This is a genomic window from Pseudomonas sp. DY-1 (assembly GCF_003626975.1).
In the GTDB taxonomy this organism is placed as follows: Bacteria; Pseudomonadota; Gammaproteobacteria; order Pseudomonadales; family Pseudomonadaceae; genus Metapseudomonas.
Genome location: NZ_CP032616.1, coordinates 3,610,067 through 3,667,737 on the forward strand (window position 1 = coordinate 3,610,067; position 57,671 = coordinate 3,667,737).

Here is a 57,671-nt window from a genome sequence, read left to right on the forward strand (position 1 = left end):
AGGAAGTTGGCCAGAAGTTCATGGCCCTGTTCGGTAAGGATGGACTCCGGATGGAACTGCACACCCTCGATATTCAGCGTTTTGTGACGCAGCCCCATGATCTCGTCGACGGTGCCATCGGCATGCTGGGTCCAGGCGGTGACTTCCAGCTCGCCGGGCAGGGTTTCCAGCTTCACCACCAGGGAGTGGTAGCGGGTGACGGTCAGTGGGTGGTTCAGGCCTTGGAAGACGCCCTGGTCCTTGTGGAACACCGGGCTGGTCTTGCCATGCATGGCCTGGCGCGCGCGCACCACATCGCCGCCGAAAGCCTGACCGATGCTCTGGTGACCCAGGCAGACGCCGAGAATCGGCAGCTTGCCGGCGAAGTGGCGGATCACCTCCAGCGACACGCCCGCTTCGTTGGGCGTGCAGGGGCCGGGAGAGACCACGATGCGTTCCGGGTTCAGCGCTTCAATCTCGGCGATGGAGAGCTCGTCGTTACGGATCACATGCACGTCCGCGCCCAACTCACCGAGGTACTGCACCACGTTGTAGGTAAAGGAATCGTAGTTGTCGATCATCAGCAGCATGGTGCAATCCTCAGGCGTCGGTCTTGGCGGTCTGTTCGGCGAGAGCCACGGCACGGAACATGGCGCGGCGCTTGTTCAGCGTCTCTTCCCATTCCAGTGCCGGGACTGAGTCGGCGACGATGCCGGCGCCGGCCTGCACGTGCAGCTCGCCGTCCTTGATGACCGCCGTGCGGATCGCGATGGCAGTGTCCATATTGCCGTTCCAGGCCAGGTATCCCACGGCACCACCGTAGACGCCACGTTTGACCGGTTCGAGGTCGTCGATGATCTCCATGGCGCGGATCTTCGGTGCGCCGGAAAGCGTGCCGGCCGGCAGGATGGCGCGCAGGGCTTCCATTGCGGAGATGCCTTCCTTGAGCTGGCCGGTGACGTTGGAAACGATGTGCATCACGTTGGAGTAACGCTCGATCACCATCTTCTCGGTGACCTTGACGCTGCCCGTGCTGGCAACGCGGCCGACGTCATTGCGGCCGAGGTCGATCAGCATCAGGTGCTCGGCCAACTCCTTGGCATCGGAGAGCAGGTCTTCTTCCAGGGCGCGGTCGGTTTCCTCGGTCGCGCCGCGCGGGCGAGTGCCGGCAATCGGGCGCACGGTGACCAGGCCATCCTCGACGCGCACCAGCACTTCCGGCGAACTGCCCACTACGTGGAAGTCACCGAAGTTGAAGAAGTACATGTAAGGCGTTGGGTTGAAGCAGCGCAAGGCGCGGTACAGATCGATGGGAGCGGCCTGGAAGGGAATCGACATGCGCTGGGATATCACCACCTGCATGCAGTCACCGGCCAGGATGTACTCCTTGATCTCACGCACCGCCTGCTCGTAGTCCTCACGGGTGAAGCTGGAGCGGAAGTCCGGCTCACCCCCGACAGGCAGGCTGGGGTCCACGCCCAGGCGCGGCACTACCGGCTGGCGCAGTTTCTGACGCAGTTCGACCAGGCGCGCCTGGCCCTTCTCGTAGGCCTCGGGCTGAGTCGGATCGACCAGGACGATGGCGTGCAGCTTGCCAGCGAGGTTGTCGAACACGATCACAGCGTCCGAAACCATCAGCAGGATGTCCGGAGTGCCCAGCGGATCGGGATTCGGGCAATTGGCCAAACGCTTTTCTACGTAGCGCACGCAGTCGTAACCGAAGTAGCCGACCAGGCCGCCGTTGAAACGCGGAAGGCCAGCGATGGGCGCCACCTGATAGCGCTCTTTGAACGCTTCGACGAAGGCCAGCGGGTCTTCGCAATCGTGGGACTCAACTTCGACATCATCGACGCTGACGCTGACTTTCGGGCCGTGGGCGCGCAGTACAGTGCGGCTCTGCAGGCCGATGATGGAGTAACGGCCCCATTTCTCGCCGCCCTGCACGGACTCCAGCAGGTAGGAGTACGGGGTATCAGCGAGCTTCAGGTAGAGGGAAAGGGGGGTATCGAAATCCGCCAGGGTTTCGAACGCAAGCGGAATGCGGTTATAGCCTTCGGCGGCCAAACGCAGGAATTCTTCGCGGGTCATGATCAGCCTCATGGGGCGGGGAACCCCTTTGAGGGGTTCCTGGAGAAAAAGACGTCGGTGTGAAAGCGCGCCGGAGTATCCGGCCAGAATGAATTAGGCGCGCCAGCGCCAACGGGCGACGGCCTTGATGATCTTCATTCCGGCTCGTTCGAGCCAATGCTTGCAGGGAACCACCACGTGTCTGTCTCGTTGAGGCGGATTGTCGGAGGAGTTCGGCGACATTAGCGCAGCGCCGTGGGCGGCGCAACCGCCGGGAAGCAGCTCACGCAGGTCATCCACCACCAGCGCCGGTTCCTCTTCGGCGATGGGCCGGCCGTGGTTGTAACCGTAGCTCAGGGCCACGCATTTGACCCCGGCGGCCTTGGCAGCGAGCACGTCATTGCGCGAATCACCGACGAACAAGGCCTCGCCGCGGCTGACGCCAGTCATGTGCATCACATGGAGCAACGCGGCCGGGTCAGGCTTCTGTTGCGGCAGGGTGTCGCCAGCGATGATCAGCGGGAAATAGCGGCCCAGCTTCATCTCGTCCAGCAAGGGTGCAACGAAACGCTCGGGCTTGTTGGTGATCAGCGCCAGCTCCACGCCCTTCTTCTTCAGCCACTTCAGGGTTTCTGCCACACCGGGATAGACAGTGGTCAGCGCATGGCTGTCGGCGTAGGCCTCCATGAACAGCTCCAGGCCGCGTTCGGCGTCGCTGTCATGCACGGAGGAATGGTCGAGGCCGCCGGCCAAGGCACGGCGTACCAGCACCCGGGCGCCGTTGCCAACCCATTCGCGGACCTGCTCGACGCCAGCCACTGGGCGCCCCAAGGCGACCAGCATGCGATCAATGGCGGCCGCGAGGTCCGGCACCGAATCCACCAGGGTACCGTCCAGGTCGAACATCACCAGGCGTGGCAGACGCCCATCGAACAGCCGGTGCAACGTGCCCATATCAGACCTGGGCCAGCTCGGCGCGCATGGCGGCAATGACTTCGGCGTAATCCGGCGTATTGAAGATGGCCGAACCGGCGACGAAGGTATCGGCGCCCGCAGCGGCTATCTCGCGGATGTTCTTGACGTTGACGCCGCCGTCGATCTCCAGGCGGATGTCGCGACCTGAGGCATCGATCAGGGCGCGGGCCTCGCGAAGCTTGTCGAGGGTGCCGGGAATGAACTTCTGCCCACCGAAGCCAGGGTTGACGCTCATCAGCAGGATCATGTCGACCTTGTCCATCACGTACTTCAGCACGTCCAGCGGAGTGGCCGGGTTGAACACCAGGCCGGCCTTCGCACCGCCGTCGCGGATCAGCTGCAGGGAACGGTCGACGTGCTCGGAGGCTTCCGGGTGGAAGGTGACATAGGTGGCGCCGGCTTCAATGAAGTCGCCAATGATGCGGTCCACCGGCTTGACCATCAGGTGCGCATCGATGGGCGCAGTGATGCCGTACTTGCGCAACGCCGAACAGACCATGGGGCCGATGGTCAGGTTGGGCACGTAGTGGTTGTCCATCACGTCGAAGTGAACGATGTCGGCGCCGGCGGCGAGAACGTTCTCCACTTCCTCACCCAAGCGGGCGAAATCGGCGGAAAGAATCGACGGTGCGATGGCGAAAGGCTGCATGGCTGACCTCAGGGCAGAATCACGGTGGCGCGAATTGTAGCCGGGATGGATGGCGCGCGGGGATTCGACCGATGACTGAGGCGAGGCGGAAAAGAACCTGCCCGCGACGGGGACGCGGACAGGTGAAGGTTAAAGACGTTTACTCCGGCATGGATGTGCGCATGCGCTCGCTGCGGCCGCGCAGCCACTCCAGCACCAGCAGCAGCGCAATGGAGAAGCCGATCAGCAGGGTTGCAGCGGCGGCGATGGTGGGGCTGAGGTTCTCGCGTATGCCACTGAACATCTGCCGCGGCAGGGTCGCCTGCTCGGGGCCGGCGAGGAACAGGGTCACCACCACTTCGTCGAAGGAGGTGGCGAAGGCGAACAGCGCCCCCGAGATCACTCCCGGTGCGATCAGCGGCAGGGTCACCTTGAAGAACGCGGTCAGCGGCGGTGCGCCCAGGCTGGCGGCGGCACGCACCAGGTTGTAGTTGAAGCCCTGCAAGGTCGCCGACACCGTGATGATCACGAACGGCACGCCGAGCACCGCGTGCACCAGTATCAGCGACAGGTAGCTGTTACCCAGGCCCAACGGGGCGAAGAACAGGTAACTGGCCACACCGATGATCACCACTGGAACCACCATTGGCGAAATCAGCAGGCTCATCACCAGTGCCTTGCCGCGAAATTCGCCACGGGTCAGGCCAATGGACGCCAGCGTACCGAAGACCATCGCCAGTACGGTCGCTGCCGGGGCAACGATCATGCTGTTGGTCAAAGAGCGCATCCACTCCGCCGAGTTGAAGAAGTCGGCGTACCAGCGCAGGGAAAAGCCCTGCAGCGGGTACACAAGGAAGGTGCCGGAATTGAACGACAGCGGGATGATCACCAGCACCGGCAGGATCAGGAACAGCAGCACCAGGCCGCAAAGGCCACGCAGCGTGTAGAACCACAGGCGCTCGACCGGAGACATGTAGGGACTCAGCATTTTCTTGTTCTCCTCAACCCAGACGCAGACGGCCAGCGCCGACAAGCCAGCTGTAGACCACATAGAGGATCAGGGTGGCGAACAGCAGCATGCCGCCCAGGGCCGTGGCCATGCCCCAGTTGATGGTGGTGTTGGTGAAGAAGGCGACGAAGTAGCTGACCATCTGGTCGTTCGGGCTACCCAGCAGTGCCGGTGTGATGTAGTAGCCAATGGACAGGATGAACACCAGCAGGCACCCGGCGCCAACGCCGGCCACGGTCTGCGGGAAATACACCTTCCAGAAGCTGGCGAAGGGGTGGCAGCCAAGGGAGATCGCCGCCCGCATGTAGCTCGGGGAAATGCCCTTCATCACGCTGTAGATCGGCAGGATCATGAACGGCAGCATGATGTGCACCATGGCGATGTAGACGCCGGTGCGGTTGAACACCAGTTGCAACGGCTGGTCGATCAGACCCAGTTTGAGCAGCGCTCCGTTGATCAGACCGCCGGACTGCAACAGCACGATCCACGCTGCCACACGCACCAGAATGGAGGTCCAGAACGGCAGCAGCACCAGGATCATCAACAGGTTGCTCTTGCGCGTCGGCAAATTGGCCAGCAGGTAGGCCAACGGATAGGCCAGCAGCAGGCAGATCACGGTGATGACCGCGCCCATCCAGAAAGTGCGGACAAAGATATCCAGATAGATGGCCTGGTCCGGGGTAGCCGGGGCCAACTCTCCCAGATCATCGATGCGATGGTCGAGGGCGGCCAGCAGGTAATAGGGGGTCAGGTGGCTGGCGTTGCGGCGAATCGCCTGCCAGTACGCAGGGTCGCCCCAGCGCTCGTCCAGGCTTTCCAGCGCGTCCTTGTAGGAAGCTGGCTCAGCCTTGAACGGCAGGGCGCGGGCGGTCTTGGCCATCAGGCTGCGGTAGCCGGCCAGTTCCATGTTCAGGCGCTTGGAGAGGTCGCCGATTGTCTGGTTCTTGCGCGCCGCGGCGAGGTCTTCGGCCAAGGCCTTGTACACAGGCTCGGCGGGCAGCGCCTTGCCGTCCCAGCTGGAAATGGCTTCGACCGTACGCGGCATGGAGCCGACCACTTCCGGGTTGTTCACGCTCTTGTAAAGCAACGCGCCGATGGGCACCAGGAAGGTCAGCAGGAGGAAAATCAGCAGCGGCAGGATCAGCGCCTGGGACTTCAGGCGGTTCATCCGCTCGGCTCGGGCGAGGCGCTGCTTGAGGCTGGGGCCGGCGACCTCGTTCAGGGGCACTGCAGTGGCCATGGCGAACTCCGTTGGAACAGGTATTTAGGTTCAGGCCCCACCGGGGCCGGGTGAGGGAAACCCCCTCACCCCCCGCCCCTCTCCCATCGGGAGAGGGGGGATACAGGCGGACTTACTTGGCCGCCCAGGAGTTGAAGCGCTGCTCCAACTGCTCGCCGTAGTCAGCCCAGAAGGTGACGTCCATGGCGACCTGATCCTTGATGTTCTCCGGAGTGGTCGGCATGTCCTTCAGCAGGCCCTTGTCCAGCAGCGGCACCGCCTGGGTATTGGCCGGGCCATAGGCGATGTTCTCGGAGTAGATCTTCTGCTGTTCGGGCTTGACCGAGAAGGCGATGAACTCCTTGGCCTTGTCGGCATCCTTGGCACCCTTCGGAATGGCCCAGGAGTCGAAATCGTAGATACCGCCGGCCCACACGACCTTCAGGTTGCTTTCCTTCTGCACGGCAGCGATACGGCCGTTGTAGGCCGAGCTCATGACCACGTCACCCGAGGCGAGGAACTGCGGCGGCTGGGCGCCGGCTTCCCACCACTGGATGCTCGGCTTGATTTCGTCGAGCTTCTTGAACGCGCGATCCTGGCCTTCCTTGGTGGCCAGCACGCTGTAGACGTCCTTGGGAGCGACGCCATCGGCCATCAGGGCAAATTCCAAGGTGTACTTGGCACCCTTGCGCAGGCCGCGCTTGCCGGGGAATTTCTTCACGTCCCAGAAATCAGCCCAGCTGGTGGGGGCGGACTTCAGCTTGTCGGCGTTGTAGGCCAGCACGGTGGACCAGACGAAGAAGCCGACGCCGCAAGGCTGGACGGCGCCGGGAACGAAATCTTCAGCCTTGCCGAACTGGGCAGCGTCCAGTTCTTCGAACAGGCCTTCGTCACAGCCGCGGGACAGCTCTGGCGACTCCACTTCCACCAGGTTCCAGGAAACGCTGTTGGTGTCGACCATGGCCTTCACCTTGGCCATTTCACCGTTGTACTCGCCTGCGATGATCTTGTTGCCGGTGCTCTGCTGGTAGGGCTCGTAGAACGCCTTGACCTGCGCATTCTTGTTGGCTCCACCAAAGGACACCACGGTCAGGTCGGCGGCCATTGCCTGAGCGGCGCAGGCCAACCCGAGGGCGATGGCGGTAAGTTTCAGGGATTTCGACATTGTTGTTTTCTCCACAGTGCAGGGTTGCTTATGCCTTGGCGCCGCCGCGTCATTCCGCCAGAAGCGGGTCCAGTGCGCGGACGTGCTCCACTTGCCAGCCGAGCGGCACCACATCGCCTACCGCCAGTGCGGGGTCGAGCTCAGCAATAGGTTGCTTGACGAAGAAATCGGGCTTGCCACAGACCTCCATGCGGATACGCACGTGGTCGCCCAGGTAGATGAACTCGGCGACGCGACCGGAAAAACGGTTCACGCAACTCTCGCTGTGACCGTTGATGCGCACGCGCTCGGGACGAATTGACAGGGTCACCGGCTCGCCCGGCTGGCCGACGTTGATTGCCAGGGCCTCGACCTTCTCACCACGGCCCAGGCGCACGACGCAACGTTCGCCGTCGCGGCTTTCCAGCTGGCCGTTCAGGCGATTGTTCTCACCGATGAAGTTGGCCACGAAGGTGTTCTTCGGCAGTTCGTAAAGCTCGCGCGGCGGAGCGATCTGCTGGATCTCGCCCTGGTGGAATACCGCCACACGGTCGGACATGGTTAGCGCCTCGCCCTGGTCGTGGGTCACGTAGACCACGGTGACGCCCAGGCGCTGATGGATGTGCTTGATCTCCATCTGCATGTGCTCGCGCAACTGCTTATCCAGTGCACCGAGGGGCTCGTCCATCAACACGAGCTGGGGCTCGAACACCAGAGCACGGGCCAGGGCGACACGCTGCTGCTGGCCACCGGAAAGCTGGCCGGGGTAGCGATTGCGGAATGCATCCAGCTGGACCATGGAGAGAGCGCGCTTGACCCGCTCACTGGCGTCAGTCTTGCTCATGCCGCGCACAGAGAGCGGGAAGGCCAGGTTCTCGGCCACCGTCATGTGCGGGAACAGCGCGTAGTTCTGGAACACCATGCCAATGTCGCGCTTATGCGGAGGCACGTTGTTGATGGAACGACCGGCCAGAAGAATCTCGCCGCTGGTGGGGGTTTCGAACCCGGCGAGCATCATCAGGCTGGTGGTCTTGCCGGAGCCGGATGGCCCGAGCAGGGTGAGGAATTCGCCTTTGCGAATATCCAGGTTGAGGTCTTTGACGATCAGGGTCTCGCCGTCGTAGCTCTTCTGCACGCCGCGAAAGCTGACCAGGATGTCGTTGCCTTGTGTCTCGGCCATAACCGCACCTTTGTTTTTGTGTCTGCCGTAGTGGAAAGCGTAGAGAAGGCGGCAGGCCACGCAAATCGGGCGGTATGAGAGATTGCTATAAGGCTTGGAGAGGATTCCTTGTAGGGATCGCCCTACAATTCACAGCGCGATTGTCGGACATTCACAGCAGTTTGTGCTCGACCGCGTACTTCACCAGGTCCGCGACCGAGTGCATCCCCAGCTTCTGCATCAGGCGCGCCTTGTGGGTACTCACCGTCTTGCTGCTGACCGCCAGTTGCTGGGCGATTTCATTCACACCTTCGCCACGGACCAGACGCTCGAAAACCGAGAACTCGCGCTCCGAAAGCAGCGTATGGGCCGGGCGGGCATCGGTCAGCCCTACCTCGAAGACCATGCGGTCGGCCAGGTCCGGGTCGATGTAGCGACCACCCGAGGCCACCTTGCGGATGGCGGTGAGCAACAGGGCCGGGTCGCTGTCCTTGGTGGCGTAACCGGCGGCGCCGATCTTCAGCGCCCGCGCAGCCATCTGCGCTTCATCGTGCATCGATAGCACCAGCACCGCCGGCGGATTGCCGAGGGCGCGAATGCGCGGAATGGCTTCCAGTCCGTTGACACCGGGCATGGAGATATCCAGCAGCACTACCTCGCAGGGTGTCTGGCGCAGAACTTCCATTAGCTGCTCGCCGTTGCCGGCCTCCCCAACCACGCAGAGGTCCTTGGCAAGGCCAATCAGCTGCTTGATGCCCTCACGGACGATGGTGTGGTCTTCTGCCACCAGTACTCGGATCACGCCGCTTTCTCCTTATCCAACGCTACGCGCACGCAAAGGGTGGTGCCCTCGCCTGGCTGGCTCTCTATCTGCAGGCTGCCGCCCAGCATCAGCACGCGCTCGCGCATGCCCACCAGGCCGAATGAACTACCGCGTCTGGCGCCGGTATCGAACCCCCGACCATCGTCGCTGATACGCAGGCAGAGCGCGCCATCTTCTTCGCTCAGGCGAACCGCGACAGTATGTGCCTCAGCGTGGCGCATGACGTTGGTCAGCGCCTCCTGCAGTACCCGGAACAAGCCTACCGCCTTGGCATCGGACAGCTGCGGCAACTGCTCAGGCACTTCCACCAGGCACGGTATCTGTGTTCGCGCTTCGAAGCGCCGGGCCTGCCACTCGATGGCCGAAGCGATGCCGGCATCGAGGATCGGCGGGCGCAACGCCGTCGCCACATCGCGTACCAGCTGGAAGAGCTGCGCAATCAGGCGTTTCATGCTGTCCAGGCGGTCACGCAGGCCTGAGTCGAGCCCAGCGAAGGCCAGCTCGCACATGGAAGTCTCCAGCTTGAGCACGGTAAGCACCTGGCCCAGTTCGTCATGCACTTCGCGGGCAATGCGAGCCTTCTCTTCTTCGCGCACGCTTTCCAGGTGCGCCGACAATTCCCGGAGTTGCGCACGGGAAGCCGCCAGCTCCAGCTCGATCTGCTTGTTCTCGGTGATATCCCAGACGACGCCGTCCCAGACCGCACGGCCATCTTCGAAGACCCGCGCACTCGCTTTGATATCCGCCCAGCGCAGAGCGCCATCACGAGTGAGAATTCGGCCCTGCCAGTGCCAGTCACGATCTGCATCCAGCGCCTGTAGCTGGCTTTCCCAGTAGCCGTCGCGGTCGTCTGGATGGACCAGACCGCGAATGCCACGGCCGGTACTCAGCAACTCGCTGGCGCTGTAGCCCACCAACCCTTCGCTGCCCTCACCGATGAACGCGAAAGCAGTTGGTGCGCCCGCTTTCGGCCGTTCCAGACGGAATACGAGCCCGGGAACGTTGGAGGCGATGCCCTTGAGGCGCGCTTCACTTTCTTCCACGGCCTCCCGGGCACGACGGCGCTCGGTGGCATCGGAGAGGAACACCACCAGGTATTCGGAGGAGCCGAAGCGCAGGAAACTGAGCGACACATCCGCCGGAAGCCAGGAACCGTCTGGACGCAGGCAACGGGTCTCGAAACTCAGCGGGCCTTCGTCACTATTGCGTGCGCGGCGCCAGAGATTGAGCCAGCGGTCCATGTTCAGCTCGGGCTGGAAATCCGCCAGAGGGCGATCCGCAAGACTGCCCGGCCGATAGCCGAGCATCTGTTCGGCGGCGCGGTTGGCGTAGCGCACATGGCTGTCCCAGTTCACCCAGAGTATGCCCAAGGTGCTCTGGTCGATGGAGAACTGGGTAAGGCGCAGGGCTTCTTCGGCCGCTTCGCGCAACTGCAGTGCGTGACGCGAATCCAGCAGTTGCCGCTCCAGACGACGCTGCTGCCGCCGAAGCCAGGCGATGATGGCCGCCGCAGTGAGCAACAGCACGCCGAGCAAAAGGCTGAGGTTCTGCCAGAAGCCGCTGGATTCGCCGAGGCGGGGATACTGGGGCTGCAACCAGCGCTCATGCAGTTGGTCGAGGTCCTTTGGCGGCAAACTGCGCAGGGCGATATCGATGATGGCAGCCAGTTCCGGCCAATCACGTCTTGATGCAACGCGCAGCAACTGCGGAAAACCGATGTCCCCGACCACGGCCAGTCCGGTGAATTCCTGCTCGCGAGACAATCGGCTGAGCTGGGCCTCGTCGAGCACGGCATAGCGTACCTGCTCGGCAAGCAAGGCCTGCAGGGCCTGCCGCTCGCTGTCCATGGGCCTGAGGTTGAGGTTGGAGTAGGTCGAGCGCAGGTAATCGGCCACGGCGCTCGGATGACGCAGGGCTACAGGCGAAGTGGCGTCAAGCTGCTCCAGGTCCACTGAGGCATTGCCTTCGCGCTCGCCGACCAGCAACTGCGAGACGCGCATGTAGGGATCGGAGAACAGCCACAGACGCAGTCCGGCGGGCGTCTGCCCAAGTCCGGGGGCGAGGTCGATCTGTTCGGAGCGCAGGGCCTGCTCCAGTTCGCCGGGGCTGTCATAGGTGCGCCAGATCAGCTCGACGCCCATGGCCTTCGCGAGCCAGTTCATCAACTCGACGTTGGCACCCGAAAGCTGTTGCAGGCGACGATCCAGCTGGACGTAAGGTGCCTGCAGCACAGCACCAACGCGGAGCTGTCCATGGTTCTCGAGCCATTGCCGCTGCCCCTCGTCCAGGGGCAGCCCAGCTGGTGCAGCCAGTACAGGCATCGCCAGGCAGAAGGCGAACAGGAGGGAAAGGAGTGCACGGATCATCGAGGACCAACCGCAACAAGGGGAAACAGCCGACATACCTTACTCCAGCCAAGACGAACCATGCGAAGGCACGGCCTGACAAAAGACCATTGAGCCATTAGGCTCCTGTTTCCCAGCTCGACCAGGAATGTCCAGATGCTCCGCGCCATTCGCCTGCCCCTTGCGGCCCTTTGCCTCACCCTGCTGCCCGCCTCTCCTGCCGTGCTGGCGGAAGAGGGCTCCGCGGCAGCGCCCAAGGAACCTGCACCGGCAGTGGAACGGGCACCGCTGGAGGAACGTAGCCAAGAGGACTCCATCAGCCTGGAGCGCCAGATTCCGAGTAGAGAACAGCAACAACTCAAGGCTGGCGAGGAGCGCTTTCTCGCACTGTGGCAGCCTGCCAATGTCAGCGACCCCAGTGGGCTGGTGATCCTTCTACCCGGCGACGGCGAGACGGCCAACTGGCCGGAAGCGATCGGCCCACTGCGGCGCAGCCTGCCGAACTCCGGCTGGAGCACCCTCGCCCTGACGCTGCCAGACCCCAGCGACGACCCGCTGCCACCGCGCCCGCTGAAGACCGAGGAAACGACGAAGGCGGAACCTGCTGTGAGCCCCGAGAAAGCCCAGGAAGAGGGCCCGGCCAATACCGAGCAGGCTGGAAGCGCTGAACCCAGCACGGACCCGGCGCCTCCGCCGCAATCCCGCGACGCTATCCAGAAGACCCAGACAGACCGGGTGTTCGCCCGAATCGAGGCAGCCCTAGCCTTCGCGCGCCAACAGAAACCCAAGGCGATTGTGTTGCTGGGACACGGCACCGGTGCCTATTGGGCGACGCAGTACCTTGCCGCCAATGAGCCGAAGGATGTGCGCAATCTCCTCTTGGTGGCAGCGGAGCTGCCCGAAGGCTATGAGCCGGCGTTGGAGGATTCACTACCCGATTTGAAACTGGCCACCGGCGACTTCTACTACAAAGACCAGCCGGCCGACCGTGACGCCGCGCTGCGCCGTAGCCACGCGAGCAAGCGGCAGAAGCACCCGGCCTATATCCAGATCGCCATGAAGGGCCTTCCGGGCGATCGCGCCACCGAGCAGGAACAGCTTATCCGCCGTATTCGTGGCTGGTTGACCCTGCATCTGGAAGCAGGCGCCGGAAAGGCCTTGACCGACGGTTGAAAGCTCAGCGGAAACCGTGGCGCTCGCGGATCAGGTTGTAGGCACTATGCAACTCGCGGGTGCGATCAGTCGCGGCACGTACTACGGCAGGGCTGGCGCCTGAACCGGCCAGCTTGTCCGGGTGGTTCTGACTGAGCAGGCGACGGTATGCACGCTTGATCACCGCGGGTTCACAGTCGGCAGTCACGCCAAGCAGGGACAGGGCGTCTCTGTAGCTATTGCCACGCTTGGGAGGCAGGCCCTGGGGGGTGTCATAGCCCGCGCCGAGCGCCTCCACCTGGTGAGCCGCGAGCCCGAGCCAGCTTCCCCATTGCAGAATGAGCGCGCGCTCCCGCTGGCCGATCCGGCCATCTGCCGCCGCCATCTGCCAGCAGCTACGTAGCAAGCGCTCCACCGTTACCCGCTCGCCCTTCAGCTTGTGCAACGCCGGGTGCAGGTTGTCGCCACCCGACTTGCCCCGGCTGAAGGCTGCGATGGCCCGGCGGGTACCCGCTTCATCCAGACCGATGCGCTTCATCTCTGATCGCGCTTGCTGAATGTGTGCCTCCTGTACCCGACCGTCGCTCTTGGCCAGGCGCCCCAACAGGATGAACAGCAGGTCCTGTTGGTCGATAGCGGGGTCGCCACGCATGCGGGCACGCAACGCACCCCAGGAGTCCAGGTGCAGGCGCCGGTCGAGCACATGCCCCAGCAAACCGCCGAGCATGGCTCCCGGGATGTTCGCCAGGGCGAATCCCGCAGCAGCGCCGATCAGGGTAGCTGGCCAGACCAACTCAAGCCTCTGTCATCAGCAGGCGTTCGACTTCCGCCAGGCGCTCGTGGGTGCCGACGTCGACCCAACGCCCGGAGAAACGCTCGCCAGTCACCTGTCCAGCGGACATTGCCTGACGCAGCAACGGCGCCAGCTTGAAGGCGCCCGGCTGACACCCTTCAAACAGGCGCGGATGAATTACCGCAATTCCGCTGTAAGTGAGGCTGGGCTCGCCCGATACCGCATCACGCACACGACCATTCTCCAGCAGGAAGTCGCCGTGGGGATGGTGCGCCGGGTTGTCCACCAGCACCAGATGCGCCAGGCCGTCCAGTGGTTGGTGCAGATGGCTGAAATCGAAATCGGTCCAGACATCGCCATTCACGATCAGAAAAGGCTCATCTCCCAACAGTGGTAAGGCGCGAAAAATACCGCCGCCGGTTTCCAGGGGTTCGCCTTCTGCCGAGTAACGAATGGACAAGCCGAAGCGTGCGCCATCGCCCAGATGATCCTCGATCTGCTGGCCAAGCCAGGCATGGTTGATCACCAATTCCTGAAAGCCGGCCCTCGCCAGGGCGTTGAGGTGAAACTCGATCAGCGGGGTCCCGGCGGCGCGAACCAGGGGCTTTGGGGTATGCAGGGTAAGGGGACGCATGCGCTCGCCCTTACCCGCCGCGAGGATCATCGCCTTCATGGCTGAACGGCCTCGTCTCGGGGCAGGCTTGCCAGCAAATCACCCAACTCGGCCAATTCGGGACGGCGTTCGATCACTTCCTTTATATAGGCAAAAAATCGCGGCACATCGCCCAGGTACTTGGGCTTGCCATCGCGATGGCAGATACGCGCGAAAATGCCGATGACCTTGAGGTGACGCTGCACCCCCATCAGGTCGCTGGCGCGGCGGAACTCGGCGAAATCGGACTGGACCGGGATTCCCGCATCGCGGGCGAGGTTCCAATATCGCTCCAGCCAGCCGGCGACTCGTTCTTCAGGCCAACTGAGGAAGGCATCCTTGAACAGGCAGGTCACGTCGTAGGTCACCGGACCGTACACGGCGTCCTGGAAATCCAGCACGCCAGGGTTGGGGGTGCTGAGCATCAGGTTGCGCGGCATGTAGTCCCGGTGCACCAGCACTTGCGGCTGAGCCAGGGCGCTGCCGATCAGCAGGTCGGAAATGCGCTGCCAGGCTGCCAGGCGCTCAACTGCCAACTCGATACCCAGGTGACGTTGCAGGTACCACTCGGGGAAAAGCTGCAGCTCGCGGCGCAGCAAGGCGTCGTCGTAACTGGGCATGGGCACATCGAGGCTGCGTTTCTGGAATGTCAGCAGAGCCTGCAGGGCATCTTCGAACAACTGGTCGGCGTTATCGGCATCGATAACCTCGAGGTACGTCTGGCGTCCGAGGTCGTCGAGGATCAGGAAGCCTTGCTCCACATCGGCGGCAAGGATGCGGGGCACATGCACGCCTGCCTCGGCGAGCATTCCAGCCACCTTGACGAAAGGGCGGCAGTCCTCGCGGGGCGGAGGGGCATCCATCAGGATCAGGGTGCGGCCTTCGGCTTGCCAGCGGAAGTAGCGGCGGAAGCTGGCATCACTGCTGGCCGGAACCAGCACGGCAGCCGGCACGGGGCCCCAGCCTTCGGCAGCAAACAGGGTGGGCAACTGCTGATCAAGCCACTGGCTCAGCTGCTGAAGTCGCAGGTCTTCATGGTGCATCGGGTGGTCTCCGGCGGCGCTAGCCGTTGTGCGGGTCATGCTTTATTATCCAGCATCTTTTTCAGCCCATCGAGAGGCGTGCGGCCCTAGCGGGTCGAAGGCGCGCAGGAAGCCCGGACTAACAAGATGGCAGTAAGATCCCCCGCGTTTCGTAGAAAGTTCCCTCTGCTGGTGACCGGCAGCCTGCTGGCCCTCCAGCCAGTAGCCACCTCATTCGTCGTCGCCGCAGAGCAATTCGACTGCCAGGCTTCCGCAACTGGCGGGTGGGCATGCGCCCCCAAAGCCAGCACCGAGAGCCTGCCGCCACGCCCCGTGCATAGCGGCAGCGCCGTGAGCTCGACCATTGGTGCCGCTCCGCAGGCCACCCAGGAAGGTGAGGCCGAAGGCAGTAAAGCCACCCTGGTGACCGAGGCAGAAGGCAAAGGCCTGGCAACCCGCAGCGCTGACTACAGTCACCTCGACTGGGTACCGCGCGACAAGCTCACACCCGCACAACTGGCCGAAGCCGGTCCTTACTGCGCCGGGTCCTACATCGAGCCGCCGCGCCCAGGTATGGACGACAGCACGCCGATGGAAGATGCGCCGACCTACATCTCTGCCAAAGCCTCGCGCTACGAGCAGGAGAAGCAGGTTGCCACCCTCGCCGGTGATGTGGTCCTGCGCCAGGGCAGCATGCAGGTGGAGGCCGACGAGGCCAACCTGCACCAGGCGGAGAACCGTGGCGAGCTGGTCGGCAACGTCAAGCTGCGTGACAAGGGCGCCTTGGTTGTCGGCGACCGCGCCGAACTGCAACTGGACAACGGCGAAGCCAAGGTCGACAACGCCGAATACGTCCTGCACCAGTCGCACACGCGCGGCAGTGCGCTGTACGCCAAGCGTCAGGAAGACGCGATCATCCGTCTGAAGGACGGCACCTACACCCGTTGCGAACCGGGTGACAATGCCTGGCACCTGAAGGGCAACAACATCAAGCTGAACCCGGCCACCGGCTTCGGCACTGCGACCAACGTCACCCTGCGGGTCAAGGACATTCCGGTGTTCTATACCCCGTACATCTATTTCCCGATCGACGATCGTCGCCAGTCCGGCTTCCTGCCGCCGACCATCGGCAGCAGCAGCGACACCGGCTTCCTGCTGGTCACGCCGTACTACTTCAACCTGGCGCCGAACTACGACGCCACCCTGTATCCGCGCTACATGGCCAAGCGCGGCCTGCTAATGGAAGGCGAGTTCCGCTATCTGACCCACAGCAGTGAAGGCCAACTGGGCGCTGCCTATCTCGATGACAAGGAAGACGAGCGCAAGCTCATGTCCGAGTACGAGAAGAAGCGCTGGCTGTACAACTGGAAGCACACCGGTGGCCTGGATTCCCGGCTGTTGGCCGAAGTCGACTACACCGACATCAGCGATCCCTACTACTTCGACGACCTGGATACCGACCTGGGTGTGGACACCCCCACCTACGTCAACCAGCGCGGCACCCTGACCTATCGCGGCGATAGCTACACCGCGCGGTTGAATGCCCACGCCTACGAACTGGCGACCATTTCGGACATCACACCGTATGACCGCTTGCCGCAGATCACTCTGAACGGTGCCTTGCCCTTCCAGCCCGGTGGCCTGAACTTCGCCTACAACACCGAGTTCGTGCGTTTCGACCGCAACTTGCGTGAAGGCCGTTTCACCGACATCGACGGCAACAACGACACGTTTTGGAATGACAACAACCTTAAGGGGCTGGCCCGCGCCAATGGCGACCGAACCTACCTAGAGCCAAGCGTCAGCCTACCGATGAATTGGACCTGGGGCTTCCTCAAGCCGCAAGTCAAGTACACCTATACCCAGTACGACCTGGACCTAGACCAGCAAGGAAAAACCTCTCTTTTTGCCGAGCAGTCTTTCCATGGCAGCCAGGATCGCCAGGTACCGATCTACAGCCTCGACAGCGGCCTTTTCTTCGACCGCAAGACCCAGTTCTTCGGCAAAAATTACACCCAGACCCTGGAACCACGTCTGTTCTACCTCTACGTACCGGAAGAGGACCAGACCGACATTCCGCTGTTCGACACCGGCGAATCGACCTTCAGCTACTCGTCGCTGTGGCGTGACAACCGCTTCAGTGGTCGCGACCGCATTGGCGACGCCAACCAGCTATCCCTAGGAGCAACCAATCGCTGGATCGAGTCGAACGGCTTCGAGCGGCAACGATTCAGCATCGGCCAGGCCTTCTACTTCAAGGATCGAGAAGTAACCCTGCCGGACAATTTCAGCGGACGCCCAGGCACATCTCCAATGAAGGATCGTGCGGACTATACGTCGTCGGTCTCCCCCTACGCGCTGGAGTACATGTACCGCTTCAACCGCGACTGGCGCTTCAATTCGGACTTCAACTGGGACCCGGACTCACACCGCACCCGCTCCGGCAGTGCGATGTTCCACTACCAGCCTGAAGACAATCCGAACAAGGTGGTCAACGCTGGCTATCGCTACCGCAATGACACCATCCGCTTCGACCAGTCCACCGGTACCTGGAACGTAGGCGGTGGCGACTTCGGTACTCCGGGCACCCCGGGCTTCATCGAGGACTACTACAAGATCAGCCAACATGACTTTTCCGTCATCTGGCCGGTGGTCCCACAGTGGAGCGCCATCGCTCGCTGGCAGTACGACTACAACCGCAACCGTACGCTGGAAGCCTTTGGCGGCTTCGAGTACGACAGTTGCTGCTGGAAGCTGCGCCTGATCAACCGCTACTGGGTCGACTACGACGAATTCGACCAGACACCGGACCCGACCAACGAAAGTGGCGACCGCGGGATCTTCCTGCAGATCGTCCTCAAAGGCCTCGGTGGCGTCGTGGGCAACCAGACCGAAGGCTTCCTGGAAAAAGGCATTCAAGGTTACCGTGAACGTGAAGACCAAGCTCTCTGATTGTCTGCGCCCGCTGCTATTGGGCGCCCTGATCCTCGGCGGCCTCGCGCACGCCGAGGTTCGCTCCATCGACCGAGTGGTCGCCATTGTCGATAACGATGTGATCATGCAGAGCCAGCTGGACCAGCGCCTGCGTGAAGTGCAGCAAACCATCGCCAAGCGCGGCGCCTCTCTGCCGCCTGAGCATGTGCTCAGCCAGCAGGTGCTGGAACGCCTGATCATCGAGAATATCCAGTTGCAGATCGGCGACCGCTCCGGCATCCGTATCGCCGACGAAGAACTGAACCAGGCCATCGAAGCCATCGCCCAGCGCAATGGTATGACAGTCGACCAGTTCCGTGGCGCGCTCGCTCGTGACGGTCTGTCCTATGACGACGCACGCGACCAGGTTCGTCGCGAAATGGTCATCAGTCGTGTACGCCAGCGCCGCGTGGCTGAACGTATCCAGGTCACCGATCAGGAAGTACAGAACTTCCTGACTTCCGATATGGGCAAGATCCAGCTGTCGGAAGAGTTTCGCCTGGCCAACATCCTGATCCCTGTACCGGAAGGCTCCTCGCCCAGCACCATCCAGGCTGCCGAGCGCCAGGCCCAGGAGCTGTACCAGCAGCTCCAGCAAGGCGCCGACTTCGCCCAGCTGGCCATTTCTCGCTCCGCCGGCGAAACCGCTCTGGAAGGCGGCGAAATTGGCTGGCGCAAGGCGGCCCAATTGCCCCCGCCCTTCGACGGCATGATCAGCGCCCTGCGGCCCGGCCAGGTTACCGAGCCCGTCCGCACTCCGGGCGGCTTCATTATCCTGAAGCTGCTGGATAAGCGCGGTGGCGACACCCTGGTTCGCGACGAAGTGCATGTTCGCCACATCCTGCTCAAGCCCAGTGAAATTCGCAGCGAAGCAGACACCAAGCGCCTTGCCGAGCGTCTTTACGAGCGCATCCAATCTGGCGAAGACTTCGGCGAACTGGCCAAGAGCTTCTCCGAAGACCCGGGTTCGGCCCTCAACGGCGGCGACCTGAATTGGATCGACCCCAATGCCCTGGTGCCGGAGTTCCGCGAAGTCATGGGCAAGACCCCAGCCGGCGAGCTCTCCAAGCCGTTCAAGAGCGCCTATGGCTGGCATGTACTGGAAGTGATGGGTCGCCGCGCTACCGACAGCAGCGAGAAGTTCCGCGAACAGCAGGCCATGAACATCCTGCGCAACCGCAAGTACGACGAAGAACTGCAGGCCTGGCTGCGCCAGATCCGCGACGAAGCCTACGTCGAAACCAAGCTGTAAATCCCAAGCGAGTCTCAGCCGTGCGCTGGCGGTACAATCCCCGCCAGCGTATCGGCCCCCTGCACAGGACTCGCCATGACTCCCCTTCGTTTCGCGCTCACCCCCGGTGAACCCGCCGGCATCGGTCCCGACCTCTGCCTGCTCCTCTCCCGCACTGCCCAACCTCATGCCCTGATTGCCGTCGCCAGCCGCGAACTGCTTGCACAGCGTGCTGCCGAATTGGGCCTGCCCACTCAGCTGATTGACGTCGATCCGGCCCGGCTACCAGAAACACCAGCCCCTGCTGGCAGCCTGTATGTGTGGGACACGCCTCTGCGCACCCCGGCCATTCCCGGCCAACTGTCGCCGTCCAATGCTGACTATGTGCTGGAAACCTTGACCCGCGCAGGTCAGGGCTGCCTCGACGGGCTGTTCGCCGGGATGATCACCGCGCCAGTGCACAAGGGCGTGATCAATGAAGCCGGCATTGCCTTCTCTGGGCATACCGAGTTCCTCGCCGACCTCACCGCGACCCGCCAGGTGGTGATGATGCTGGCAACTCGCGGCCTGCGCGTAGCCCTGGCGACCACTCACCTGCCCCTCAAGGACGTCGCCGCGGCAATTACCCCGGAGCGACTGCAACGCGTCAGCCGCATCCTGCATGCCGACCTGGTGAACAAGTTCGGCATCACCCAGCCACGCATTCTGGTCTGCGGCCTGAACCCGCACGCGGGTGAAGGCGGCCACCTCGGCCGGGAAGAGCTGGAGATCATCGAGCCAACCCTGGAAGGCCTGCGCGCCGAAGGACTGAACCTGATCGGCCCGCTACCGGCCGACACATTGTTCACGCCGAAGCACCTCGAACATTGCGACGCCGTGCTCGCCATGTACCACGACCAAGGCCTGCCGGTGCTGAAGTACAAGGGCTTCGGCGCAGCGGTGAACGTTACCCTGGGTCTGCCGATCATTCGTACCTCGGTGGACCATGGCACCGCGCTGGACTTGGCCGGCACTGGCCGCATCGATTGCGGCAGCCTGGAAGTCGCCCTGGAGACGGCCTACCAGATGGCGGCCGCACAGCAACGCAGTCATTGATCCAGCCTCCCGCGCCGCTTTAACGTCCTGTCTTAGGCGGCGCGGGCTGGGGCCTGATAAACTGCGCGATTCAGTTTCCACGCCAGGCCCTTCGGCCTGGCCTCAAGGCCCGGAGCCTTCGATGTCCGAACACTACCAACACCGCGCGCGCAAGCGCTTCGGCCAGAACTTCCTGCACGACGCTGGCGTCATCTATCGCATCCTGCGCAGCATCCACGCCCGCGAAGGCGAGCGCCTGCTGGAAATCGGCCCAGGCCAGGGCGCGCTCACCGAAGGTTTGCTTGGCAGTGGTGCCCAGCTCGATGTGATCGAACTGGACCTCGACCTGATCCCCATCCTGCAGCACAAGTTCGGTCAGTTGCCCAACTTCCGCCTCAATCAGGGCGATGCACTGAAGTTCGACTTCCGCCGGCTCGACGCCGAACCACACAGCCTGCGGGTAGTGGGCAACCTTCCGTACAACATTTCCACGCCGCTGATCTTCCACCTGCTGGACCACGCAGACCTCATCCGCGACATGCACTTCATGCTGCAAAAGGAAGTGGTGGAGCGCCTGGCTGCCGAGCCGGGCGGCGGCGACTGGGGCCGGCTTTCGATCATGGTCCAGTACCACTGCCGCGTGGAGCACCTGTTCAATGTCGGCCCAGGCGCGTTCAATCCGCCGCCCAAGGTGGATTCAGCCATCGTGAGGCTGGTTCCGCACGAGGTCCTGCCGCATCCGGCCAAGGACGTCGCCCTGCTTGAGCGCGTGGTGCGTGAAGCCTTCAACCAACGCCGCAAGACCTTGCGCAATACGCTCAAAGGCCTTCTGGACGCCGCCGCAATCGAAGCGGCTGGTGTCGACGGCGGTCTGCGTCCGGAACAATTGGACCTCGCTGCCTTTGTCCGCCTGGCTGATCAACTGGCTGCAGCAGACCCCAAACCCTAGACTCATATCCAGCTACTCGAGAGCCTTCGCGTGTCCGATCCCCGATACAAGGTCGACGTCAGCGTCGTCACCCGCTTCCTCCCGGAACAATCGCAGCCGGACGAGAATCGCTTTGCCTTCGCGTACACCGTGACCATCCACAACAACGGCGAGCTGCCCGCCAAGCTGCTTACCCGTCACTGGGTGATCACCGACGGCGACGGCCATGTGCAGGAAGTCCGAGGTGCCGGCGTAGTCGGCCAGCAGCCCCTGATCGACCCGGGCGCCAGCCATACCTACACCAGCGGTACCGTCATGGCCACACGAGTCGGCAGCATGCAGGGCAGCTACCAGATGGTCGCCGACGACGGCAAACGCTTCGATGCCATCATCGCGCCCTTCCGCCTCGCCGTTCCCGGCTCGCTGCACTGAGAGAACCGGCATGACGACCTATGCAGTTGGCGATCTCCAGGGTTGCCTGGATCAGCTGAAGTGCCTCCTGGAGCGGGTGCGATTCGACCCGGCGAAGGACGAACTCTGGCTAGTGGGCGATCTGGTCAATCGCGGCCCGAAGTCGCTGGAAACCCTGCGCTTCCTATATTCGATCCGCGACTCCGTGGTCTGTGTGCTGGGCAACCATGACCTGCACCTTCTGGCCGTGGCCAACAACATAGAGCGACTGCGCAAGGCCGATACCTTGCGCGAGATCCTCGAAGCACCGGACTGCGCCGAACTGCTGGACTGGCTACGCCAGCAGAAACTGCTGCACTACGACGAGCAACGGGATATCGCCCTCGTTCACGCCGGCATCCCACCCCAGTGGTCGCTCAAGAAGGCGCTGAAACGTGCCGCCGAAGTAGAGGAGGCGCTGCGGGACGATGCCCGCCTGCCCCTCTTTCTCGACGGCATGTATGGCAACGAGCCAGCCAAGTGGGACAGCGACCTCCACGGCGTCACGCGCCTGCGGGTCATTACCAACTACTTCACGCGCATGCGCTTCTGCAGTGCCGATGGCACCCTGGACCTCAAATCCAAGGAAGGCCTGGACACGGCGCCTCCGGGATTTGCCCCCTGGTTCAGCTTCCCTGAGCGCAAGACCCGTGGGCAGAAGATCATCTTCGGCCACTGGGCAGCCCTGGAAGGCAAATGCAATGAACCCGGCCTGTACGCTCTCGATACTGGTTGCGTCTGGGGCGGCAGCATGACTCTTTTGAATATCGACAGTGGCGAGCAAATCAGCTGCAGCTGCGAGGAGAACCGCCATGAGTGAATTCAAACGCATCCCGCCTGAACAGGCGCAGACCCTGCGCGAACAAGGCGCCGTGGTCGTGGATATCCGCGACCCGCAGAGCTTCGCCCTGGGTCACATCAGCGGCTCGCACCACCTGGACAATTACTCCCTGCCTGACTTCATCGCCCAGGCCGACTTCGAAAAGCCGCTGATCGTTACCTGCTATCACGGCAACTCCAGCCAAGGCGCGGCCGCCTATCTTGCCCATCAGGGCTTCTCCGAGGTCTACAGCCTCGATGGCGGCTTCGAACTGTGGCGCAGCGTCTATCCCGGGGAAGTCGCCCAGGGCAGCGTCGAATAAAATTTTTTCGGTGAGGCGCAACCCCGCGCCATCACTGGCTTGGCGTCACTTCTCCGACGGACGGTAATCCCCTGTTGTCGTCCCGTAACGCTTGACCTTGCCGATAACGAACTACTCTTAGCTCAGGCCATCCAAAAAAGGGGAGAGCCGGTACACCGGTTCCGGGCCATCGGCAGCGACCATTCAGGTGTTCTGGGGGATTTCAATCGGCCGACCTTCTTCGGCTGACTGCCCGCACCCGCATAACCGACCCCGCGCCGGCTTCCTGATTCCAGCGAGGTGACGTCATGAGCATTTTCAGCCACTTCCAACAACGCTTCGAAGCGACTCGCCAGGAGGAATATTCCCTTCAGGAATACCTCGACCTGTGCAAGCAGGACCGCAGCGCCTACGCCACCGCCGCCGAACGTATGCTCATGGCCATCGGTGACCCGGAACTGCTCGACACCTCGCTCGATCCGAGGTTGTCACGGATCTTCTCCAACAAGGTGATCCGTCGCTACCCGGCCTTTGCCGACTTCCATGGCATGGAAGAGTGCATCGACCAGATCGTTTCCTACTTCCGCCACGCTGCCCAAGGCCTGGAAGAGAAGAAGCAAATTCTCTATCTACTTGGCCCAGTGGGTGGTGGTAAGTCGTCCCTGGCGGAAAAGCTCAAGCAGCTCATGGAGCGCGTTCCCTTCTACGCCATCAAGGGCTCGCCGGTGTTCGAATCGCCTCTCGGACTGTTCAACGCGGATGAGGACGGTGCCATCCTCGAAGAGGAATACGGCATCCCACGTCGCTACCTGCGTTCAGTGATCTCGCCCTGGGCGACCAAGCGCCTGAATGAGTATGGCGGCGATATCAGCAAGTTCCGCGTGGTCAAACTCTATCCATCGATCCTAAACCAGATCGCTATCGCCAAGACCGAGCCCGGTGACGAGAACAACCAGGACATTTCTGCCCTGGTGGGTAAGGTGGATATCCGCAAGCTCGAGGAATTCCCACAGAACGACGCCGACGCCTACAGCTTTTCGGGCGCGCTGTGCCGGGCCAACCAGGGCCTGATGGAATTCGTCGAGATGTTCAAGGCGCCGATCAAGGTGCTGCACCCGTTGCTGACCGCTACCCAGGAAGGCAATTACAATAGCACCGAGGGCCTGGGCGGCTTGCCCTTCAGCGGCATCATCCTGGCCCACTCCAACGAATCGGAATGGCACAGCTTCCGCAATAACAAGAACAACGAAGCCTTCATCGACCGGATCTACATCGTCAAGGTGCCCTACTGCCTGCGGGTTGCCGACGAGATCAAGATCTACGACAAACTGCTCGTCGGCAGCTCCCTGGCCCATGCCCACTGCGCGCCGGACACCCTGCGCATGCTTGCGCAATTCTCGGTGCTGTCACGCCTGAAGGAACCGGAGAACTCCAACATCTATTCGAAGATGCGTGTCTACGACGGTGAGAATCTTAAAGACACCGACCCGAAGGCCAAGTCGATCCAGGAGTATCGCGATACCGCAGGCGTAGACGAAGGCATGAACGGACTCTCGACCCGTTTCGCCTTCAAGATCCTCTCCAAGGTATTCAACTTCGACCCGCACGAAGTGGCAGCCAACCCGGTGCACCTGCTCTATGTGCTGGAGCAACAGATCGAGCAGGAACAGTTCCCGGCAGAGATGCGTGAGCGCTACCTGCGCTACATCAAGGAATACCTTGCCCCGCGCTACATCGAGTTCATCGGCAAGGAAATCCAGACGGCCTATCTCGAGTCCTACAGCGAGTACGGCCAGAACATCTTCGACCGCTATGTGCTGTATGCGGACTTCTGGATCCAGGATCAGGAATACCGCGATCCGGAAACTGGCGAGATCCTCAATCGCGTAGCCCTGAACGAGGAGCTGGAGAAAATCGAGAAGCCGGCCGGCATCAGCAACCCGAAGGACTTCCGCAACGAGATCGTCAATTTCGTGCTGCGCGCCCGGGCCAACAACAACGGCAAGAACCCCAGCTGGCTGAGCTACGAGAAGCTGCGCGTGGTCATCGAGAAGAAAATGTTCTCCAACACCGAGGATCTCCTGCCGGTCATCAGCTTCAATGCCAAGGGGAGCAAGGAGGAGCAGCAGAAACACAACGACTTCGTCAAACGCATGGTCGAGCGCGGCTATACGGAGAAACAGGTACGCCTGCTGTCCGAATGGTACCTGCGGGTACGCAAGTCGCAGTAAAACAGTCTCAAGCTGCAAGCCAGGAACACGCCAGCCGGAGGCGCCGTCTCGTACGGCGTCCTCCGCGCTTTGCAGCCTGAAGCTCCCCGGAGGGGTCTATGAGTTACGTCATCGACAGGCGATTGAACGGGAAGAACAAGAGCACCGTGAACCGGCAGCGGTTCCTGCGGCGCTACCGCGAGCACATCAAGAAGGCCGTGGAGGAGGCCGTCAGCCGCCGTTCCATCACCGATATGGAGCATGGCGAACAGATCAGCATCCCCGGTCGTGACATCGACGAGCCCGTCCTGCATCACGGTCGCGGTGGTCGCCAGACCATCGTCCACCCTGGCAACAAGGAGTTCACCAGCGGTGACCGCATCCCTCGCCCTCAGGGTGGCGGAGGTGGGCGTGGTGGCGGCAAGGCAAGCAACCAGGGCGAGGGGATGGACGATTTCGTCTTCCAGATCACTCAGGAGGAGTTCCTCGACTTCATGTTCGAGGACCTTGAGCTACCCAACCTGGTAAAGCGCCACCTCACCGGTTCCGACACATTCAAGACTGTCCGCGCCGGGATCAGCAATGAGGGCAATCCATCGCGGATCAACATCGTCCGCACCCTTCGCTCGGCCCACGCCCGTCGCATCGCACTTTCCGGCAGTAGCCGCGGCAAGCTGAAAGAGGCGAAAGCGGAGCTGGAGCGCCTGAAGCGCGAGGAACCGGACAACTTCGGCGATATCCAGGAGCTTGAGGCGGAAATCGCCAGGCTTCGCGCCAGAATCGAGCGAGTCCCCTTCCTCGACACCTTCGACCTCAAGTACAACCTGCTGGTCAAGCAGCCCAATCCCTCGTCCAAGGCGGTGATGTTCTGCCTGATGGACGTGTCCGGCTCCATGACCCAGGCCACCAAGGACATCGCCAAGCGCTTCTTCATCCTCCTGTACCTCTTCCTCAAGCGGAACTACGACAAGATCGAGGTCGTGTTCATCCGCCATCACACCAGCGCCCGCGAGGTGGACGAGGAGGAATTCTTCTATTCCCGGGAAACCGGCGGCACCATAGTCTCCAGCGCACTCAAGCTGATGCAGGAGATCATGGCAGAGCGCTACCCCATCAACGAATGGAACATTTACGCCGCCCAGGCTTCGGACGGCGACAACTGGAACGACGATTCACCCATCTGCCGGGATATCCTGATCAAGCAGATCATGCCGTTCGTGCAGTACTACACCTACGTCGAGATCACACCGCGCGAGCACCAGGCGCTGTGGTACGAGTACGAACAGGTCTGCGAAGCGTTCGGCGATACCTTCGCCCAGCAACAGATCGTCTCGGCGGCGGATATCTACCCGGTGTTCCGCGAGCTGTTCCATCGCAGGCTCGTGACCTGAGGGGAGGCGTGAAATGACTGCCAGCAAGAAGGAACGAAAGCCCATCTCCACAGGGTCGGAATGGACCTTCGACCTGATCCGCACCTATGACCGCGAGATCAGCAGGATCGCCGAGCGCTACGCGCTGGACACTTACCCAAACCAGATCGAAGTGATAAGCGCCGAGCAGATGATGGATGCCTATGCTTCAGTCGGCATGCCTATTGGCTATAACCACTGGTCCTACGGCAAGCATTTCCTTGCAACCGAGAAAGGTTACTCGCGCGGCCAGATGGGTCTGGCATACGAGATCGTGATCAACTCCGACCCCTGCATCGCCTATCTGATGGAAGAGAACACCATCACCATGCAGGCCCTGGTCATCGCCCATGCCTGCTACGGCCACAACAGCTTCTTCAAGGGCAACTACCTGTTCCGCACCTGGACCGATGCCAGTTCGATCATCGACTACCTGGTGTTCGCCAAGCAGTACATCAACCAGTGCGAAGAGCGCCACGGCATCGACGCGGTGGAAGACCTGCTCGATTCCTGCCACGCCCTGATGAACTACGGCGTGGACCGCTACAAGCGCCCCTACCCCATTTCAGCCGAAGAGGAACGGCGTCGGCAGAAGGACCGAGAAGAACACCTGCAGAAGCAGATCAACGATCTCTGGCGCACCATTCCCAAGGGTGCCGGCAAGGGCGGCGAGCGGGACAACCAGCGCTTCCCCGCGGAGCCGCAGGAAAACATCCTCTACTTCATCGAGAAGCACGCCCCGCTACTGGAACCCTGGCAGCGGGAAGTCGTGCGTATCGTGCGCAAGGTCGCCCAGTATTTCTATCCACAGCGCCAAACCCAGGTGATGAACGAAGGCTGGGCCACCTTCTGGCACTACACCCTCCTCAATGACCTGTACGACGAAGGCCTGGTCACCGACGGTTTCATGATGGAATTCCTGCAATCCCATACCAGCGTGGTCTATCAGCCGCCCTTCGACAGCCCCTACTACAGCGGCATCAACCCCTACGCCCTGGGCTTCGCGATGTACCGCGACATCCGCCGCATCTGCGAGGAACCCACGGAGGAAGACCGTCACTGGTTCCCGGACATCGCCGGCAGTGACTGGCTGTCGACGCTCAAGTTCGCCATGAACAGTTTCAAGGACGAAAGCTTCATCCTGCAGTTCCTCTCACCCAAGGTGATCCGCGACTTCAAGCTGTTCAGCATTCTTGACGACGACCAGAAGGATGAGCTGTTCGTACCTGCCATTCACGACGAACAGGGTTACAAGCTGATCCGCGAAACCCTGGCTGCCCAGTACAACCTCGGGAACCGCGAACCCAACGTGCAGATCTGGAGCGTCGACCGCCGTGGTGATCGCTCGCTGACGCTGCGCCACCAGCAGCACGACCGCAAACCCCTGGGCGAGTCCACCGAGGAGGTACTCAAGCACCTGCACCGTCTTTGGGGCTTCGATATCCACCTGGAAACGCGCCACGGTGAACAGATCACAGGGAGTCATCACGTCCCCCCAAAGGGGGAGCGCACTGAGGACGGGGAATACCCACGCCTGGACCTGATCATTCCACCCATTTGATCGGTTGACCGCGTGCCCGGCACACGCCGAGCATGCGGTTCACCCATATGGGAGCCGTCCTCAGATGCGCCTGTACTTCGTCCTGCTGCTGTGTCTGGCCCTGGCCACCTGCACCACCTCCATCCCGCAGATTCGCATCCTGCAACCGGCCAGTACCGAACTGGCCGGACGCAGCAGCTTTGCGCTGATTCCGCCGGAGCAGGCGGTGAACGGCGAGTTGCCCTATCCAGAGCGCTATACCCAGCTCACCCCTCTGATCCGTCAGGAACTGGAGGCCCGCGGTTATCGCGCCGACAGCGATGCCCAGCTGCGGGTGTACTACTGGCTGGCGGTGAACAACCAACCGCTGGAATTCAAGGTCAATCAGGCACCACCCAGCCCCCTTGGCCCCTACCAGGCCATCCACCGACTACGTGATGAGACCGGCACATTGCGCCTGCGCTTGACCGACCCTGCCGGCAACGTACTTTGGGAAGGCTTGGCCAGCACCGGCCTCAGCCCTTCCCGGGACAGCGCCGAACTGCTGGAAAACGCCGCAAGGGCCCTGGTCGGGCAGATTCCTGCAGCCCGCTAGGCTGCTATCCTCCGCAGCCACGGAGGCAATACATGCAGATATACAAAGTCGGTGGCGCGGTTCGCGACCGCCTGTTGAACCGTCCGGTCACCGAGAATGACTGGGTCGTGGTGGGCGCAACCGCCGAAGAGATGCTGGAAAAGGGTTACCGTCCGGTGGGTGCGGACTTTCCGGTGTTCCTGCATCCACAGACGGGCGACGAATATGCGCTGGCGCGCACCGAGCGCAAGAGTGGCCGCGGCTATGGTGGTTTCACCTTCCATGCCAGCCCGGACGTGACCCTGGAACAGGACCTGATCCGCCGCGACCTCACGGTCAACGCGATGGCGGAAGATGACCACGGCAACGTAATCGACCCGTATGGCGGCCAGAAAGACCTCGAATCCCGCGTCTTGCGCCATGTCTCCCCTGCCTTCGCCGAGGACCCCCTGCGGGTCCTGCGTGTTGCGCGCTTCGCCGCGCGCTATGCGCCCCTCGGCTTCACCGTCGCAAATGAGACCCTGGAGTTGATGCGGCAGATCGCCGAATCGGGCGAGCTGAACGCCCTCACACCGGAGCGCAGCTGGAAGGAAATATCTCGCGCCCTGATGGAGTCACGCCCGGACGTATTCATCCAGGTGCTGCATGACTGCGGCGCCCTGGCAGCCTGGCTGCCAGAGGTGGACAGCCTGTTTGGCGTGCCGCAGCCGGCGAAACATCATCCCGAAGTGGACACCGGCGTACACGTGCTAAACGTCCTGCGCCAGTGCGCCGAGCACGACCAGCCGCTGACCGTGCGCTGGGCCTGCCTGCTGCATGATCTGGGCAAGGGCCTGACACCAGCGGAAGAATGGCCCCAGCACATCGCCCACGAGAAACGCGGGCTGAAACTGATCCAGGCTATCAACGAGCGTTGCAAGGCACCCCGCGACTGCCAGGAACTGGCGTTGCTGGTGGGCGAGTATCACACTCACGCCCATCGCGCCCTGGAACTGCGTGCATCCACCTTGCTGGAGTTCCTGCAAAGCTTCGACGTCTACCGCCGGCCGCAGCGCTTCGAAGAGTTCGTCGCGGCCAGCGAGATGGACGCCCGCGGTCGCACCGGTCTGGAGCAGCGAGACTATCCACAAGCGGCCTACCTGCTCGGTGCAGCGCAGGCCGCACGGAAAGTTGCCGTACAACCCCTTCTTGATAAGGGACTTAAAGGAGCCGAATTGGGCGAAGCGCTCAAGGGCGAGCGCCTCAAGACCCTCAAGGCCTACAAGGAAGGCTGCGGGAAGGCTTGAATCAGCCCAGGCGGCGTCAGTTCGACGCCGCGCCAGGAGAAGGACGCAGGCCAGAGTGCCTGCTCGATGGCGGCGTTTTCCCAGAGTTCAGCGAAGCGGCGATGTTCACCGGGGTGCTTCAGCTCAGGCGCCAGCAGCGCCAGAGGCCAGAGAACGAAGGCGTTCTTCAGCACTTCCGGGCGCGGCAGGACAAGTCCGTCGAAATTCCCCACACGGTCGCCATACAGCAACACGTCGATATCCAGCGGCAGGCCTTTGCGACCTGGCGCATAGCGACCGTTGTCAGCCTCGATCTCCTTCAGACGGCGATCCAGCTCATGCAGGGACAGGTCGGTAAGGGCGGTCACCACGAAATTGAAGAAATTCCCGCTCTTGATGCCCACAGGGAAGCTCTCGAACACCGGGGAACAGCGAATGTCCTGGAGGAATCCGTCCAGCGCTTCAAGCCCTGCGGTCAGGTTCCTCTCGCGCTCGATATTGCTGCCGAGACCGAGGTAGATAGGCGTCAGCGGCATCCGCGCTCGATCTCCACACCAACACTGCTGGCCGCCGGTACGGCACCAGGCTTGTGCAGCTTCAGACGAACCCAGGGGATGTTGAACTCCGCCATCAGCACCGCCACCAGGCGCTCGGCGAAGGTCTCCACCAGAAGGTACTGCGCCTCGGCGGCGAAGGCCTGGATGCGCTGGGAAACGGCGGCGTAGTCGAGTGCTTTCTCGAGGTCATCGCCAGCGGCGGCCGGTCGGTTGTCCCAGGCCAGCTGCAGGTCCAGCCGCAGGCACTGACGGATACTGCGTTCCCAGTCATAGGCACCGATTACGGTGTCCACTTCCAGACCCTCGATGAAAACCGTGTCCACGTCAGTGCTGCCCCGCTAGAATCGGGACTTCCTCGCCCCGGAATGGATACCATGTTTTGGCTGCTGGCGACTCTCGCCTACCTGCTCGGATCGTTGTCCTTCGCCATTCTGCTCAGCCGACTATTCGGCACGGGCGACCCACGTGCCCAGGGTTCCGGCAACCCTGGCGCCACCAACATGCTGCGGGTGGCGGGAAAGAAACTTGCGATCCTGACCCTGCTTGGCGACCTGCTCAAAGGCTTGTTGCCGGTACTGGTCGCCCAACTCTGTGGCTTCGACATCCAGCAGCAAGCCTGGGTCGGCCTCGCAGCAGTGGTCGGGCACCTCTATCCCCTGTACTTCCGCTTTCGCGGCGGCAAGGGCGTGGCCACCGCCGCCGGCATGCTGCTCGGCCTTTATCCTCCGGCGGCACTTCTAGCCATCTGCGCCTGGTTGTTGACGTTCTACCTGACCCGCACCAGTTCGCTGGCGGCTCTTATCGCCACGCCGCTAACCCTGCCTTTGCTGGCCTGGCAGCAACCTGGCGCGCTACTGCCAATGACAGTGCTGACCGGACTCATCGTCTGGCGCCATCGAGGAAATCTACGCGACCTTTTCGCCGGACGCGAACGGCATTTCTGAATGACCGAGTGAAATCGGCTCACCCGTCGTCAGAGGGGTGGCAACTGCTCCATCGACCAACGCGCCTGCACACCTATCGCCGGACCATCCTGTTGGCCCGCCAGCAAACGCTGGCAGCCGGCGTAAGCGATCATCGCGCCGTTGTCAGTGCAGAAACGCGGCCGGGCATAAAACACATCACCCTTCAGTTCGCCGAGCATCTTGCCCAGCGACTGGCGCAACGACTGGTTGGCGCTGACACCGCCCGCGATCACCAGACGCTTGAGACCGGTCTGCTTTAGCGCCCGACGGCATTTGATGCTGAGAGTCTCCACCACCGCCTGTTCGAAGGCCAGAGCGATGTCGCAACGGGTTTGTTCGCCGTCGTCCCCAGCATCGCGGCAACGCTGCCAGGTATTGAGGGCAAAGGTCTTGAGGCCGCTGAATGAGAAGTCCAGGCCGGGACGATCGGTCATCGGTCGCGGGAACACGAAGCGGCCAGGCGTGCCGCTCTGGGCCAGTCGCGCGATTTCCGGGCCACCCGGATAGCCGAGGCCGATCAGCTTGGCCGTCTTGTCGAAGGCCTCGCCCGCGGCATCGTCCACCGACTCGCCGAGCAGCTGGTAACGGCCAATACCATCCACCCGTACCAGTTGGGTGTGACCGCCCGAAACCAGCAAGGCGACGAACGGGAACTCCGGTGGCGTTTCTTCCAGCATGGGCGCCAGCAGATGGCCTTCCATATGGTGCACACCGAGCGCCGGCAAGCCCCAGGCGAATGCCAGCGCCTGGGCGCAGGAGGCCCCCACCAGCAGCGCACCAACCAGGCCGGGACCCGCTGTGTAGGCGATACCGTCGATATCCTCGGGCTTGCGACCGGCCTCTTCCAGCACTTCGCGCAGCAGCGGCAGCAGGCGCTTCACGTGGTCGCGGGAAGCCAGTTCGGGCACGACCCCGCCGTAGACCCGATGCAGGTCGATCTGACTGAACAGCGCGTCAGCCAGAAGGCCGCGTTCGCTGTCGTAAAGTGCGACGCCGGTTTCGTCGCAAGAGGTTTCCAACCCCAGCACTAGCATGGGTACGAGCCTTTCTGGCCTGGTAAAAGAAGAAGGCGCGAATCATAATCGCCACCCCCAGCGCCGACCAGCGGTTTTCGACTGAAGGCTTTGCATTCCGTGCCCTGAGGCGTTAATATCCGCAGCCCTTGAAATCCGACGCGCCACCGAGCCAGCTTTTGCCGGAATGCGTCGACCATTCGGTAATTGATGAAGGTACGACCTGGATGCCAGCCGTCAAAGTTAAAGAGAACGAACCCTTCGACGTAGCTCTGCGTCGTTTCAAGCGCTCCTGCGAGAAAGCCGGCGTACTGGCCGAAGTTCGCAGCCGTGAGTTCTACGAGAAGCCCACTGCAGAGCGCAAGCGCAAAGCCGCCGCCGCGGTCAAGCGTCACGCCAAGAAAGTGCAGCGCGAGCAGCGTCGCCGCGAGCGCCTGTACTGAGTTAGCAGGCTACGCCGCACGCTCACGCATCGCCCGGCTCCGGCCGGGCGAGTGCATGCTGGGCACACAGGAAACTCCGCTTCGCTCCGGCGAATCGCGGAGTTTTTTGCTTTTCAGCCTTAACCTCGCTTCTGTCGCCTCCGACCGGCCGCGAGTATGCTTTGAACCTTCCTGCGCCCCGAGCACCCTATGGCCGGCCTGATCCCCCAAGGCTTCATCGACGACCTGCTGAACCGCACCGACATAGTCGAAGTGGTCGGCGCGCGCGTGCAACTGAAAAAGGCCGGCAAGAACTACACTGCTCGCTGCCCATTCCATAACGAAAAGACACCATCCTTCAGCGTCAGCCCGGACAAGCAGTTCTACTACTGCTTCGGCTGCGGCGCCGGCGGCAATGCCCTCGGCTTCGTCATGGATCACGATCACCTGGACTTCCCCCAGGCAGTCGAGGAACTGGCCAAGCGCGCAGGCCTGGAAGTCCCAAGAGAAGAAGGCAGCCGTAGCAGTGGACCGCGCCAGCCCAGCGATTCACCGCTCTACGCCCTGCTCACCGCCGCATCCGATTACTACCGCCACGCACTGAAACAGCATCCGACTCGCAAGGCCGCCGTCGAGTACCTGAAAGGGCGCGGCTTGACCGGCGAAATAGCCCGCGACTTTGCCCTCGGCTTCGCTCCGCCCGGTTGGGACAACCTGCTCAAGCACATGGGCGGCGACAGCCTGCAGCAGAAGCACATGATCGATGCCGGCCTACTGATCGAGAACGCCGACTCGGGCAAGCGCTACGACCGCTTCCGCGACCGCGTGATGTTTCCGATCCGCGACAGCCGTGGACGCATCATCGCCTTCGGGGGGCGCGTGCTTGGCGACGACAAGCCCAAATACCTGAACTCGCCGGAAACCCCTGTTTTCCATAAGGGCCAGGAGCTCTACGGGCTGTTCGAAGCACGCAAGCACAATCGCAACCTCGACGAAATCATGGTCGTCGAGGGTTATATGGATGTCATCGCCCTGGCCCAGCAGGGCCTGCGTAATGCCGTTGCAACACTGGGCACAGCCACCAGCGAAGAACATATCCGCCGCCTGTTCCGACTGGTGCCGAACATTCTCTTCTGCTTCGACGGCGACCAAGCCGGGCGCAAGGCTGCCTGGCGCGCCCTGGAAGCAGCCCTGTCCGGCCTTGAGGATGGACGCCGTGCGCGCTTCCTGTTCCTGCCCGAGGGCGAAGACCCGGATAGCCTGGTCCGCAAGGAAGGCACCGATGCCTTCAGGGCGCGAATCAACCAGCACGCGCAACCGCTCGCGGACTATTTCTTCCAGCAACTGACCCAGGAAGCCGACCCCACTTCCCTGGAAGGCAAGGCCCACCTGGCTACGTTGGCCGCCCCACTGATCGAGAGGATTCCAGGCGCCAACCTCAAGGCCCTGATGCGCCAGCGGCTGGCCGAGATCACCGGGCTCAACGGCGAGGCGCTCGGCCAGTTCGCCCGCAGTGCGCCAGTCAGCAGCGAGAGTCTCAGCCATCCAGACGACGCGTACTACGCATCCTTCGCGGGCTACGACGACCAGCAACACGAGCCGGACCATTCGCACTACTTCGAGCAGCCAGCCGCACAACCAGGAAATTGGCAGAAGGACGAACGGCGCAAGGAAGGCTGGAAAAAGGACGATTGGAAAAAAGACGGCAAGAAGTGGAGCAAGCAGGGACGCGATGATTTCAAGCGGCCGCCGCGGACAGAGGTGAAAGTGGAATCCCCTACCCTCACAGCATTGCGCACCTTGCTGCACCATCCGTCATTGGCGCAGAAGGTCGAGGATGCCAGCCACTTCGCAGCCGAAGACGACACGTACGCCCAACTCATGGTGTCGCTCGTTGAAGCCGTTCAGAAAAATCCGAAACTTCGTTCGCTGCAGCTGATAGCGCGCTGGCACGGTACCGATCAGGGCCGTCTGTTACGGGCTCTGGCGGAAAAGGAATGGCTGATTTCCGAAGACAACCTTGAACAACAGTTTTTCGACACTATAACTAGGTTGTCGGCTCGCCAGCGGGAACGCCGCCTGGAAAATCTGCTGCGGAAAGCGCGGCAAAGCGAACTCAGCGCAGAGGAAAAAGATCAGCTGCGCGATCTTCTCAACCGCAACACTTCTCCCCTGACTCCGACCTCAACTGGCGCGTAAGGCCCCGGATCAGGTATAATCCTCGGCTTGTTTTCAGCCCGCCAAGACCTTAAGTGGATAGGGTGCTATGTCCGGAAAAGCGCAACAGCAGTCTCGCCTCAAAGAGTTGATCGCCCGTGGCCGTGAGCAGGGATACCTGACTTACGCGGAGGTCAACGACCACCTGCCGGAGGATATTTCCGATCCGGAACAGGTGGAAGACATCATCCGCATGATCAACGACATGGGGATCAACGTATTCGAGAGTGCTCCGGATGCGGATGCCCTGTTGCTGGCCGAAGCCGACACCGACGAAGCCGCAGCCGAAGAAGCCGCAGCCGCACTCGCTGCGGTGGAAACCGACATCGGCCGCACTACCGACCCTGTGCGCATGTACATGCGTGAAATGGGTACCGTGGAACTGCTGACCCGCGAAGGCGAGATCGAAATCGCCAAACGCATCGAGGAAGGCATCCGCGAAGTCATGAGCGCGATCGCCCACTTCCCTGGCGCTGTCGACGGCATTCTCGCCGACTATCAGCGCATCACCAGTGAAGGTGGTCGCCTGTCCGACGTTCTCAGCGGCTATATCGACCCGGACGACGGCACCCTGCCGGCCGAAGAGGTCGAGCCTGTCGAGCTGAAGGACGATTCCGCCAAAGCCAAGGAAAAGGACGACGAGGAAGACGAAGAAGGCGACGGCGACGACGCAGAGGAAGAAGGCGACGGCGGTCCTGACCCGGAAGAAGCCCTGCGCCGCTTCACCGCAGTTTCCGACCAGCTCGAAAAGGCCAAGAAGGCCCTGAAGAAGCACGGTCGCAACAGCAAGCAGGCCACCGAGGAGCTGCTGGCCCTGGCCGAGCTCTTCATGCCGATCAAGCTGGTGCCGAAGCAGTTCGACGCCCTTGTGGAAAAAGTCCGCAGCGCCCTGGATCGCGTCCGCGGCCAGGAACGCGCCATCATGCAGCTCTGCGTGCGTGATGCCCGTATGCCGCGTGCCGACTTCCTGCGCCTGTTCCCGGGCAACGAAGTCGACCTCGACTGGGCCGACGGCCTGGCCAAGGGCAAGGCCAAGTACGCCGAAGCCATCGGCAAGCTGGTGGACGACATCAAGCGCAACCAGCAGAAGCTGGTGGATCTCGAGAACGAGGTCGAACTGACCGTCAACGAGATCAAGGACGTCAACCGTCGCATGTCCATCGGCGAAGCCAAGGCTCGCCGGGCGAAGAAAGAGATGGTCGAGGCCAACCTGCGTCTCGTGATCTCCATCGCCAAGAAGTACACCAACCGCGGCCTGCAATTCCTCGACCTGATTCAGGAAGGCAACATCGGCCTGATGAAGGCGGTGGACAAGTTCGAATACCGTCGCGGCTACAAGTTCTCGACCTATGCCACCTGGTGGATCCGTCAGGCGATCACTCGCTCGATCGCCGACCAGGCACGGACCATCCGTATTCCGGTGCACATGATCGAGACCATCAACAAGCTCAACCGCATCTCCCGTCAGATGCTGCAGGAAATGGGCCGCGAGCCCACTCCGGAAGAGCTTGGCGAGCGCATGGAGATGCCTGAGGACAAGATCCGCAAGGTACTGAAGATCGCCAAAGAGCCGATCTCCATGGAAACCCCGATTGGCGACGACGAAGACTCTCATTTGGGCGACTTCATCGAGGACAGCACCATGCAGTCCCCGATCGATGTAGCCACAGTGGAGAGCCTCAAGGAAGCGACCCGCGAAGTCCTGGCCGGCCTCACTGCCCGTGAAGCCAAGGTCCTGCGCATGCGCTTCGGCATCGACATGAACACCGACCACACCCTTGAGGAAGTCGGCAAGCAGTTCGATGTAACCCGTGAGCGTATCCGCCAGATTGAAGCCAAGGCGTTGCGCAAACTTCGCCACCCGTCGCGAAGCGAGCACCTGCGCTCCTTCCTCGACGAATAAGCGATACGACAACCCCCGGCCAGTCCGGGGGTTTTCATTTGCGTGCAGCAGCGCTCAGCGCGCTCATTTCTCTTCCAGATGGCAAGCGGCCACGTCTACACTTCGTGTCTGACATCCCTTCAAGGAACGAGGCCGCCAATGGCGCGAGCGCGGGCCCTACTGATGTTCTGGCTGGCACTCTGGACCTTCCCGGCCGGCGCCCTGACGCTCACCCCGGAAGAACAGGCCTGGCTCGACAATCACGGCGAGCTGCAACTGGGCATAGACACCTCCTGGCCCCCCTTCGAATTCCGGGACGCCCAAGGCCGTCACCAAGGCCTGGCTGCCGACTATGTCGAGTTGATCCGCCGCAAGCTGAATCTGAAGCTCACCCCGGTCGAGTCCAGAAGTTGGGCAGAAGTGCTCAAGCGAGCACGCGAGGGTGAGCTGGATATCCTGCCCGGCGTCATGTCCACCCCGGAGCGCCAGCAGTACCTGAATTTCACCCGTCCATACCTCGACTTCCCCATCGCCATCCTGTCCCAGACCAAGGGCCCACGGCCTTCGAACATCCAGGACCTCTACGGTCTGCGCGTCGGGGTCGTATCCGATTACGCCCCCCATGAACTCCTGCGTAACCAGCACCCCGACCTGAGCTTGCAGGGCTACCCCACAGTCGCCGCCGCGCTCCAGGCCCTGGCTACCGGTGAGGTAGATGCCTTCGTCGGCGACCTCGCGTCCAGCGTCTGGAGCCTGCGCCAGCTCAAGCTGAACGGCATCAGCATCAGCGGCGAAACGCCCTATCGCTACCAGTTGGCCATGGCGACACCGAAGATCCATCCGCTGCTGGCCGGCATCCTCGACCGGGTATTCGCCGAGATCACCCCGGAAGAAACCGCTGCCATCCAGGAGCGCTGGGTGGGCGACGCCCTCTACCAGCACATCGACTGGAACCGCATCCTGCTCTACGGCCTTCCGGCACTGCTGCTGGCCGGTGTGCTTGCATTCGTCATGCGCGTCAATCGCCGTCTCAGCAATGAAATGACCAGCCGCGCCGCCCTGCAGGATGAGCTGCGAAGCAGCGAACAGCACTATCGCGGCCTGGTGGAAAGCCTCAATGCCATCGCCTGGGAGATGCGCGTCGAAGACTACTGCTACACCTACGTCTCGCCCCATGCCGAACGCTTGCTCGGCTACCCCTTGAGCGACTGGCTGGAACAGGGGTTCTGGCGCCGCACCCTGCACCCCGACGACGCTGGATGGGCCAATGCCTTCTGCGAAGCGGAAACCATCGCCGGCCGCGACCACAGCCTCGACTACCGCATGATCGCCGCGGACGGCCGAGTGCTCTGGGTGCGAGACATCATCACCCTCATCCCCCACGGTGAGACACAGATGATGCGCGGCCTGATGATCGACATCACCGAGACCAAGCAGACCGAACAGGCGCTGCAACTCTCCGAGCAGAAGTTCGCCTCGGTGTTCCACAACTGCCCCGACATCATCGTCATCGCACGACGCACTGACGGCAGCCTCCTGGCGATCAACCAGACCTTCGAGCAGCAGATTGGACTCAAGGCCAGTGAGGCCCTTGGTCGCACCGCCACCGAACTCGATATCTGGGGCATTCCCGGCATTGGTCCGAAGCTCCTCCAGCGTCTGCAGCAGGGCAATCCGCTGCACAACCTGGAAATGCCCTTCCGCCGCGCCAACGGCGAAACCTTCATCGGGCTGATTTCTGCCCAGAACATCGACCTCGACAACACCCCCGCGCTAGTAGTCGTGGTCCGCGACGTCACCCAGCTCAAAGAAACCCAGCAACTGCTTCAAGTCTCCGAAGAAAAATTCGCCAGTGCCTTCCACGCCTCGCCGGACGGGCTGCTCATCACCCGCATCAGCGACGGGCGCCTGCTGGAAGCCAACGATGGCTTCACCCGGATCACCGGCTACAGCCAGCGCGAGATCGCCGACCGCTCCACCCTCGAGCTCGGCCTGTGGGCCAACCCGGCCGACCGCAAGCTCATGATCCAGGCGATCCACGACCAGGGCAGCCTGTATCACTTCACCACCGCCGTACGCACCAAGGCAGGCCAAATACGAATCTGCGAGCTTTCCGCTCAGCCGATTCCTATTGGCGGCGAACCGTGCATGCTGACCATTGCCCGCGATGTCACCGAGCGCCAGCAAATGCAGGAAAAGCTGCTGCAAGCCGCCACCGTGTTCGAAAGTACGGCCGAAGGCGTGATGATCACCGACACCGAACAACGCATCACGGCCGTCAACCGTGCCTTCAGCGAGATCACCGGATACAGCGAAAGCGAGGCTCTCGGCCAATCACCGCGCATGCTCGCCTCCGGCCAGCACGACAGCGCTTTCTACGCGGCAATGTGGCACCAGCTCGAGCGCGAGGGGCACTGGCAGGGCGAAATCTGGAACCGCCGCAGGAACGGTGAGCCCTACCCCGAATGGCTCACCATCAGCGCTGTGCGCGACCGCCACCAGCAGGTCACCCACTACGTCGGCGTATTCGCCGATATCTCGCCACTCAAGCACGCCCAGGCACGGCTCGACTTCCAGGCCCACCACGACTCCTTGACCGGCCTACCCAATCGCCTGCTGTTCGAAAGCCGCCTGCAGCTGGCGCTGGCCGACGCCGCCACCGAGCACCACCATGGCGCTGTCCTGTTCATTGACCTGGACCGCTTCAAACACATCAACGACAGCCTTGGCCACCCCGTGGGCGACCTGCTGCTCAAGGGCATCGCCACCCGTCTTCGCGAACAACTGCGCGACATCGACACCGTGGCCCGCCTCGGCGGCGATGAATTCATCATTCTCCTGCCCGGCCTACACAATGCCAGCGACGCGCAGACCGTAGCCAACAAGCTGCTGGCCTGCTTCGAAGCGCCGATCCCTGCCGGCCAGCACGAGTTTTTCATGAGTGCCAGCATTGGCATCAGCCTGTTCCCCGAACACGGCCTCGACGTCGCCACCGTGGTCAAGAATGCCGACGCCGCCATGTACCGGGCCAAGGCCCGCGGCCGCAATCGCATCGAGTTCTACACCCGCGACCTCACCAGCCAGGCGACCGAGCGGATGGCCCTCGAGACCGAACTGCGCCGCGCGCTGGAACGCAATGAATTGTCCCTCAGCTACCAGCCCAAGTTCAGCCTCCAGCACCAGACACTGGTTGGCGCTGAAGCCCTGGTGCGCTGGTATCACCCGCAATTCGGCGAGATTCCCCCGGAGCGCTTCATTCCCCTCGCTGAAGAGTGCGGCCTGATCCTCCCGCTGGGCGACTGGGTGCTGGAACACGCCTGCAGGCAGATGCAGCAATGGCAGGAAGACCATGCCCCGTTCGGCCCACTCTCGGTGAACCTCGCCGGCGCCCAATTGCGCCAACCGCTCTTGATGGAACGCTTGCGGCTGCTCCTCCAGGGACTTGGACTCGAGCCCCAGCGCCTGCAACTGGAAATCACCGAAAGCTTCATCATGAGCCAGGCAGAAGAAGCGCTCAGTGTGCTGCACAGCCTCAAGACCCTCGGCGTGCAGCTGGCCATCGACGACTTCGGCACCGGCTACTCCTCACTCAGCTACCTCAAGCGCCTCCCGTTGGATGTGCTGAAGATCGACAAGTCGTTCGTACGTGGCCTGCCGGACGACCCCAATGACGCTGCCATCAGCCGCGCCATCATCGCTCTCGGCCGCAGCATGCAACTCACCGTCATCGCCGAAGGCGTCGAAACCAAGGCCCAGGAGTACTTCCTCGCAGCCGAAGGATGTGAACAGATTCAAGGCTTTATCGTCAGCGCAGCGCTGCCAGCCGAGACTTTCGCCCGCAAATTCCTCAGCCCCCAGCCCGCGATTGGCGCCCAGCAAAAGGCGCCTGTATAATCCGCCGGCCTTCTGGGGCCTATAGCTCAGTCGGTTAGAGCAGAGGACTCATAATCCTTTGGTCCACGGTTCGAGTCCGTGTGGGCCCACCAAATCAAAAGCCGCGCATTGCGCGGCTTTTTCATTCCAGCGCCAAAATCAGCTAGACCAGTCCTATAGTCCAAAGGTACAAATTCAGTACAGTGCCGGTACAGCGGCACGCTTTGGGAGCAGGAAAGAGATGGCCACCATCGTCAAAACGGATGCCGGCACCTGGAAGGCTCTGGTGCGCAAAACCGGCTGGCCGACCAACACCAAAACCTTCCGCACCAAGCGCGATGCCGAAGACTGGGCTCGCCGCACCGAAGACGAAATGGTCAGGGGCGTGTACATCCAACGCAGCGGCTCCGAGCGCATGACCTTGGAAATGGCGCTGAAGCGCTATCTCAGCGAAATCAGCCCCACCAAGAAGCCGACCACCCAGCGCGCCGAAGCCACCAAAGCCCAACAGCTGATCAGCCACCTGGGCAAGTACTCCATGGCCGCCCTCTCCGCCGAGATCATCGCCGGCTACCGCGACACCCGCCTCGCTTCGATCACCAATCGCGGTAAGCCCACCAGCAACAACACCGTGCGCCTGGAGCTGGCCCTACTCAGCCACCTGTTCACCGTGGCAATTCAGGAGTGGGGCCTGGGCCTCAGCTTCAACCCGGTTCTGAACATCCGCAAACCCAGCCCTGGCGAGGGCCGTGACCGGCGCTTGTCTGCAGAGGAGGAACGCCGCCTGCTGACAGCCGTAAACAATCACAGCAATCCCATGCTTGGCTGGATCGTCCGCATCGCCCTGGAAACCGGCATGCGCTCATCTGAGATCACATCCCTGCGCCGGCATCAGGTCGACATGCAAAAGCGCGTGGTGCGCCTCTCCGACACCAAGAACGACAGCGCACGCACTGTGCCGCTGAGCAAATGGGCGACAGAAACCTTCCAGGCAGCGCTGAACAACCCTGTGCGGCCGATAGACTGTGATTTGGTGTTCTTTGGCGAGCCGGGCAAGAACGGTAAGCGAAGCCCCTACGCATTTACCAAGACCTGGGGCCTGCTGAAGACCAAGCTCGGTATGCCCGACCTGCGCTTTCACGATCTGCGCCATGAAGCAGTCAGCCGGCTGGTCGAGGGCGGCCTATCCGATCAGGAGGTCTCGGCCATCAGCGGCCACAAGTCGATGCAGATGCTTAAGCGCTACACTCACCTACGTGCCGAAGACCTTGTTAGCAAGCTAGATAAGCTGAGTCACGGGCGCAAAGTGCCGTAGCTGACACGATCGCTATCACAGCTGTCGGAATGACGCAGCCGCCTTTGCCGGCCGCCCCGCTCCTGCCCTACCGCCACCCCAATTATCTCGGCGCTCGGCTGCCGCTCCGAGCCAAGCCTCCGCACGAAGCAGAAGATCAAAAACAGCCGTGAGATCATCCACTAGATCGCGGTGGAAGTCCGCCCTTTGCTCGCGCATCTCACCAATTTCCAGGCTGTGATCATCCAGAGCCCGGATCAAGGTAGGCAACATGAAGGCCCCGCCGGGCCTTCCAACTCGCTCAATCACAAACTGCCATACATGCGGCCTGTAGCGTTCGAGCCAAGGAGCAACCCGAACAATCTCAATTGCCTCCCTCCACTGGGAACGCAATTTCTCTTTCCGTGCCTGACTGGAGAGAGCGCGAATATGGTCATTGAACTGTGGCGACAGCTTCCGACCAAACCAGTAGCCATCGCGGGCTTGAGATGACTGCCCAGTTGTACCTACAGCCGGAACTCGGTGTTCTCTGCAGTGCTTCCCTGCACCCAACACGTAACGCCAGCACAAGGCGCAGAACTTACGGGCGGGAAGTGCAGCTCCATGCCCATAAAAAACGTTGATTGCAGGCCCAAGAGCCATTAGCTGGCCGAGCGAAACTATTGAATCTGATGGCGAACGGTTTGAGGTGCAGCTCAAGGAACGGCCTTGCTTGGCAAATGTCGCCCATCTCAGCTCCCGTCCGCTCAGAAAGGCGCACGCAGAACTCAGCTCAGCGATCAAACGCGGACGATCTGGAAGATCCGCCATAGCCTCAATTTTCGCTAACAGCTCGCCGACATACTTTTTAAGCGTGAGCCTGAAATGCACTGGCCTCAAGGCTCCTTTCGCAGCTTGCTCCGAAAGATCAACAACAAGTGGATACCACTCATTCACGAGCCACCACCCGTGCGCCTTGTAAAGATAGAAAACGAGGGAGTTCACCTGCCGTTTTCCAGTGGAGTTCATGCCAGAGACCCTTCAGTGCGAAATCAAGAAATCTGCGAAAAACCGCTATAGACCACCATCTATAAGGCCTACGGCGCTTTTCAAGTGGCAAATCTTACAACTTAATTCAGCGTGAAGAATGTCTCTAGGATTTAGCCGTAACTGAACCTAGGAGCAACGACATGCCGACAACCCAAGATATTCTGACCGAGCGCTGCGGGATCCTGATGACCTATGAACAGCTCGGCGAAATCATGCATCGCAGCCCTGAAGCACTGCGGATCACGCTCTCCGACAACAGAACCGACTGGGCAAGAAGCATCAACGCCGCCAAGCTCAAGTGGGGGCGCCGAGTGCTTTTCCGCACCGCAGATATTGCGAGATTGATCGACCAAGGCCTCAACGACTAATCAGCCCAGCACTCATTACAAGCGTCCGATCATGAGCATAAAAATCTCAAGTTTGGTGTGGGAACACTACCCTGCCGGCGGCTGTGAGCTGCTCACAGCTTTGGCCTATGCCGACCACGCGCACGATGACGGCACCAACATCCGGCCGAGTGTGGCTTACATCGCCCGAAAAACTCGCCAAAGTGAACGTACCGTCCAGCGCCACCTTGCTCAAATGAAGAAGAGCGGCTGGCTACTGACAGTCAGATACGCCAAAGGCGGTCGCAATTTTGTGACGGAATATCGAGTAAACCCTCGGTGGATAACTAACCCTGACAATATGTCACCCTTTTCCAAAGAAGAGGATGAAGCCCTGACAAATCAGGTACAGAAAGATGACAGCAGAGGCATACAAAGGGTGACCCCCATGTCACCCCAACCACCAAGAACCGTAAAGGAACCTAAAACAGGCCAAGGGAAAGATGCCCCTGCGCCCACCGAAGCATTTCCTGCATCGAAACAAGCTGTAGTCCAGAAGCTGCTACAGCAATGCCCTATCGAATTTCGGCAGCTCGTGATTAACGAAATCTCCGCCCGAATTACAGCAGGCCAGGTTCGCAACCCGGTCGGCTTACTTCGGAAACTTATAGAACTGGCTCAACAAGGCAACTTCGTGCCCAGCGCCAAGTCACTACCGCAACCCCAAGGCAGATCACAGCGCAAGCCGGACCAAGATCGAGAACCCGACAAGCGCTATGGCAATCAGTCGATCCAGGCAGTAATGGAGCTGCTCGGGATGCCCATCAAAGTTAAAAGCTGACGATTAAAGCTGGTAGCTTGACTAAGGGCAGTTTGAGTACAACACCGACCATGAAAGATCTCGGGCTTGCAGGCATCTGTCGACGCCAGGTGGAAGCGCCGGCACCGTCACCGGAGCGGGCATGTGGCCAAACATCCACTGAAGCGCGCAAGTAGGCCCACCTAAGGCACGTGGGGAAGTACGCGCGCGATGCACCGCGCTAAAAGTTATTTGCTCACAACCAGCACTTGTGAGAGACGCTCGGTCGCAAGCGCCAGGAAGCAACGCGTTTTTGCTGGCAGCCTGCCTTGGTGTGCATAAAGTAAGTTCACTGGGGATGGCGTGGGCTCGTACTCCCTCAAGAGACGGACCAGCGAGTTCTGGGCGAACTGGGAAGCGGCCTGGTAGCACAGCACCCGGGTGAGACCCAGGCCACTCGTAGCGGCGGCCACGGCCGCATCGGCGGTGTTCACGGACAGGCGAGAGCGGATCGGCACCCGCGTCGTGCCCTTCGAGCTGGAAAACGACCACGCATGTGATGGCGAGAGGCCTGAGAAGGTCACGCACTCGTGGTTACGCAGATCGGACGGGGTCTCTGGCGTCCCATGCTTCTCAAGGTATGCGGGACTGGCGCACACCACTCTGGTGATCTCGCCTACCTGTCTAGCCGTCAAGCCGCTGTCGGGAAGGACCCCAATGCGCACGGCCACGTCGATATTCTCCTCGAGCAGGTTCGCATTGGTGTCGCTGAGCACCAGGCGAACGTTCATGTCGTCGGACCGACTCAAGAGCTCCATGACAATCGGCAGCACATGGTCGCGCCCGAACATCAAAGGTGCGGCGATGACCAGCTCGCCCCTCGGATTCATGCTGCCGCCGATCGCTGTTCGTTCGGCTTCGGCCACACGATCCAGGATCTCGCGAGATGCAACCAGATAGTCACGTCCCGCATCAGTCAGCGTCAGTTGCCGCGTCGATCGGGTCATCAACCGCACGCCTAGGTGAGCCTCCAGATCAGCCAACTTCCGGCTGACCGAGGGAAGTGGCATTTGCAATCGCCGCCCAGCAGCTGAAAGGCTTCCTTCATCCGCTGCAGCGACGAAAACAGTCATGGCTTCTATGCGATCCATATTTTCACTTTTCGAGATACTGACTCTTAAAGTCGCAGTCTAGTTCTCCATATTGAGAGTGTCTACATTGCACTGGCCGAGGTTCTCTCGGCTTCGCAGCTATCCCGACGACTTGGAAACCTTGGAAAACTTCAATGACGGACAAAGCATTACAGCTTGATGGTGAGCTGATAGACCTGAACGCCGAGGCGCCAACCAGGTGGAGTCTGAAAACCTGGTTCGCAGTCAGTTCTATGGCAGCTACCAGCTTTGCTTTGGTGTCAGCCGAGTTTTTGCCGGCGGGCCTGTTGACGCCAATGGCACGCGATCTCGGCATCAGCGAGGGAACGGCGGGACAGGTCGTCACGGCCACGGCATCTGTCGGCGCCGTGATGGCCCTGCTGAGCAATGTTCTGATCGGCAGATTGAACCGCAAGACAGTACTGATGGGGCTCAGCGCCCTGGCGATCCTCTCCAACCTGCTTGCGGCTGTAGGTACCGAGTTTTGGCAAATACTGATAGGCCGGGCCGGGCTGGGGATCGCCCTCAGTGGCTTCTGGGCGCTTTCATTTGCCGTCGTAGCGAGGCTGGTGGGCGCCAACGCGACGGGGCGTGGGATGTCTATCGTCACCCTCGGCGTCTCGCTCGCCACCATTGCCGCGCCATCGATGGGGGCACTGATTAGCGACTGGCTGGGTTGGCGCAGCGCCATGGCCATGACAGCGGGGCTTGCCTTGCTGGCGATGGTCATGCAGTGGCTCGCCCTGCCGGCATTGCCTGCATCCACCAGCAACAGTCTTGGCGATGTCCTGCGGCTGACACGCCGGCGCGGCATTCAACTCGGCATGCTGGCGATCCTCCTGCTGATGACCGGGCATTTTGCAGGATCGGTTTATCTGCGCCCCTTCTTCGAACAGATCACCCATCTTGAAACCGGCCCGATTGCCCTGGCGCTGCTCGGTTTCGGTGTCGCAGCTGTAATTGGCAATGTCGTGGGTGGCCGCATGGCCGACACCAATATCCACACGGCCGTCACGACCACTGCGGTGCTGATGGCGTTTGCGGCTCTCGCTTTGGTCATTTGGGGCATGCGCTTGGACGTTGCCTTCGGCTTCGCTGCGCTCTGGGGGCTCGCATTCGGCATGGCGCCGGTGGTGCTTCCGATCAATCTGTCCCGCGCCGCGCCCGACGCACTGGAGGCAGCGGGGAGTTTGATGATCACTTCCTTCCAGGTCGCCATCACGACCGGCGCTGTGGTCGGCGGCTATGTCGTGGACACTTACGGCGCCATGGGGCCTATCACACTTACCGCCATCCTTGCTTCGTCGACAGTCGTACTGACGCTACTGCAACCCCGCAATTAGTCCGTTCTTCCGCACGGGTTGAAGCAGCCAGACGGCATTCCAATTTTCAGGTCGTATCGTTCATCACGACCAAGGCGCGTTCTGCGTCTTTCGGCAAACGATTCAGATCAGTGCCCCCGACGGGAAGTGAGAACCAGATGCAAGCAATCACCTTCAAGGACGCCAAAGTGACTCTGCTTGGCGCCTTGTCGCTGGCCTTAATGGCTGGCTGCGACTCCCAAGGCCAGGACAACGCCGCATCAACAGCGCCACGGCCAGAGGTTGAAGTCGCCGAGGTCCAGGCCGAACGCGTGACGCTCTGGGGTGCCTTCAGCGGCCGGGTCGAGGCGCCGCAAACGGTGGAGCTGCGGCCACGGGTCAGCGGTTATATCGATCAGGTCGGCTTTGAAGAAGGCGAGCTAGTCAGCGAGGGCGACGTGCTCTTCGTCATAGATCCGCGCCCCTACAAAGCCCGTGAGCAACTGGCCCAGGCCGAACTGGCGCGCATGCGCAGCCAATTAACCCTGGCCAGCAGTGAAGCGGCCCGGTCTGAACAACTGTGGGAACGCCGGGCGATCTCCCGCGAGGAGTTCGAGCAGCGCAATGCGGCCAGGAACACGGCTCAGGCAGCAGTCAATGCAGCTGCCGCAGCGCTAAAAAGCGCGCAACTGGATCTGGAATATACCCAGGTCAAGGCGCCGGTTAGCGGTCGTATCGGTCGTGCCCAGGTGACCCGTGGCAATCTGGCCACGGCAGACAGCACCCTGCTGTCAACGCTGGTATCGGTCGACCCGCTCTACGTTTACTTCGAAAGCGACCAACGGACTGCGCAGGACAATCCGCACGGCCAGAACGTGCCGGTGCGTATCGGGTTGGCGGGAGGGGACGATTTTCCCTTCGAGGGTCAGCTCGACTTCGTCGATAACCAGTACAACCCCCGCACCGGCACCCTGCAGTACCGCGCGCAGGTGGCTAATCCGCACGGCGCCCTGCGTCCGGGGCAGTTTGCCCGGGTAGAAATGCCGGTGGCCTCAGCCAGTGCCGCATTGCTGGTCGATCAGAAAGCAGTGATGACCGATCAGGATCGCCGCTACCTCTATGTGTTGGGTAAGGACAATCGGGCCGAACGGCGCGTTGTCAAAACCGGCCGTCGAGTCGATGGTCTGCTGGTGATTACCGAAGGCCTGGCCGCAGGCGAGCGTGTGGTGGTCAAAGGGTTGCAGAAGATCCTGTTCCCCGGCATTGAAGTGGTGCCGCAGTTGATTGATATGCGCAGCACCCCGGACCCGGCGGTAGTCGCGACATCGCCGTGAGGCAGTAGCGCTCCTCTTAGCTTTGTTTCTCTATCTGACTGACACGGGCGCGTCTTCCGGACGCGCTCCGGGAGGCTGTTGCCGTGAGTTTTTCGCGTTTCTTCGTGGACAGACCGATCTTTGCCTCGGTGCTGTCGATCATTATCTTCGTGGTCGGGTTGATCAGCATTCCGCTGCTACCGGTCAGTGAGTACCCCGAGGTAGTGCTGCCCAGCGTGCTGGTCAGCGCCAGCTATCCGGGAGCCAACCCCAAGACCATTTCCACGACCGTGGCCACGCCATTGGAAGAAGCCATTAACGGCGTCGAGGACATGATCTACATGAAATCAGTCGCCGGCAGTGATGGCAGCCTGGCGCTGACCGTGACCTTTGCGCTGGGCACCGACCCCGACCAGGCCCAGGTGCAGGTGCAGAACCGGGTGTCCCAGGCGCTGCCGCGCTTGCCCGAAGATGTACGCCAACTGGGTGTAACCACCCAGAAGCAGGTACCGAATCTGATGATGGCGGTGCACCTGACCTCGCCGGATGACAGCCTGGACGCCACCTATATGCGCAACTACGCGGTACTGCATATCCGTGACGAGTTGGCGCGCATTCCCGGTGTGGGTCGGGCGGGTCTGAATGGTTCGGGCGATTACGCCATGCGCCTGTGGATAGATCCGCAGCGCGCCGCTGCGCTGGGCGTCACGGCGGGCGATATCAGTGCCGCCGTGCGCGAGCAGAACGTCCAGGTGTCGGCCGGGCAGATCGGTGCGCCGCCGATGCCGGATGGCTCGGACATGCTGATTTCGATCAACGCCCAGGGCCGCCTGGAGACTGTCGAAGAGTTTGGCAACATCGTATTGAAAACCGGTGAACAAGGCGAAGTCACGCTTCTCAAAGACGTCGCGCGCATCGAACTGGCTGCTTCGCAAGATGCCTTGAGGGCATTACTGAACGGCCGTCAGGCGGTAGATATTCCGATCTTCCAGGCGCCGGGCTCCAATTCGCTGGATGTGTCGGCCGCTGTGCGCGCGAAAATGACCGAGCTGCAGGCGGATTTCCCGAAAGGCTTGGCTTGGGAAGTGGTCTACGACCCCACCGTATTTGTCAGTACCTCTATCAAGGCGGTGATAATTACCCTGCTTGAAGCGGTCGCGCTGGTGGTGCTGGTGGTGATCCTGTTCCTGCAGACCTGGCGCGCGTCCTTGATTCCGCTGCTGGCGGTGCCGGTATCGATTGTCGGTACTTTTGCGGTGCTGCTGCTGATGGGCTTCTCGATCAATACGCTGACGCTGTTCGCGATGGTACTGGCCATCGGTATTGTGGTCGACGATGCCATCGTGGTGGTGGAGAACGTCGAGCGTAATATCGAGGCCGGTCTCGCGCCACTGGCCGCCGCGCATCAGGCGATGCGCGAAGTAAGCGGGCCGATCGTGGCCATCAGCCTGGTGCTCTGCGCGGTGTTTGTGCCCATGGCATTTCTGGACGGTATTACCGGCCAGTTCTACCGTCAGTTCGCGATGACTATTGCCGTTGCCACGGTTATTTCGGCGATCAACTCACTGACGCTGTCACCCGCTCTGGCGGCGACTTTGCTGAAACCACACGGTGCACCGCCAGATCTGCCGGCGCGCGTCATCAACCGACTGTTTGGTTGGATATTCCGTCCATTCAATCGGTTCTTCCTGCGCTATGCGCAGCGCTACGAGTCGCTGGTTGGCCATAGTCTGAGCCGTCGGGGATTGGTCTTCGGGGTCTATCTCTTGCTGCTCGGTGGTACCGCGTTGATGTTCAACCAGGTGCCTGGCGGTTTTATTCCGACCCAGGACAAGACCTATCTGATCGGCAGTATTCGCTTGCCCGAAGGGGCATCGCTGGATCGGACCGAAGCGGTGGCCCGGCGAGTCAGTGAAATGGCGATGAAAACCGATGGGGTAAAGCACGCTGTGGCCTTAGTGGGTTTCAACGCGCTGCAGGGCGCCAACACGCCTAACGTAGGCACCGTGTTTATTCTGTTCGATGATTTCGACGTGCGCGAGCGTACCGCGCAGGCGATCTCGGATGACCTCAACGCACAGCTGGGCGGCATCAATGAAGGCTTCGCGATTACCTTCATGCCGCCGCCGGTGTTTGGTCTGGGCGCGGGCTCGGGTTATTCGCTGTATATCCAGGATCGGCTCGGCGCCGGTTACGGCGCACTGCAGACTGCGACCAACGAGCTGGCCCAGGCGTTAAGCAAAACGCCCGGCATGTTTTACCCGTTCAGTTCGTACCAGGCCAACGTGCCGCAACTGGATGTCGCTATAGACCGCATGCAGGCCAAGGCCCAAGGGGTGCAGCTGGATGATCTGTTTGGCAGCCTGCAGCTGTATTTCGGCTCGCAGTACATCAACGACTTCAATCTGTTCGGCCGCACCTACCGGGTGATGGCCCAGGCGGATGCGCAGTTCCGTGACGACCCCAGTGACCTCGACCACCTCTATACGCGTAACGCGAGTAACGAAATGGTGCCACTCAACACCATGGTGACGCTGCGCGAGAGTTTTGGGCCTGACCCGGTGATCCGCTACAACGGCTATCCGGCGGCCGACCTGATTGGCCAGTCGAATCCGAGCGTACTTTCTTCGGCGCAGACCCTGGCCGCGGTGTTGGCCGTGGCGAATGAGGTGTTGCCACCGGGCATGACGCTGGAATGGACTGACCTTAGCTTCCAGCAAGTGACCCAGGGCAATGCGGCGATGGTGGTGTTCCCGCTGGCGCTGCTGCTGGTGTTCCTGGTGCTTGCGGCGCTGTATGAAAGCTGGGTGATGCCGCTGGCGGTGATCCTGATCGTCCCCATGTGTCTGCTCGCGGCGCTTTTCGGAGTATGGATGGTCGGTGGCGACAACAACATTTTCGTCCAGGTCGGATTGGTGGTGTTGATGGGGTTGGCATGCAAGAACGCGATCCTGATCGTCGAGTTTGCTCGCGAACTGGAAATGCAGGGTCGCGATACCGTCAGCGCAGCATTGGAAGCAAGCCGTCTGCGTCTGCGCCCGATCATCATGACCTCGGTGGCCTTTATCGCGGGTGTCGTGCCGCTGGTGCTGGCGACCGGAGCGGGTGCCGAGGTACGTAACGCCATGGGTATTACGGTGTTTACCGGAATGATTGGCGTGACGCTATTCGGCCTGCTGTTGACCCCGGTGTTCTATGTTGCCCTGAGGACGCTGGCCAAGCGCTTTGATGATAAGCCGGAAACGGCAGACGCAGAATTGAAAGGAGAGCCACATGCGTAAGCTGGCAGGGCTCTTTACCATGGCAGCGCTGCTCAGTGCCTGCGCGGTGGGTCCGGACTACCAGGCCCCGGAGCCGGTGCAGTTGCAGTTGCAGCACTTTTCCCACGATCAAGCGCCGGCTGACGCCCCAGGCACAGTTGTGGCCAGCAACGAGAAGCTCTTCTGGCAGGGATTTGAAGACCCCCTGCTGGCAGCTTTGATTGAGCAAACTCTGGCTGAAAACCAGAGCCTGCATGCGGCGTTGGCGCGTTATCAGGAGGCCGAAGCGCTGTTGCGCGGCTCGCGCCGCGATCAGTTGCCGAGTGTCACGGCGGGCGCCGGTGTTGCCGGGCAACGGCTGGCGGAAGTGGAACGCACCCTGCTTGATGAGCGAAGTGTGGAGCTATATCAGGCAGGTGTCGCGCTAAGCTGGGAACTCGACCTGTTCGGGCGACTGCGCCGCGCCACTGAGGCCAGCGAGGCCGAACTGCAGGCGGCGGGCGCCGACCGGCAGACACTGCAGGTAGCGCTGGCCGGCCAGATGGCCAGCAGCTATTTCCAACTACGCGGCTTGCAGAAACAGCTGCGGGTGGCCGAAGAGAATGTCAGTTTGCAGCAGGCATCGCTGGATATTGTTAGCGCGCGATTGGACGCTGGCCGCGGCACCCTGTTTGATCAGGTCCGGGCTCGCGCTCAGCTGGACGCCACCCGGGCGGTGATTCCGCAGTTGAAAGCAGGTATCGGCGCAGAAATGCATCGCATCGGGGTGCTGACCGGGCAAACGCCTACCGCTTTGGTTCCTCTGCTACATGTCGCTGCAGATCTGCCTGCCAGTCTTCCATCGATAGCAGCAGGTAGCCCGGGTGACGTGCTGCGGCGGCGTCCGGATATTCAGGCTGCCGAGCGGCGCTTGGCCGCAGCCACCGCCCGTATCGGCGTTGCCAGTGCGGACCTGTTCCCGCGCTTTACCCTGGACGGTCTGATCGGTTCGCTGGCCGGCAATGGCTCGGACCTGTTTACTGGTGGTGCTAGTACTGGTCGCGTGGCTCTGGGGATCGACTGGAGCTTCCTCGACCGGGCCCAGGTGCAGGCGCGCATCGATGCGGCTGATGCCCAATCCGCCGAGGTGCTGGCCGACTACCGGCAGACAGTGCTACTCGCCTTGGAAGAAACTGAAACCTGGTTGTTGCGTTATCAGCAGGCGCGTGAGAGAGCAGCATTGCTGCGAAGTGCGACCGACGCCGCCACGCAAGCGGTTGCACAGGCACGTGACCGCTATGACCGGGGCTTTATCGGTTATTTCGAACTGCTAGCTGCCGAGCAGGAGCTGACCGCGATGCGTGACAGGCTGGTGCAAAGTGAGACGGAAGTGGTACTGGCGATGGTGAATGTGTACCGGGCACTGGCTGGAGCTCCGGAGTCCCCGGTTGCCGGCTAGAAAGCAAAACTCAACCTGCTGCAGATGCACAAAAGCCGCTCCCTAGGGAATCTCCGAACAAGCTCCTAAAAGTGCTGAAATACGCCGGACCATCTGACCCGAGCCACCCATGGACCAAATGAGCTTTTCCGACTTCGAATACGCCGGCAAGCGCAAGCAGACACACCGCGAACGCTTCCTCGCCGAAATGGATTAGGTTGTGCCTTGGGCTGGCCTGCTGGGCCTGATCGAGACGTTCTACCCCAAGGCCGGCGGCGGTAGAAAACCTCAACCCCGGAAGGACTCGGTGCGGTCACTCGACTGCGAAATGCTGAGTCGCGCAACCCTAGTTGCGGGAGCCATTGCAGGGGCCTGTTCAATCGCTCAGAACAGCTCCTGCAGTTGCGTATAGCCCATTGCATTCTCGAACAAGGGCGCCGATTGGCCGTTTTTCAGGAAGTCAGCTGCAACGCCTTTGGCTCTCCCCCAGACCGCCTGGGCGACTCCGGTGCCTGCACTCAACCGGCGTACGCCCAGCTTGCCGAGCTCGGTGCTATTCGGAAGTCCCAGGAGTGCCATCACGTTCAGAGGTAGGGGGACTTCTTTGGCGACAGCCTGGATGTCCTCTGCGTTGGCGATACCGGGCAGGAACAGCCCGTCGGCGCCTACATTCGCGTAGAACTTTCCACGGTTGATCGACTCTTCGAGCTGTTTTGATCGCTCGACCAGGCCGGCGAGGATCACGTCGGTGCGGGCGTTCACGAACAGGTCGAGACCTGCCTTGGACAGCGCAGAGCGGATGGCTTCGATCTTGATGGCCAGCAACGCCGGATCATCCCGACCGTCTTCGATGTTGATCCCAGCAATACCCAGATCCGCAAGGCGCATTACATAGCTCGCGACGACCTTCGGATCATTGGAGTAGCCATTCTCGATATCGAATGTCACTGGCACTGACACCACATGCATGATGCGGAATGCCAGTGCCGTGACTTCATTGATGGGCAGTTGCCGCCCATCCTGGTAACCCAGCGACCACGCCACGCCCGCGCTGGTGGTGGCGATGGCAGCTGCCCCTAGGCTCTCGAACAGCCGAGCGCTTCCCGCGTCCCAAGCATTCGGCAGTGCCAATGGTTTGTCCTGGGCATGGAGGTTGCGAAATTTCGCGACTTTAGTGGCCATGACTTTCTCCTGAGATTGATGGGACGCTTCTGGAGAGTGCTCAAGATGACGGTTCGCTTGGCTCCGTCTCTTCAACGGACGAGATCACTGGCTGGGCTTGTTGTGCGGGCGGCGTCGCCGGATTCCAGCCACCACCAAGGGCGCGGAAGACACCCACCGCGGCTCGTGCAGCGTCAGCGCGGTTCGCGTCCAGTTCATCGCGCGCCGTCAGCAACTGGCGGTTTGCGTCCAGAACATCGGTCAGGGTGATCGAGCCTGCACGGTAAGCCTGTTCGGACAGATTCCGAGATTTTTCCAGGGCCTCCACTTGCTCCTGCAGCTGCACCACGTGGATTACGGTCTGACCAAGTTGAATGAAGGAGTTCTCCACATCTTCTGCGGCTCGAAGGACGGACTGACGATAGATCGCCAGTGCTTCGGCGTTAACTCCGCGAGCTTGTGCGACTTCAGCGTCGACCTTGCCGAAATCGAATAGCCGCCAGCGCAGGCCAACTCCGCCAATCGCGGTGAAGGACCTCGAGCTGAAGAGGCTGCCACTCGTACTGTCGAAACCCAATGCTCCGGAAAGCGAGACCTTGGGGTAGTAGTCCGAGATCGCCGCGCCGATGAGTTCGTTTGAAGCCGCCAATCGGCGTTCAGCCGCGATGACATCGGGGCGTCGTCGGAGCACATCACTGGGCTTTACCTCGCCTGGAATGCCTGGGACTAACGGGATCTCCGTCACGCGCTCAAGCTTCTTGGCATAGGTTCCGGGTTGTTCGCCCATCAGCACGTCGAGTCGGTTCAGTTGCTGCTCCAGGGCAATGCGGAGTGGCGGCACTGTCGCTCGAGCGGACTTCAGCAATGCATCGGCTTGAGCCACTTCCAACCCCTGTGCTGCACCCGCTTCATAGCGGTCCTGTACCAGTTGCAGCAGATGTTCATCGGTTTCTATTTGCTGCTGCGCAATCGCCAGCCGGGCTTGGTAGCCACGAATCTGGAAGTACGCGTCGGCCGCATCGGCCGCCACAACGACTCGCGTACCGACCTGTTCAGCCTCGACAGATTGGGCTTCGTTATCAGCAGCCTTGGCGCCGCGACGCAGGCCGCCGAAGAGGTCGAGTTCCCAGCTCGCTGCAGGACCGATGTTGGTGTCGTGCATGTTCCGATCGAAGCCGGGGCTCTCGCCGGCAACCGTGGCTATGGGGCCGCGCATGCTCTGGCGTTGAGCCGTGGCTGTAGCCCCCAGATCCACAGTGGGGAAGAGCTGAGCGCCTGCCCCCGAAGCCGTGGCACGAGCCTGACTAACACGCGCTATGGCGGCTGCCAGGTCCAGGTTTTGACCCAGCGCCCGCTGGACGACGGTAACCAGCATGGGGTCGTTGAAGCCGGTCCACCAACGATCCAGGGGCGGAGCGTAATGCTCCTTCTTGTTATCCAACTCTCCGGTGTTGTGCAGCGGTGCAAGGTCGGTGGTAGGCGGAATGTAGTCGGGACCGACGGCACAGCCGGCCAACATGATGCTGACGGTCAGGCCGCTCAAGACAGCCTGGAGCGCCTTTGCATGACGGCGGTTCATGCCGACCTCCTGCTACTGAGCTTGCGGATGAAGGTGTAGAAGGCCGGGGTAAACAGCAGACCAAATATGGTCACGCCGAGCATGCCGAAGAACACGGTGGTTCCGAGGGACTGACGCATTTCCGAGCCGGCGCCGTGGGCAACGACCAGCGGGGCCACCCCTGCGATGAATGCGATGGAGGTCATCAGGATCGGACGCAAACGAGTGCGCGCTGCGTGGACCGCTGCTTCCTCAGGGCCGATGCCATCCTCGTCCTGGCGCTGCTTGGCGAACTCGACGATCAGGATCGCATTCTTCGCCGCGAGCCCCACCAGCACCACGAATCCAATCTGGGCCAGGATGTCGATCGGCATGTTGCGCAGGTCCAAGCCGAGCGCGGCTGCGAGCAAGCACATCGGCACGATCATCACGATGGCCAGCGGCAGTCGCCAGCTCTCGTACTGGGCTGCGAGTACCAGGAACACGAACAGTGCAGAGGCAGCGAAGATCAGCAGGGTGGGAGTACCGGCTTTCTTTTCCTGATACGCCAGGTCAGTCCACTCGAGACTGATACCCACTGGGAGCACCTGCTTGGCGAGTTCCTCGATGCGTTGCATGGCAGTGCCGGAGGCAAAACCGGGTGCTGCGGCGCCCAGGATCTCGGAGGCCGGGAACAGGTTGTATCGCGGCACTCGATACGGCGCAGCCTGGTCATTGAAGGACGCTACTGTGCCGATCGGGACCATGTCGCCGCCGGCGTTACGCACCTTGAGCTGAGAGATGTCTTGCTTGGTCTTGCGGAAGTCCTCGTCTCCTTGAACGACTACTTGGTAAGTACGACCCAGATAGTTGAAGTCGTTGACGTACTGCGAGCCGAGATACAGCTGCAGGGTCGAGAACACGTCTGGGGGAGTCAGGCCGACCTTCTCAGCTTTCAGGCGATCGATATCCGCAAAGACGGACGGCGAACCTGCGTTGTAGAGGGTGAACACGCCTGCAAAGGTCGGATCCTGATTAGCGGCAGCGACCAGGTCATTGGTTGCCTTGGCCAGGGCCTGGGCGCCAAGACCTTCCTTGTCCTTCAGCATCAGCTTGAACCCACCTGCAGCACCCAGCCCCTGTACGGCCGGCGGTTGAATCACCATGACATAGGCATCCTTGATGCCTGCCAGGCGTTCGCGCAGTGCTTGCACCATCGACGCTGCATTCACGCCGGGGATGTGCTTGCCGTACAGCGAAGGCAGCGAGGTGAAGATGGTGCCCACGTTCGGCGCGACGGTCGAAGTGGCAACGTCGAACCCGCTGATTGCCGAGGTGTGCTCGACGCCAGGGGTGGTCAGGGCAATCTCGTTGATCTCGCGAATGACGTTGTCGGTACGTGACAGGCTGGAGCCTGGAGGCAGCATGACGATGATGGCGAGGTAGCCAATGTCCTGGTCCGGAATGAAGCCGGTGCTCATACGCGACATCTGGAAGCCAGTCAGCCCCATCAGGCCGACGTACACCGCCAGGATGACCGCAGTGGCTCTGACGAAGCGGCTGGTCATCTTGCCGTAGTGGCTCGACAGCCACTCAAAACTCGCGTTGAAGCGACCGAACAAACCTTTGAGGATTCGGCTGATGCCCCGCGGGCCATGTTCTTCATTCGGTACGTGAGGCTTCAGGAACGCAGCGCAAAGTGCGGGGCTGAGGGTCAGTGAGACGAACGCCGATATGATCGTCGAAGCGGCAATCGTGATGGCGAACTGTTTGAAGAACAGACCCATGATGCCGGAGATGAACGCTGCGGGGACGAACACGGCACACAGCGTGAGGGCGATCGCGATCAGAGCACCTGACACCTCGTCCATCGTGCGGTGGGCCGCCTCGCGAGCTGACATGCCCATGGCCATGTTTCGCTCAACGTTCTCCACCACAACGATGGCGTCGTCGACCACGATACCCACCGCCAGCACGAGTCCGAACAGGGACAAGTTGTTGACCGACACACCGAACAACGCCAGGACTGTGAAGGTACCGATGAGCGAGATCGGAATGGCCAGCACCGGGATGATGGTTGCGCGCCAGCTTTGCAGAAACAGGTACACAACGCCGACAACCAGGAGAATGGCTTCGAAGATAGTGATGATCACCTTCTCGATGGACTGGCTGACGAAGGTCGTCGGGTCATAGATGTTCATGTAGTCAATGCCAGTCGGGAAGGTCTTCTTCAGCTCTTCCATCTTGGCCCAGACGGCCTGCTCGACTTCGACCACGTCCGCGCCGGGAGTAGCGATCACCCAGAAAGGAGCCGAGATGTGACGGTCGGCGTAGGCAAGCGAACCGTAGTCCATCGAGCCCAGTTCGACCCGCCCTATATCTTGAATCCGAGTGACGCGTCCCTGATCGTCA

At 61.6% G+C, this 57,671-nt stretch carries 46 protein-coding genes, 1 tRNA gene and 1 pseudogene (2 of these 48 running past the window's edge); 27 read left to right on the forward strand and 21 right to left on the reverse strand.

From position 1 onward, the window contains the following. The 10 genes from D6Z43_RS17145 to D6Z43_RS17190 all read right to left on the reverse strand — a co-directional run. A protein-coding gene (locus D6Z43_RS17145; RefSeq protein WP_120653302.1) for an aminodeoxychorismate/anthranilate synthase component II crosses the window boundary here: on the reverse strand, positions 1-569 show its 5' portion. The gene continues 25 nt to the left of window position 1, outside the view; only the first 569 of its 594 coding nucleotides appear in the window; the start codon lies at positions 567-569; its stop codon lies beyond the left edge, outside the window. A 10-nt stretch (positions 570-579) separates the two neighbouring features. After that, positions 580-2,067 carry an anthranilate synthase component I gene (trpE, locus tag D6Z43_RS17150; protein WP_120655293.1) on the reverse strand — a complete coding sequence of 496 codons (1,488 nt, stop codon included), beginning with the start codon at positions 2,065-2,067 and terminating at the stop codon, positions 580-582. 93 nt (positions 2,068-2,160) lie between these two features. Beyond that, positions 2,161-3,000 carry a phosphoglycolate phosphatase gene (locus D6Z43_RS17155; RefSeq protein ID WP_120653303.1) on the reverse strand — a complete coding sequence of 280 codons (840 nt, stop codon included), beginning with the start codon at positions 2,998-3,000 and terminating at the stop codon, positions 2,161-2,163. Position 3,001: 1 nt separating this feature from the next. After that, positions 3,002-3,670 (reverse strand): ribulose-phosphate 3-epimerase, encoded by a 669-nt coding sequence (gene rpe / locus D6Z43_RS17160; protein ID WP_120653304.1) that lies wholly within the window; start codon positions 3,668-3,670, stop codon positions 3,002-3,004. Positions 3,671-3,809: 139 nt separating this feature from the next. Beyond that, entirely contained in the window at positions 3,810-4,637 is an 828-nt protein-coding gene (locus D6Z43_RS17165) for an ABC transporter permease (protein WP_120653305.1), read from the reverse strand. Between the two features lie 13 nt (positions 4,638-4,650). Further along, positions 4,651-5,898: an ABC transporter permease gene (locus D6Z43_RS17170; protein WP_120653306.1), complete on the reverse strand. Its 1,248-nt coding sequence runs from the start codon at positions 5,896-5,898 to the stop codon at positions 4,651-4,653. A gap of 112 nt (positions 5,899-6,010) precedes the next feature. Continuing rightward, a complete protein-coding gene (locus D6Z43_RS17175; protein ID WP_120653307.1) occupies positions 6,011-7,042 on the reverse strand; it encodes an ABC transporter substrate-binding protein in 1,032 nt (343 codons plus the stop codon). 49 nt (positions 7,043-7,091) lie between these two features. Continuing rightward, positions 7,092-8,201, reverse strand: coding sequence for an ABC transporter ATP-binding protein (locus D6Z43_RS17180; RefSeq protein ID WP_077520863.1), 1,110 nt, complete (start codon positions 8,199-8,201; stop codon positions 7,092-7,094). Positions 8,202-8,352: 151 nt separating this feature from the next. Continuing rightward, positions 8,353-8,982: a response regulator transcription factor gene (locus D6Z43_RS17185; RefSeq protein ID WP_120653308.1), complete on the reverse strand. Its 630-nt coding sequence runs from the start codon at positions 8,980-8,982 to the stop codon at positions 8,353-8,355. Then, positions 8,979-11,369 carry a PAS domain S-box protein gene (locus tag D6Z43_RS17190; RefSeq protein ID WP_120653309.1) on the reverse strand — a complete coding sequence of 797 codons (2,391 nt, stop codon included), beginning with the start codon at positions 11,367-11,369 and terminating at the stop codon, positions 8,979-8,981. Before D6Z43_RS17190 ends, D6Z43_RS17185 begins: the two co-directional genes overlap by 4 nt. Positions 11,370-11,504: 135 nt before the next feature. Here D6Z43_RS17190 and D6Z43_RS17195 point away from each other — a divergent pair, with 135 nt between their 5' ends. Continuing rightward, complete coding sequence (locus D6Z43_RS17195) at positions 11,505-12,521, forward strand: alpha/beta hydrolase family protein (RefSeq protein ID WP_120653310.1); 1,017 nt, start codon at positions 11,505-11,507, stop codon at positions 12,519-12,521. Between the two features lie 4 nt (positions 12,522-12,525). Here D6Z43_RS17195 and D6Z43_RS17200 read toward each other — a convergent pair whose 3' ends face one another. From D6Z43_RS17200 to D6Z43_RS17210, 3 genes are read right to left on the reverse strand one after another with little or no spacing between them, the layout of a single operon-like run. Beyond that, positions 12,526-13,293, reverse strand: coding sequence for a TerB family tellurite resistance protein (locus D6Z43_RS17200; protein ID WP_120653311.1), 768 nt, complete (start codon positions 13,291-13,293; stop codon positions 12,526-12,528). Between the two features lies 1 nt (position 13,294). Further along, positions 13,295-13,966 carry an N-acetylmuramate alpha-1-phosphate uridylyltransferase MurU gene (gene murU / locus D6Z43_RS17205; protein WP_120653312.1) on the reverse strand — a complete coding sequence of 224 codons (672 nt, stop codon included), beginning with the start codon at positions 13,964-13,966 and terminating at the stop codon, positions 13,295-13,297. Continuing rightward, positions 13,963-14,988 carry an aminoglycoside phosphotransferase family protein gene (locus tag D6Z43_RS17210; protein ID WP_120653313.1) on the reverse strand — a complete coding sequence of 342 codons (1,026 nt, stop codon included), beginning with the start codon at positions 14,986-14,988 and terminating at the stop codon, positions 13,963-13,965. The genes murU and D6Z43_RS17210 overlap by 4 nt, the downstream gene beginning before the upstream one ends. A 126-nt stretch (positions 14,989-15,114) precedes the next feature. Here D6Z43_RS17210 and D6Z43_RS17215 point away from each other — a divergent pair, with 126 nt between their 5' ends. The 12 genes from D6Z43_RS17215 (at position 15,115) to D6Z43_RS17270 (ending at position 29,763) form a co-directional block, all read left to right on the forward strand. Continuing rightward, entirely contained in the window at positions 15,115-17,919 is a 2,805-nt protein-coding gene (locus D6Z43_RS17215) for an LPS-assembly protein LptD (protein WP_120653314.1), read from the forward strand. After that, positions 17,900-19,192 carry a peptidylprolyl isomerase gene (locus D6Z43_RS17220; protein WP_120655294.1) on the forward strand — a complete coding sequence of 431 codons (1,293 nt, stop codon included), beginning with the start codon at positions 17,900-17,902 and terminating at the stop codon, positions 19,190-19,192. The genes D6Z43_RS17215 and D6Z43_RS17220 overlap by 20 nt, the downstream gene beginning before the upstream one ends. Positions 19,193-19,267: 75 nt before the next feature. After that, positions 19,268-20,266, forward strand: a complete 999-nt coding sequence (pdxA, locus tag D6Z43_RS17225) for a 4-hydroxythreonine-4-phosphate dehydrogenase PdxA (protein WP_120653315.1) — start codon at positions 19,268-19,270, stop codon at positions 20,264-20,266. A 121-nt stretch (positions 20,267-20,387) separates the two neighbouring features. Next, the gene (gene rsmA, locus D6Z43_RS17230; protein WP_120653316.1) at positions 20,388-21,194 is read left to right on the forward strand and encodes a 16S rRNA (adenine(1518)-N(6)/adenine(1519)-N(6))-dimethyltransferase RsmA; all 807 of its coding nucleotides are present in this window, start codon (positions 20,388-20,390) and stop codon (positions 21,192-21,194) included. Positions 21,195-21,224: 30 nt separating this feature from the next. Further along, the gene (gene apaG / locus D6Z43_RS17235) at positions 21,225-21,605 is read left to right on the forward strand and encodes a Co2+/Mg2+ efflux protein ApaG (protein ID WP_120653317.1); all 381 of its coding nucleotides are present in this window, start codon (positions 21,225-21,227) and stop codon (positions 21,603-21,605) included. 10 nt (positions 21,606-21,615) lie between these two features. Next, positions 21,616-22,443 carry a symmetrical bis(5'-nucleosyl)-tetraphosphatase gene (locus D6Z43_RS17240; RefSeq protein WP_120653318.1) on the forward strand — a complete coding sequence of 276 codons (828 nt, stop codon included), beginning with the start codon at positions 21,616-21,618 and terminating at the stop codon, positions 22,441-22,443. Then, complete coding sequence (gene glpE, locus D6Z43_RS17245; protein WP_120653319.1) at positions 22,436-22,765, forward strand: thiosulfate sulfurtransferase GlpE; 330 nt, start codon at positions 22,436-22,438, stop codon at positions 22,763-22,765. The genes D6Z43_RS17240 and glpE overlap by 8 nt, the downstream gene beginning before the upstream one ends. A gap of 287 nt (positions 22,766-23,052) precedes the next feature. Further along, positions 23,053-24,975 (forward strand): PrkA family serine protein kinase, encoded by a 1,923-nt coding sequence (locus tag D6Z43_RS17250; protein WP_120653320.1) that lies wholly within the window; start codon positions 23,053-23,055, stop codon positions 24,973-24,975. Between the two features lie 98 nt (positions 24,976-25,073). Next, positions 25,074-26,345, forward strand: a complete 1,272-nt coding sequence (locus D6Z43_RS17255; protein WP_120653321.1) for a YeaH/YhbH family protein — start codon at positions 25,074-25,076, stop codon at positions 26,343-26,345. Between the two features lie 13 nt (positions 26,346-26,358). After that, entirely contained in the window at positions 26,359-27,924 is a 1,566-nt protein-coding gene (locus D6Z43_RS17260) for a SpoVR family protein (RefSeq protein ID WP_120653322.1), read from the forward strand. Between the two features lie 64 nt (positions 27,925-27,988). Beyond that, entirely contained in the window at positions 27,989-28,498 is a 510-nt protein-coding gene (locus D6Z43_RS17265; RefSeq protein WP_120653323.1) for a DUF4136 domain-containing protein, read from the forward strand. A gap of 32 nt (positions 28,499-28,530) precedes the next feature. Next, positions 28,531-29,763, forward strand: coding sequence for a multifunctional CCA addition/repair protein (locus D6Z43_RS17270; protein ID WP_120653324.1), 1,233 nt, complete (start codon positions 28,531-28,533; stop codon positions 29,761-29,763). Here the strand turns inward: D6Z43_RS17270 and folK are convergent. Both folK and folB read right to left on the reverse strand, forming a co-directional pair. After that, positions 29,736-30,278, reverse strand: a complete 543-nt coding sequence (folK, locus tag D6Z43_RS17275) for a 2-amino-4-hydroxy-6-hydroxymethyldihydropteridine diphosphokinase (RefSeq protein WP_120653325.1) — start codon at positions 30,276-30,278, stop codon at positions 29,736-29,738. The genes D6Z43_RS17270 and folK overlap by 28 nt on opposite strands. Next, a complete protein-coding gene (gene folB, locus D6Z43_RS17280) occupies positions 30,269-30,622 on the reverse strand; it encodes a dihydroneopterin aldolase (RefSeq protein ID WP_120653326.1) in 354 nt (117 codons plus the stop codon). The genes folK and folB overlap by 10 nt, the downstream gene beginning before the upstream one ends. Positions 30,623-30,673: 51 nt before the next feature. Between folB and plsY the strand changes: the two genes are divergently transcribed. Continuing rightward, entirely contained in the window at positions 30,674-31,243 is a 570-nt protein-coding gene (gene plsY, locus D6Z43_RS17285) for a glycerol-3-phosphate 1-O-acyltransferase PlsY (protein ID WP_120653327.1), read from the forward strand. A gap of 29 nt (positions 31,244-31,272) precedes the next feature. Here plsY and tsaD read toward each other — a convergent pair whose 3' ends face one another. Next, positions 31,273-32,298 carry a tRNA (adenosine(37)-N6)-threonylcarbamoyltransferase complex transferase subunit TsaD gene (gene tsaD / locus D6Z43_RS17290; RefSeq protein ID WP_120653328.1) on the reverse strand — a complete coding sequence of 342 codons (1,026 nt, stop codon included), beginning with the start codon at positions 32,296-32,298 and terminating at the stop codon, positions 31,273-31,275. A 206-nt stretch (positions 32,299-32,504) separates the two neighbouring features. Here tsaD and rpsU point away from each other — a divergent pair, with 206 nt between their 5' ends. The 6 genes from rpsU (at position 32,505) to D6Z43_RS17320 (ending at position 41,986) form a co-directional block, all read left to right on the forward strand. Continuing rightward, positions 32,505-32,720: a 30S ribosomal protein S21 gene (gene rpsU / locus D6Z43_RS17295; RefSeq protein ID WP_003085057.1), complete on the forward strand. Its 216-nt coding sequence runs from the start codon at positions 32,505-32,507 to the stop codon at positions 32,718-32,720. A gap of 189 nt (positions 32,721-32,909) precedes the next feature. Beyond that, on the forward strand, positions 32,910-34,898 hold the full coding sequence (dnaG, locus tag D6Z43_RS17300; RefSeq protein ID WP_120653329.1) for a DNA primase: 1,989 nt from the start codon (positions 32,910-32,912) through the stop codon (positions 34,896-34,898). A 67-nt stretch (positions 34,899-34,965) separates the two neighbouring features. Next, entirely contained in the window at positions 34,966-36,819 is a 1,854-nt protein-coding gene (gene rpoD / locus D6Z43_RS17305) for an RNA polymerase sigma factor RpoD (protein ID WP_120653330.1), read from the forward strand. A gap of 138 nt (positions 36,820-36,957) precedes the next feature. Then, positions 36,958-40,692 carry a bifunctional diguanylate cyclase/phosphodiesterase gene (locus D6Z43_RS17310; RefSeq protein WP_120653331.1) on the forward strand — a complete coding sequence of 1,245 codons (3,735 nt, stop codon included), beginning with the start codon at positions 36,958-36,960 and terminating at the stop codon, positions 40,690-40,692. 15 nt (positions 40,693-40,707) lie between these two features. Further along, positions 40,708-40,784 (forward strand) — tRNA-Ile (locus tag D6Z43_RS17315). Between the two features lie 128 nt (positions 40,785-40,912). Further along, on the forward strand, positions 40,913-41,986 hold the full coding sequence (locus tag D6Z43_RS17320; RefSeq protein ID WP_120653332.1) for a site-specific integrase: 1,074 nt from the start codon (positions 40,913-40,915) through the stop codon (positions 41,984-41,986). Between the two features lie 15 nt (positions 41,987-42,001). Here D6Z43_RS17320 and D6Z43_RS27955 read toward each other — a convergent pair whose 3' ends face one another. Next, positions 42,002-42,973, reverse strand: coding sequence for a hypothetical protein (locus tag D6Z43_RS27955; protein ID WP_162945853.1), 972 nt, complete (start codon positions 42,971-42,973; stop codon positions 42,002-42,004). A 161-nt stretch (positions 42,974-43,134) separates the two neighbouring features. Between D6Z43_RS27955 and D6Z43_RS17330 the strand changes: the two genes are divergently transcribed. Together D6Z43_RS17330 and D6Z43_RS27960 are read left to right on the forward strand one after the other, a co-directional pair. Continuing rightward, the gene (locus D6Z43_RS17330) at positions 43,135-43,362 is read left to right on the forward strand and encodes a hypothetical protein (RefSeq protein ID WP_120653334.1); all 228 of its coding nucleotides are present in this window, start codon (positions 43,135-43,137) and stop codon (positions 43,360-43,362) included. 31 nt (positions 43,363-43,393) lie between these two features. Beyond that, the gene (locus D6Z43_RS27960) at positions 43,394-44,161 is read left to right on the forward strand and encodes a helix-turn-helix domain-containing protein (RefSeq protein ID WP_162945854.1); all 768 of its coding nucleotides are present in this window, start codon (positions 43,394-43,396) and stop codon (positions 44,159-44,161) included. Between the two features lie 206 nt (positions 44,162-44,367). On the opposite strand, the gene D6Z43_RS17335 is transcribed toward D6Z43_RS27960, so the two are convergent. Continuing rightward, complete coding sequence (locus tag D6Z43_RS17335; protein ID WP_120653335.1) at positions 44,368-45,270, reverse strand: LysR family transcriptional regulator; 903 nt, start codon at positions 45,268-45,270, stop codon at positions 44,368-44,370. Between the two features lie 134 nt (positions 45,271-45,404). Between D6Z43_RS17335 and D6Z43_RS17340 the strand changes: the two genes are divergently transcribed. From D6Z43_RS17340 to D6Z43_RS17360, 5 genes and pseudogenes are all read left to right on the forward strand, one after another. Then, positions 45,405-46,613, forward strand: coding sequence for an MFS transporter (locus tag D6Z43_RS17340; RefSeq protein WP_120653336.1), 1,209 nt, complete (start codon positions 45,405-45,407; stop codon positions 46,611-46,613). A 137-nt stretch (positions 46,614-46,750) separates the two neighbouring features. Further along, positions 46,751-47,905 carry an efflux RND transporter periplasmic adaptor subunit gene (locus D6Z43_RS17345; protein ID WP_120653337.1) on the forward strand — a complete coding sequence of 385 codons (1,155 nt, stop codon included), beginning with the start codon at positions 46,751-46,753 and terminating at the stop codon, positions 47,903-47,905. Between the two features lie 83 nt (positions 47,906-47,988). Next, on the forward strand, positions 47,989-51,165 hold the full coding sequence (locus tag D6Z43_RS17350) for an efflux RND transporter permease subunit (protein WP_120653338.1): 3,177 nt from the start codon (positions 47,989-47,991) through the stop codon (positions 51,163-51,165). Continuing rightward, positions 51,158-52,582, forward strand: a complete 1,425-nt coding sequence (locus D6Z43_RS17355; protein ID WP_120653339.1) for an efflux transporter outer membrane subunit — start codon at positions 51,158-51,160, stop codon at positions 52,580-52,582. The genes D6Z43_RS17350 and D6Z43_RS17355 overlap by 8 nt, the downstream gene beginning before the upstream one ends. Before the next feature lie 109 nt (positions 52,583-52,691). Beyond that, positions 52,692-52,856, forward strand: a pseudogene (locus D6Z43_RS17360) (IS5/IS1182 family transposase); the annotation flags it as partial. Positions 52,857-52,945: 89 nt separating this feature from the next. On the opposite strand, the gene D6Z43_RS17365 reads toward D6Z43_RS17360, so the two are convergent. The 3 genes in view from D6Z43_RS17365 to D6Z43_RS17375 are tightly spaced (at most 40 nt apart) and all read right to left on the reverse strand, a layout consistent with a single transcriptional unit that may run on beyond the window. Further along, a complete protein-coding gene (locus D6Z43_RS17365) occupies positions 52,946-53,743 on the reverse strand; it encodes an isocitrate lyase/phosphoenolpyruvate mutase family protein (protein ID WP_120653340.1) in 798 nt (265 codons plus the stop codon). A 40-nt stretch (positions 53,744-53,783) separates the two neighbouring features. Beyond that, positions 53,784-55,301, reverse strand: a complete 1,518-nt coding sequence (locus D6Z43_RS17370; protein ID WP_120653341.1) for an efflux transporter outer membrane subunit — start codon at positions 55,299-55,301, stop codon at positions 53,784-53,786. Beyond that, positions 55,298-57,671, reverse strand: partial view of an efflux RND transporter permease subunit gene (locus tag D6Z43_RS17375; RefSeq protein ID WP_120653342.1) — the 3' portion only. The gene runs 764 nt beyond the window's last position; only the last 2,374 of its 3,138 coding nucleotides appear in the window; its start codon lies off the right edge, out of view — the gene reads right to left on this strand; its stop codon occupies positions 55,298-55,300. Before D6Z43_RS17375 ends, D6Z43_RS17370 begins: the two co-directional genes overlap by 4 nt.

Coding starts and splice junctions, on each gene's coding strand:
- trpE (WP_120655293.1), bottom strand. CDS start 2,067: ATGACCCGCGAAGAATTCCTGCGTTTGGCCGCCGAAGGCTATAACCGC.
- D6Z43_RS17155 (WP_120653303.1), bottom strand. CDS start 3,000: ATGGGCACGTTGCACCGGCTGTTCGATGGGCGTCTGCCACGCCTGGTG.
- rpe (WP_120653304.1), bottom strand. CDS start 3,670: ATGCAGCCTTTCGCCATCGCACCGTCGATTCTTTCCGCCGATTTCGCC.
- D6Z43_RS17165 (WP_120653305.1), bottom strand. CDS start 4,637: ATGCTGAGTCCCTACATGTCTCCGGTCGAGCGCCTGTGGTTCTACACG.
- D6Z43_RS17170 (WP_120653306.1), bottom strand. CDS start 5,898: ATGGCCACTGCAGTGCCCCTGAACGAGGTCGCCGGCCCCAGCCTCAAG.
- D6Z43_RS17175 (WP_120653307.1), bottom strand. CDS start 7,042: ATGTCGAAATCCCTGAAACTTACCGCCATCGCCCTCGGGTTGGCCTGC.
- D6Z43_RS17180 (WP_077520863.1), bottom strand. CDS start 8,201: ATGGCCGAGACACAAGGCAACGACATCCTGGTCAGCTTTCGCGGCGTG.
- D6Z43_RS17190 (WP_120653309.1), bottom strand. CDS start 11,369: ATGATCCGTGCACTCCTTTCCCTCCTGTTCGCCTTCTGCCTGGCGATG.
- D6Z43_RS17195 (WP_120653310.1), top strand. CDS start 11,505: ATGCTCCGCGCCATTCGCCTGCCCCTTGCGGCCCTTTGCCTCACCCTG.
- murU (WP_120653312.1), bottom strand. CDS start 13,966: ATGAAGGCGATGATCCTCGCGGCGGGTAAGGGCGAGCGCATGCGTCCC.
- D6Z43_RS17210 (WP_120653313.1), bottom strand. CDS start 14,988: ATGCACCATGAAGACCTGCGACTTCAGCAGCTGAGCCAGTGGCTTGAT.
- D6Z43_RS17215 (WP_120653314.1), top strand. CDS start 15,115: ATGGCAGTAAGATCCCCCGCGTTTCGTAGAAAGTTCCCTCTGCTGGTG.
- pdxA (WP_120653315.1), top strand. CDS start 19,268: ATGACTCCCCTTCGTTTCGCGCTCACCCCCGGTGAACCCGCCGGCATC.
- rsmA (WP_120653316.1), top strand. CDS start 20,388: ATGTCCGAACACTACCAACACCGCGCGCGCAAGCGCTTCGGCCAGAAC.
- D6Z43_RS17240 (WP_120653318.1), top strand. CDS start 21,616: ATGACGACCTATGCAGTTGGCGATCTCCAGGGTTGCCTGGATCAGCTG.
- glpE (WP_120653319.1), top strand. CDS start 22,436: ATGAGTGAATTCAAACGCATCCCGCCTGAACAGGCGCAGACCCTGCGC.
- D6Z43_RS17250 (WP_120653320.1), top strand. CDS start 23,053: ATGAGCATTTTCAGCCACTTCCAACAACGCTTCGAAGCGACTCGCCAG.
- D6Z43_RS17255 (WP_120653321.1), top strand. CDS start 25,074: ATGAGTTACGTCATCGACAGGCGATTGAACGGGAAGAACAAGAGCACC.
- D6Z43_RS17260 (WP_120653322.1), top strand. CDS start 26,359: ATGACTGCCAGCAAGAAGGAACGAAAGCCCATCTCCACAGGGTCGGAA.
- D6Z43_RS17265 (WP_120653323.1), top strand. CDS start 27,989: ATGCGCCTGTACTTCGTCCTGCTGCTGTGTCTGGCCCTGGCCACCTGC.
- D6Z43_RS17270 (WP_120653324.1), top strand. CDS start 28,531: ATGCAGATATACAAAGTCGGTGGCGCGGTTCGCGACCGCCTGTTGAAC.
- folK (WP_120653325.1), bottom strand. CDS start 30,278: ATGCCGCTGACGCCTATCTACCTCGGTCTCGGCAGCAATATCGAGCGC.
- plsY (WP_120653327.1), top strand. CDS start 30,674: ATGTTTTGGCTGCTGGCGACTCTCGCCTACCTGCTCGGATCGTTGTCC.
- tsaD (WP_120653328.1), bottom strand. CDS start 32,298: ATGCTAGTGCTGGGGTTGGAAACCTCTTGCGACGAAACCGGCGTCGCA.
- rpsU (WP_003085057.1), top strand. CDS start 32,505: ATGCCAGCCGTCAAAGTTAAAGAGAACGAACCCTTCGACGTAGCTCTG.
- dnaG (WP_120653329.1), top strand. CDS start 32,910: ATGGCCGGCCTGATCCCCCAAGGCTTCATCGACGACCTGCTGAACCGC.
- rpoD (WP_120653330.1), top strand. CDS start 34,966: ATGTCCGGAAAAGCGCAACAGCAGTCTCGCCTCAAAGAGTTGATCGCC.
- D6Z43_RS17310 (WP_120653331.1), top strand. CDS start 36,958: ATGGCGCGAGCGCGGGCCCTACTGATGTTCTGGCTGGCACTCTGGACC.
- D6Z43_RS17320 (WP_120653332.1), top strand. CDS start 40,913: ATGGCCACCATCGTCAAAACGGATGCCGGCACCTGGAAGGCTCTGGTG.
- D6Z43_RS27955 (WP_162945853.1), bottom strand. CDS start 42,973: ATGAACTCCACTGGAAAACGGCAGGTGAACTCCCTCGTTTTCTATCTT.
- D6Z43_RS17330 (WP_120653334.1), top strand. CDS start 43,135: ATGCCGACAACCCAAGATATTCTGACCGAGCGCTGCGGGATCCTGATG.
- D6Z43_RS27960 (WP_162945854.1), top strand. CDS start 43,394: ATGAGCATAAAAATCTCAAGTTTGGTGTGGGAACACTACCCTGCCGGC.
- D6Z43_RS17335 (WP_120653335.1), bottom strand. CDS start 45,270: ATGGATCGCATAGAAGCCATGACTGTTTTCGTCGCTGCAGCGGATGAA.
- D6Z43_RS17340 (WP_120653336.1), top strand. CDS start 45,405: ATGACGGACAAAGCATTACAGCTTGATGGTGAGCTGATAGACCTGAAC.
- D6Z43_RS17345 (WP_120653337.1), top strand. CDS start 46,751: ATGCAAGCAATCACCTTCAAGGACGCCAAAGTGACTCTGCTTGGCGCC.
- D6Z43_RS17355 (WP_120653339.1), top strand. CDS start 51,158: ATGCGTAAGCTGGCAGGGCTCTTTACCATGGCAGCGCTGCTCAGTGCC.
- D6Z43_RS17365 (WP_120653340.1), bottom strand. CDS start 53,743: ATGGCCACTAAAGTCGCGAAATTTCGCAACCTCCATGCCCAGGACAAA.
- D6Z43_RS17370 (WP_120653341.1), bottom strand. CDS start 55,301: ATGAACCGCCGTCATGCAAAGGCGCTCCAGGCTGTCTTGAGCGGCCTG.